The organism is Flavobacterium aeripolare (assembly GCF_013294025.1).
Taxonomy (GTDB): Bacteria; Bacteroidota; Bacteroidia; order Flavobacteriales; family Flavobacteriaceae; genus Flavobacterium.
This window is the reverse complement of record NZ_JABSNL010000008.1, coordinates 1-57,671: the sequence shown is the minus strand read 5'-3', so window position 1 is coordinate 57,671 and position 57,671 is coordinate 1. Positions and strand designations below refer to the sequence as shown.

The window sequence follows — 57,671 nt, the reverse complement described above, 5'->3', positions numbered from 1 at the left end:
AACCATGGCACATATAATTAACCAGATCGTCCCCAGCATTTTTTGCATACCACCCGAGGTAAATAAATCTGCTAATGTTTTATTTTCTGTGGGTATCACCACCTTTCCTGTAATAGCATCCATCACTCCCTTATAAGCCGATTTAAAAGTCATTGTTTCTACACCAGCAATTTGGTTTAAAATATGCGGTTGAAAAATAACGGCAAAAACAGCAGCAAGCAAGGTCCCTATAAGCAAAGCAATTAGGGGTTCAGTTTTTTTAACAATAAGACCTATTACAATTGCAGGAACTAGAAACAACCATGCCGATACCGTAAAAGAAGCAGAAATATCAGCTAGTAAATTAGCAATGTTTACATCTCCTTTTATATCCACTGAAAGGCCGAGTATTATAAACAAAATTAGCGTGATGATGTAAGTTGGTATTGTTGTTAATGTCATATAGCGAATGTGGGTGAACAAATCTGTTCCCGCCATAGCCGGAGCCAAATTAGTAGTGTCAGACATAGGGGATAGTTTGTCTCCAAAATAAGCACCAGAAATAACCGCTCCAGCAACCATTCCTAAATCAAATCCTAATGCGCCACCAACACCTATTAAAGCGATACCTACAGTGGCACTCGTTGTCCAAGAGCTTCCTGTGGCAATAGAGATTATCGAACAAATAATTAAAGTAGCGGGTAAAAATATGGACGGACTTAATATTTGGAGTCCGTAATAGATCATTGAAGGAATAATGCCGCTTATTAACCAAGTTCCAGCTAATGCGCCTACCATTAATAAGATTAAAATAGCGCCTACAGTAGCTCGTATATTTTCGGCTACTTCGTCCATCATCTTTTGATAAGTCACCTTATTAAAAAAACCAACAATTGCAGCCACCGCAGCACCTAAAATTAAAACAAATTGATTACTTCCGCTCAAGGCTTCGTCACCATATACATATACATTGTATCCTAACATTATGATCAAGGCTAGAACCGGGATTAAAGCTTCGGTAATCGATAATTCTTTGTTTTTATTTATTTTTATGTCCATGCGATATCGTTTGAGATTGCAATATAGATAAAAAAGTAGCTATAAGCCTAAAAATTAAGAGTAGTAAAAGCGCACTGTTTCTTATCGCTATTGTAACTATTCACAGTCGTTAGAGTCAGATTTTAACTGCTTACTAATTGATTTTAAGTTTGTTTATGATCGAAAAATCGAAATGCAAGAACAAAAGGTGGAAGCACCACCGTGCAATTAAAATAACATTTAAAGCTAAAAATTATAAAAAACTAACAGCTACAGGCAAGGTTCCGTATGTTAGACTGTTGTTCAATAGTTGATCTGCAGCATTTTTCTGGAACTCTTCAAAGTCTTGGTATACTTGCACAATTCCACTAGCAGCATTTAAATTAGGAATATGCTGCAAAGCGTACGGATTGCCAAATGAATATAAAATGCTTTTCTCTTCGAGTAGTATTTTAGATACTAATGCTAAAATTTCCGGATGAATATCAAAGTTGTTTGCAGGTTTTGCTTTGGGTAAAAATAATGCGATAATTATTGTTTCATATTGGCTTAAAGCCTCAAATATATTTTCTGTTTCCTGTATATTCTCATCGTTGAGACTGTAATTGGTCAGGTTTAAGTGTGATGAAAGCGTATTTGAGAAGCTGCAGTTAGCGGGTTTGTATAAGCTAATGCAGGCTAGTTTATTATTTATTGACGCTTCTTGAACAGCTTTGCTATTGTCGTTGTCCTTAATAATTGTGAGGCTGTATTTTGCTAGTTCTGTATTAAGTTGAACCGCTGCATCAAAATTTAATTTCCCAATAGCTTGGTGATTTTTAAGCAGTCCTACTTTTTCTTTGCAGGCCATCAAGCGATTAAAGCTAGCATCAATTCTTTCAGGAGTAGCGTTTTTTAAGATTGCTTCAATTCCTTCAGCTACATTTTCAGCGAAGCACAATACATCGTTTCCGGCATTAAAAGCCTCCCATTCTAGCTGTCCTTTTACGGGATATAATTTTGAGACACTGTGCATATTCAAGGCATCCGAAATGACTAGTCCTTCATATCCTAAACGCTTGCGCAAAAGACCCTCGATTACATTTTTTGATAACGTTGCCGAGGTGTTTTTTCCATCATTTAAGGCGGGTACAGCCAAATGTCCAATCATAATAGAATCGATATTGTTTTTAATTCCTTCGATAAAAGGATACAATTCGTTCTCTAGTAATTCGTCAAGGGTTTCGTTAAGTACTGGTAAATCTAAATGCGAATCAATGCTGGTATTTCCATGGCCAGGAAAATGTTTTAGGCAAGACAATACGCCTGCATCGTTCATTCCGCGTGCATATTCTAAAGCAAAATGAGCTATTTTTTCTTTGCTTTCGCCAAAAGAACGGTAGCCAATAACAGGATTATTTGGATTGTTATTGATGTCTGCTAGAGGAGCTAGGTTATAGTGAATTCCAGCAGAAAGTAAGTCGGATGCAATATGTTTCCCTACAGTATAAACCAAGGCGGCCTTATTTTCAGGCAAAGCTCCTAGGGTGATAGCATAAGGATATTGCGGCGTTTTTTCAACACGCATGGCAAGTCCCCATTCAGCATCAATGCTAATCAACAAGGGAATCGAAGCACTTTTTTGATAACGAGCAATCAGCTCTTTCAACCGAAGATAACTGGCATCGTTAATCACAATTTTCTTTTTACTTTCGTAATTAGTTGCTGCGCTAGCTCTACTGTGAAAAAACGTCAAACCACCTATATGCTGTGCTTTTATCATCTGCTCCATCTCCTGAATGTTCTCTTCAGTATCGTTGATAAAAACAGCAGGGAAAAAGAATTGTCCTATTTTTTCTTGTAAAGTCATATGTGTTTAATTGATCGGAAAGTAGGCGTTAATTGTGCTAAGATTTGTGCTTCTATTATTCTTTTAAAATCTCTTTTAAAAACCTGGGACCTAATGTGATTACGAAATTTTGACCTCAGATTTTTTTCCAAAATCCTTAGGAAATGTCAAGAAACGGGACAGAATAATTCCAGGAATAGTTGCTAGAAATACCCAAATAAAGAAATTCCCATAGCCTAAATATTCTTGTATAAATCCACTAGCCATTCCAGGTAGCATCATTCCTAAAGCCATAAATCCCGTGGCGATAGCATAGTGAGACGTTTTTGATTCTCCTTCGGCGACATGAATGAGGTACATCATGAAAGCGGCAAAACCAAAACCATAACCAAACTGTTCTAAAATAATAACTAAGGTCGTGTATACATTGAAATTATAATCGAAATTAAAAAAATACAGATCCCATTGTACGTGATAAAGCAACGAGGGGTGAAAATGTGCTAATAGTACGAACCCAATAATAGGTAAATGCATTGCTAAAATCATAGGCAACATCATTTTGGTTAAGCCGTGTCTCGAGATCGCGATACCTCCTAGAATTCCACCAATGGTTAATGAAAGTACACCAAAAGTTCCGTAAATGATCCCTACATCCTGCGTAGTAAGACCTAAGCCACCTACCGCTGTATCATCAATTAAAAAAGGAGTTAGCATTTTAAGCAGTTGCGATTCTCCCAAGCGAAAGAGTAGAATAAAAGCCAGTGCTATTGCTATTTGTTTTTTCTTAAAAAAGCTTGCGAATACCGTCCCAAAGCTGGCATTTTGTGCTTCAACAGAATTTTTCACTAAAACTTTTTCGGTTTTTGGAGTAGCAAAATAATTGTAAATAGTAATTACTACCATAGCCAGTCCCACAATAATCATGGTATAAGACCATGCCTTTTGTTTATCACCATATTCTTGTTCGAAATAACCTCCTAAAATAACAATAAAACCGTTACCAGTAAGCATGGATAGACGATAAAAAGTACTTCTAATGCCCAGGAAAAAGGATTGCTGATCTTTCTCTAAGGCGATCAAATAAAAGCCATCGCTCGCAACATCATTAGAGGCAGAAGCAAAAGCAGCTACCCAAAACACAGCCAAACTAATGACAAAAAAATGATCCATAGGTATCGTCAATCCTACGACTAGAAAGGCGATCGAAATTAGTAACTGCATAGCGAGAAACCATTTTCGCTTAGTGGCGTATAAATCTATAAACGGACTCCAGAGCGGTTTGATCACCCAGGGTAGGTAAAGTAAACTAGTATACACCCCAATATCCTCGTTATTGATCCCGAGATTTTTATACATAATCACCGATACCGATATAATAATTGCATAAGGCAATCCAGAAGCAAAATTAAGCACAGGAATCCAAAACCACGGGTTGTTGTCTCTATTTTTCATTATACAGGGATTGGTTTAATAACGGCAGTAGCACAGGATTTAAGATGGTTGGTAAGCTTTCGTTACCATAAAAATCTATAAACGAGGCGGCATAAGTTGATTGAGGTTCGCTACTAGTATTTTTAATAGCGATTGTAATGTAAAATTCTTTTTCAGTAAATGCAATTTTATCAACTATCTGGCTGGCGTCATTAGTGTCAATTCGCTCTCCTTTTTTGGCAGCATAAATCAAAACATAGCGAATTTTTGAGTGCGTAGGAAATTCGAGAACATATTTAGTAGTATCTGCTACTGCGAGTCTTTCACATACAGAAGGAACATCTAAAACGATTTTACGCGAATTAGGAACGACATACGGCAAGGCAGGATATTTATATTGGCTATCAGCTAATAGCTGCGTTACTGCTTTGTTTTTATTGATGAATACTTTTGCACTAAAAAAGGCATTTCCATTAATATTAGGGTACGATCTAGTGAGGTCAATTTGATTCGGAATTTCTTTTGGATTGAACCATCTTTTATCAGAGTCAGTGTTGATTTTATAACTACCATTCCCTATGTAAAGCGCAACGTTAGTCGTGTTTTCGGCCCACCATTTTATTAATTTCGAATAAGAAGCTGTGCGGTGTTCCATGCTCCAGTATAATTGAGGCACTAAATAATCAATCCAGCAGTTTTCCATCCACGCCATAGGATCAGCAAATAAATCATCATAATTTGTTTGTCCAGACTGCGTATCTGAGCCTCTAGGGTCTACTGATTTATTACGCCACACACCAAAAGGGCTAATACCAAATTGCACCCATGGTTTTGCATTTTTGATCGTGTGTGATACTGCTTCTACAAAGTCATTAACGTTATTTCTTCTAAAATCATCAATAGACATGCCGTCTCCATATTTTCTAAAAGAGGCGGTGTCATTAAAATTCTCCCCTGTAACTTTGTAAGGATAAAAATAGTCATCAAAATGGATGGCATCGATGTCATATTTTTCCACTACTTCATCCACCACCGCGACCAAGTGTTTTTGAACCTCTGGTAACGCAGGGTTGTAGTACCATTTTCCAGCATATTTAATCATCCATTCAGGATGTCTGTAATAATCGTGTTGTCTGCTTAATTGCGCAGTATTCAAATCCATTGTCGCACGATAGGGATTCATCCAAGCGTGAAATTCGAACCCTCTTAAATGTGTTTGAGTGATCATCCACGCAAGTAAATCAATATTACCATCGGTAGCTTCTCCTTGTTTACCCGTTAAATATTTTGACCATGGAGCGAGTTGCGTAGGGTAGAAGGCATCACCGGCTGTTCTAATTTGCACGATAACCGCATTGTAATTTAGCGCTTTGTAATTATCTAATATTTCGATGTAATCTGCCTTTTGTTTCTCTATAGGATCTGTACTTGATTTTGGCCAGTCGATATTGGCAACAGTTGCAATCCACACTGCTCTAAATTCATTCTTAGGGAAACTCTTTTTTTCTTGAGCACTTCCAGTAGAAAAGGATAGTATTAAAAACGAAATCAGGGCAAAAGCAAATTTATTCTGGGTCATTATTAGTGGTTTTTTTAATGGATCAAAAATAGTTTTTTTGACGAATTTTAAACGAGTTATTATCATTTATATTTAGATATGAAATAGAACGCAAATTCTTTGCCAAATTCATCTGTTTTTGTTTCGAACTTCAAGGTGACTATAAGAGCAGAAGATCGGAATAAAAATACTGCAAAAATTTATGATGATTTAGGCCTTGCAGAATATGAGGCTATAGAGGCATTTAAACGCTTTGCTTATTAATAAATAAATAGAAAATAGTAGGTATAACAATTTAGAACTACGGCCACGTTAAAATTATATTTATGTGGTCGTGGTTTCTTTTTTATAAGAGACTATACTTTATATTTGTAATTCAAATTCAACACGCTACCACAATGCCAACCACAGATCAATTGCTAGAATTAGCTCGCTCGCTAGACGGAGAATTATTGTTTGATGAGCTGCATAAAACGCTCTATTCTACAGATGCTTCGGCATATAAATTACGTCCTGTTGCGGCAGCATTGCCAAAGAATGAATCTGATATTATTAAAATCTTGGCTTTCGCCAAAGAAAACAAGATTTCGATTACGCCTAGGACTGCAGGAACTTCATTAGCAGGACAAACTGTAGGCACCGGAATCATTGTTGACGTGTCTAAGTTTTTTACTAAAATCGTTTCGTTTGATGCAGTAAATAAAACAGTGACCGTGCAGCCTGGCGTAATTAGAGACGAACTAAATCTTTATCTCAAACCTCATGGACTGTTCTTTGGTCCCAATACATCTACTACAAATAGATGCATGATTGGTGGAATGGTAGGAAACAATTCTTCGGGGACAACTTCTATTAGATACGGAGTAACAAGAGATAAAATTGTCGAAATCAAAGCGATTTTAAGTGACGGTTCTCAGGTCGAATTTAAGAATCTAAATTCAGCTGAATTTGTTGAGAAAACAAAAGGAGCGGCATTAGAAAACCAAATATACAAAACGCTTTACGACGAACTATCAGTTGAAGCTACACAAGTAGAAATAAAAAACCAATTTCCTAAACCTGAAATTCATAGAAGAAATACTGGGTATGCAGTGGATATCCTTTTAAAATCGGATCTTTTTGGCGGAAGCCAACCCAATATAAACGTAGGCCAATTACTGTGTGGTAGCGAAGGAACACTAGCGTTTACTACCGAGGTTACTTTGAAACTAGACGATTTACCACCTACCAATAACATTATGGTAGTTACGCATTTTACAAGTATTCAAGAGAGCTTAGAGGCAGTGATGGTGGCCATGAAACATCATTTGTACACTTGCGAAATGATTGATGATACTATTCTTGATTGTACAAAAAATAATAAAGAGCAAAGTAAAAATCGATTTTTTATTCAAGGCGAACCTAAAGCAATCATGGTTTTTGAAATGGCTTCACATGAAAGTATGGCCGATGCTGAACGCCAAGCGGATGCATTAATAGCCGATTTAGAACGCCATAACTTTGGTTATGCCTCTCCTAAATTGTACGGTGGCGATATTGACAAAGTAAACGAACTTAGAAAAGCAGGATTAGGACTTTTAGGGAGTATTGTAGGTGATAATAAAGCCGCTGATTCTATTGAAGATACTGCTGTTGAGCTAAGTGATTTACCTAATTATATTGCTGATTTTTCGGCAATGATGAAACGTCACGGTCAAGAAGCTATCTATTATGCTCATGCTGGAGCAGGGGAATTACACTTAAGACCTGTACTAAATTTAAAAACTAAGGAAGGCATTTATCAGTTTAGAAATATCGCAACTGAAGTAGCGCACTTAGTAAAAAAATATCGTGGTTCACTCAGTGGAGAGCATGGCGACGGAATGGTTCGTGGAGAATTCTTACCCTTCATGATAGGCGATAAAAACTACGAACTCCTGAAGAGGATAAAATTAGCTTTTGATCCCTATTCGGTTTTAAATATTGGTAAAATTGTAAATGCTTCAAAAATGGATGAAAATCTTCGTTTTGAACCAGGTAGGATCGAACCAGAAATTCAGACTATTCAAGATTTCTCAGATAGCTTGGGTGTACTACGTGCAGCAGAAAAATGCAATGGATCTGGTGATTGCCGCAAATTACCGTCGGCCGGAGGAGCTATGTGTCCGAGTTATCGTGCCACAAAAAACGAAAAAGATACTACAAGAGCTAGAGCAAATGCTTTAAGAGAATATTTGACTAACTCTGAAAAAGACAATAAATTCAACCATAAGGAACTCTATGAGGTATTTGATTTGTGTGTGAGTTGCAAAGCCTGCGCTAGCGAATGTCCTTCAAATGTTGATGTGGCGGCTTTAAAAGCAGAGTTTTTATATCAATATCAAGAAGCAAACGGTTATTCTTTTCGAAATAAAATCTTTGCTAATAATGCTAAAATGAATAAGCTAGGAAGCGTTTTTCCAACTGCAACTAATTTCTTTGCAAATCTCTCCTTAATCAAAAAAGGAATGGGAATCGCCGCAGAAAGATCGGTTCCTGCTTTGGCCCCTAAGACATTTAGACACTGGTTAGCTAAAAAGAGACCGGTACAAACTAGCTTTCCAAACGGAAAATTATTTTTGTTTTGTGACGAATTCACTAATTACTATGATGTTCAGGTAGGCATTGATGCTTTTGAACTATTGACAAAATTAGGATATCAAGTTGCCGTTATAGATCACGAAGAGAGTGGGAGAGCATATATTTCGAAAGGATTTTTAGAACAAGCAAAAGCGATCGCTAATAAGAATGTAGCTATTTTTAAAAATAGTATTTCAGAGGCAACCCCGCTAGTAGGGCTTGAGCCTTCAGGGATTTTGACTTTTAGAGATGAGTATATTCGCCTAGCTGATGATAAAGTAGCTGCTGAAATATTAGCTAAAAATTGCTTGACTATTGAGGAGTTTTTCAAAAAAGAGATCGCTGCAAACCACATTGTGGCTGAGCAATTCACAGATGAAAGTAGAGAAATTAAAATTCATGGACACTGCCATCAAAAGTCACAGAGTTCTGTTGAGGCTAGTTTTAGTATGCTTAACATACCTACAAACGCTAAGGTAACCATATACAATTCTGGTTGTTGCGGTATGGCGGGTTCTTTTGGTTATGAAAAAGAGCATTACAAAATAAGCATGCAAATGGGAGAGGATACCTTATTTCCTAAAATTAGAAATACAGCAGAGACCACTGCTATTGCAGCAGCGGGTACTAGTTGTCGTCACCAAATTTATGATGGTACCAAGCGAGTGGCGCAACATCCAGTTTCGATTTTGAGAAGTTACTTAAAATAAAATAGTTGGTATTTTCACTTAAATAGTATCGGTTATTTTCTAAAATGATTTCTAAGATAGTATTGGTCTTTCTTTTAGGATAAAAAATATAATTTGACTTGTTTACACGCTTGTAGATTGCATTTTGACTTGTTTCAATACTAGATAGAAATTAATTATTGAAAAACAGTAAGATTTAAAATTGTTTTATACATTTGGTTTCTTAAATAATGATGCAGTATCTCTAACAAAAAGGGCTGCTTTTTATGATATAACAATTTATACTAACAAATTCCTGATTATGGCATTTTCCAATTTGTTTCGAAAAAAAACAGTTCAAGATATTCTAAAACAAGTTGCAAAGAATGAGGCCGATGGGCATGCCGCTTTAGGAAGGCATTTGACAGCCAGGGATTTAACCGCTTTTGGTATCGCCGCAATCGTAGGTGCTGGAATTTTTAGTACCATTGGTAAAGCCAGTGCCGATGGTGGTCCTGCAGTTATTTTTCTGTTTTTATTTACTGCTTTAGCCTGTAGTTTTGCTGCTTTTGCTTATGCTGAATTTGCCTCGATGGTTCCCGTTTCTGGGAGTGCTTATACGTACTCTTATGTAGCTTTTGGGGAATTAATTGCCTGGATCATAGGTTGGGCATTAATTATGGAGTATGCCATTGGTAATATAACCGTCGCTATCTCTTGGAGCGACTACTTCACGGGACTGCTAGAGAGTGGTGGGATAAACTTGCCACAGTGGATTCAAATGGATTATTTAACAGCATCAAACGGTTTTAAAGATGCTACGGCTCTAATGCAAAGTGGAAAATCATTCGAAAATTTAAGTGAAGGCTTGAAGGCTGCTTATACAGCTTGGACTACTGCGCCTACTTTAGGTTCGTTCCATTTTGTTGCTGATTTACCAGCATTGTTTATTATCATTTTAATTACAGCCTTAGTATATCGAGGAATGAAGGAATCGCGCAATGCGAGTAATATGATGGTGGTTGTAAAACTGTGTATCATTTTACTAGTAATCGCAGTGGGAGTTTTTTACGTTGATACTGATAACTGGACCCCTTTTGCACCTAACGGTGTGAGCGGCGTTTTGAAAGGTGTATCAGCGGTGTTCTTTGCTTACATTGGTTTTGATGCTATTTCTACAACTGCCGAAGAGTGTAAAGATCCGCAGCGTGATTTACCACGAGGAATGATGTGGGCCATTATAATATGTACCGTTCTCTATGTAATTATTGCATTGGTGCTAACCGGAATGGTTAATTATAGTTTGCTAGATGTGGGAGATCCATTAGCGTTTGTTTTTGCCAAATTAGATTTAAAATGGATGTCAGGTATAATCGCTGTTAGTGCCGTGATTGCTATGGCAAGTGTGTTGCTTGTGTTCCAAATGGGGCAACCGCGTATCTGGATGAGTATGAGTCGCGATGGTTTGTTGCCAAAACGTTTTTCAAAAGTACATCCTAAATACAAAACCCCTTCTTATGCAACCATTGTCACTGGTTTTGTTGTGGCTATTCCTGCCTTGTTCTTAAACCTGACTATGGTTACAGATCTATGTAGTATAGGAACTTTATTTGCCTTTGTACTGGTGTGTGCTGGAGTTTTAGTACTTCAAAATAAGAAAGATATTCCTAGAGGGAAGTTCAAAACGCCTTATGTAAATTCAAAATATGTTGTTCCGTTTCTACTGGCTGCTGGGTTGATTTATGCTTTTCAGTTTAATTCTAAAGCTACAATGGGCTTTATAACTAATGAAACCCAAACGTTTAAAGCGCAAGATATAATTACGTCACTTAACAAAGAAGATTCTCAAAAGGTATATGCCTATTTAGAAAATATAGAACACATAGATAAGAGCGCTGCTACTGCAGATTTAGAGAGTTTATTAAGTAAATATCAAGGTGATGAGTCGCGCTACGCTACTGTAGTTGCAGGTTTACCTATTGACGATGGCTTGAAATACGAAAGCGGTTTTAGTTTATTCAAACATAAAATCCCAATGTGGATTTTTCTATTCTCATTGATAGGATTAACAATATGGTCGTTTAAAGAAAATCTATCATTGATCCCGCTTCTAGGACTAGTAAGCTGCCTTTATATGATGGCCGAACTAAGTGTTTGGAATTGGATTTATTTTACCATTTGGTTGTTAATAGGTTTGGTGATCTACTTTAGCTACAGTCGAAAAAACAGCAAACTAAATTTTACCGCAGCCTCGTAAATAAAACTAAAATACACAACCGCCTTGATGATCTCAAGGCGGTTTTTTTATAGAATTTTACATAGTAAAAGCTAAGGGAAGTTGTTCATAATTGATTTCATATATAATTTAATGGCAAAAACAGTAAAATCCGTATATTGGTTTAAATTTTTGAACCATTCACTAGTATTAAAGTACAATTACAATGTCAGTATATAAAAAATTAGCCAAATTTGGGGAGCAATTTATAGGGAAAAGCAAACTCTTCAAGCATGGGTTTAATTATTCTCCCATGTACCGCAGGAGCACCGCTAGAATTGTATCGATATCTGAGGATTTATTGCAGGTAAAAATTAAATTACCCATTAGCTACAAGAATAAAAATTATGTCAACTCTATCTTTGGTGGGAGCATGTTTGCCGCAGTTGATCCCATTCCCATGATTCAATTGATGCATCTTCTGGGTGACGACTTTGTTGTATGGGATAAATCGGCTGAAATTTTTTTCAAGAAACCTGCTAGAGAAAATCTGTACGCTGATTTTATTTTTACCACCACCGAAGTTGATGCAATAGTAAATAGATTAAAGACTGAGAGCGAAATCGAAGTTACTAAACGCACTCAGCTTACTAACCACGAGCGCACTGTAATATACTGTGAAGTGCACAAAACAATTTACATTGCTGGAAAAGCTTTCTTTAAAGAGAAGAAAAAGCTGCGAAATCGCGATTAAAATAAAAATCCGCTCAAAATTACTCTCAAGCGGATTTAACTACAGTAAACAACTAAAAAAATTATAGAATAGCGAGTTCTTGCATGCAAGCTCTCATCATTTGGTATGTTCGTTCAATATCATTGTCTAAACCTATCGAGAAACGGATTAATCCATCTGTTAATCCCATTTCGACTTGCTCTTCCATTGGGATTTCGCTTGAAGTAGAAGTACCAGGAGCACTAAATAAAGTTTTATAAAATCCTAGGCTCACTGCTAAGTATCCTAAGTTTTTAGATTGCATTAACTCCATTAAGGCATTTGCTTTTGCTAACGATCCTACGTCTAATGTCATCATCCCTCCAAAACCATATTCTGGATTTATCATCGATGCATATATCTTATGACTTGGATGACTTGCTAAACCTGGATATACAGTTTTTAATCCGTCTTTTTCAAAACGTTCCGCTAGGTAAGACGCATTGTGACTGTGTTGTTTGACTCTCAAATGCAGGGTACGCATGTTTTTCATCACACTCGCTGAGCGCATACTATCCATTGTAGGTCCTAGTAACATACTTGCGCCACTATTTACATCTTTTAAACTATTGATAAAATCATGTGATGCACAGGTAACACCGCCTACAGTGTCACTACTTCCGTTGATGTATTTTGTCAGGGAATGAATCACGATATCTGCACCTAACTTAGTTGGTGTCACTGATAATGGTGAGAACGTATTATCGACCACTAATGTCAAATTATGCTTTTTAGCAATTTTAGACAATTCTGCTATATCAGCTACTTCTAGTAGTGGGTTACTTACCGTTTCGCAGTATAAAACCTTAGTGCTTGGCGTGATAGCCGCTTCAACTACATCTAGTTTTGTAATGTCTACAAAGGCAGTCTTGATTCCCATTCTTGGAGCAAAATTCTTTAAGAATGCGTAGGTACCGCCATAGATTGTTCTGCTTGATACAATATGATCGCCAGTACCACACAATTGTAATAAGGTAGGTGTGATTGCTCCCATTCCTGATGCCGAAACATTAGCTGTTTCTGTCCCTTCCATTGCTGCTAGCGCTTTATCTAAATATAAATTACTAGGCGAGGAGTGACGCGAATACAGGTAACAGCCTTCCATATTTCCTTCAAAGGTGTCAAACATGGTCTTTGCCGATAAGAAGGTGTAGGTTGATGAGTCGGATATTGATGGGTTTACACCACCAAATTCACCAAAATACTGTAAATCCTGAATGTTGTCTGCGGGATTGAAATTTTTCATAGTTATATTTTTATATTGTTTTTTGAAGCTATTTTCAGCTCCCGAAAGCTTTCGGGAGGCTATATTCCTAATTTATAAAAACTAAAGCCAAAAAAAGCTTTGTTTTATTAAATCGCGAGATACCGTTGCTATCTGGGCTAGGCGATTTGATTACTCAAGTAAGCCAAATCAAATTAAGAGTATTTTAGATTAATAATCAATCATAGTGTTTATATATAGATTTATAAACTATAATTAGGTATTTTTACAATCAATTTTTCTATTTACGGTGTTTAAAACCAACTGTGGTAGATTATATTTCAAAATCAAAATTTAGGTAAACTATGCTGTTAGACCCCATCGATAAAAAACTACTCTTACTATTACAAACTGATAGTAAGCGAACCAATAAAGAGTTGTCCTTAAAACTCAATCTTTCGGTAACTGCTGTTTATGAACGCATCAAGAAGCTAGAACGCGAAGGCATTATTGAAAAGTACGTTGTGGTTCTTAATAAAGCTAAAGTAGAGAAGGGGTTTGTGGTATTTTGTCACTTAAAACTAATTCAGCATTCACATGAGTTTCTTACCCATTTTGAAAGCGAGGTTGTCAAGCTACATGAAATCCTAGAGTGCCATCACGTGAGTGGTGATTATGACTATATTTTGAAAATTGTTGTTAAGGATATGGAGGCTTACCGAGAATTTTTAGTAAATAAATTAACCACTTTACAACACATAGGAAGCACACAGAGTACGTTTATGATTAGTGAAGTAAAGAATTCGACGGTTGTGACAATTTAAATTCAAACTTCCCAATTACGGCAATGTTAAAATAAATATTTCGGTATTATAGTAAAACAGAATAAAAAAGCTTGCACTTTAAAGTTTTAACAAAAGTTAATTTCTTAATTTTGTAGTTCGAAATAATAAATTACATATAAAAAATATACTATGAGTTCATTTGACGTAGTCATTATTGGTTCTGGTCCTGGAGGATACGTGTCAGCTATTCGTTGCGCGCAGTTGGGATTTAAAACAGCAATTATCGAAAAATACTCCGTTCTAGGAGGTACTTGTCTTAATGTAGGTTGCATTCCTTCAAAAGCAATGCTAGCTTCTTCTCATCACTATGCCGAAATTAAGCATTTTGAAGATCACGGAATCGAACTTACTGGTGAAGTAAAAGTAAACTTGGAAAAAATGGTTGCTCGTAAACAAGCAGTTGTTGACCAAACTACAGGTGGTGTTAAATACCTAATGGACAAAAATAAAATTACTGTTTTTGAAGGAATGGGATCTTTTGTAGATGCTACTCATGTTGCGATTGCTAAAGCAGACGGGACATCAGAAACAATCGAAGCAAAAAACATCATTATTGCTACAGGTTCTAAGCCTTCTTCTTTACCTTTTATTAAAATTGATAAAGAAAGAATTATTACATCTACTGAAGCATTAAAATTACCTGAGGTACCTAAACATTTAGTTATTATTGGTGGTGGAGTTATAGGGATCGAGTTAGGGCAAGTGTATTTACGTTTGGGAGCGCAAGTTTCTGTAGTAGAGTACATGGACCGCATTATTCCAGGAATGGATAGTTCGTTATCTAAAGAATTGACAAAAGTATTAAAGAAACAAGGAATGAAATTCTACGTTTCTCATAAAGTAAAATCGGTGGAAAGATCGGGTGACGTTGTTACTGTTCAAGCCGAAAATGCAAAAGGTGAAACCATCACTCTTGAAGGAGATTATTCATTAGTATCTGTAGGGCGTCGTCCTTATACTGAAGGATTAAATGCTGACAAAGCGGGAGTTAAAATTTCTGATAGAGGTCAAGTTGAGGTTAACGATCATTTACAAACTAGTGCTTCAAATATCTATGCTATTGGTGATGTTGTTCGTGGAGCAATGTTAGCTCACAAAGCAGAGGAAGAAGGAACAATGGTTGCCGAATTATTAGCTGGTCAAAAACCACATATCGATTACAATTTGATTCCTGGTGTTGTATATACTTGGCCAGAAGTGGCTGCAGTAGGACAAACAGAAGAGCAGTTAAAAGAAGCTGGAATTGCTTACAAATCTGGAAGCTTTCCTTTTAAAGCTTTAGGTCGTGCTAGAGCAAGTGCTGACTTAGATGGTTTTGTAAAAATCCTTGCTGATGCAAAAACAGATGAGGTTCTTGGAGTTCACATGATTGGAGCTAGAACAGCAGACTTAATTGCTGAGGCGGTTGTAGCGATGGAATTCAAAGCTTCTGCTGAAGATATTTCAAGAATGTCACATGCACACCCTACTTTTGCGGAAGCAGTAAAAGAAGCGGCATTAGCAGCAACAGACAACAGACCATTACACATCTAAAATTGATGTTTTATTATATTGAGAAGGCCGTCAAATGATTTTGACGGCCTTTTTTTATTGTATTTTTAATCTTGTAATCTTCACTATTAATTTTGTAAAAGCAGCTGAGGTGTCCAGTCGTATCTTTGATGAAAATCACGATTATGAAAAAGAGATATGTTGTAGGTACGCTAGCTTTATTAGGAGCTGGTTTTATTTTAAATTCATGTGCCAGCCGCACAATTCCAGAGAAAGCGGTTGCGGTGACTAATTTCGATAAAAATAAATACCTTGGAAAATGGTACGAAATTGCTCGTTTGGATTTTAAATTCGAAAAAGGTTTAAACAATACTACCGCAGAATATGCGATGCGTGAGGACGGAAAAATTAAAGTAACTAATAAAGGATACGATTATGATAAAGACAAATGGAAGCAAAGCGAAGGGAAAGCTAAATTTGTAGGGGATGACAGTATTGCGATGTTAAAAGTGTCATTTTTTGGTCCGTTTTATGCTGGGTACAATGTGCTAGCAATCGATAAGGATTATAAGTATGCTCTTGTCTCGGGAGATAGTTTAGATTACTTATGGATTTTATCTCGAGAAAAAACTATTCCTGAAAATATTAAGAAAGACTACCTGAAACAAGCACAAGAAATAGGGTACAACACTAGCGACTTACTGTGGGTGAAACACAATAAGTAAGAGGTACCGAGAAACAAATAAAAACCGACAATCTTTTAAAAAGTACGTCGGTTTTTTTACGTTTTGTTAGTCAGCTTTGAATAGCCCTTTGTAATTTTCCCAATGCGTAAAAATTAGAAAAATGTTTCCAATAAATACAAATAGTGCTAGTGGTAAATTCTCTGGCGTTAAGAAGTAATTGATCAGTAAAATATTCAGCGTCACCGGAAAGATGACAAGATTAGCTAAGGTGGTGTATTTACCGCTAAGAAAAGAGAGACCACATAATAATTCTATGGCTTTAGCCAAAGGCATTAAGTAGGTAGAAGCAATCAAACCTAATTGAAAGGCTTTAAACTCCCCAGATGAAGCAGGCTCTGGACTTAGATGAAAAAAATAACTTATTGAGGTGTACAGGAATAAGAGTCCTAATAATGTTCGAATGACGATAGTAGCGATTTTCATAATATTTAGGTTTAAAGAGTTACTAGAGGATAATCAAGCCGTTGAACTACTATTGACAACCCTCTTTTTAACCAACTATGAAAGTGTCAATTTAATACTGCTGTAAAAGGATGAAGTGTAGCTATTTGTATGGTATTCAGTTGTTTATTATAAATTTACGAATTTTTATTTGATTTTTAGAATTATCACTTAGTAAAGGCTTTTTTTATCGTAATTTTGATTTTTAAACAATTTTAGCCCTTGAGAACATCAGTTTACAAACAAATTCACAATTTAAAACAGTTTAAAGAGCAACTTTTAATTTGGTCTCAACAATATCAAGAAGTAAGCTATTTAGATAGTAACGAGCATAAAGATTCTTATTCTAAATACGACTGTATCGTTGCAGTTGATGGTATTACAGCTATTAAAACAGATTACCATAACGCGTTTGAAGATTTAAAGCAATACCAACAAACTACTAAGGATTGGATTTTTGGTTTCTTATCTTATGATCTAAAAAATGACGTAGAAGATTTGCATTCAAATAATTACGACGGACTCGAATTTCCGGATTTGTTTTTCTTCCAACCCAAGAAAATTTTTATTTTTAAAGAGGATACACTTGAAATGCGGTATCTTAATATGTGTGATGACGAATTTGAAAGTGATTTCACTGAAATTTTGAATACCAATATCTTCAAAGAAGCAGCAACAGCTCCAGTTACTATTCAAGCTAGGATTTCGAAAAAAGACTATCTAGATAAAGTAGGCAAATTGTTGGAACACATTCATCGTGGTGATTGCTATGAAGCAAATTTTTGCATGGAATTTTATGCCGAAAACAGTACGATCAATCCATTAGAGAAATATTTCAAACTGAACGAAATTTCAAAAGCACCTTTTGCCGTGTATTTTAAAAATCAATCTCATTTTTTACTTTCGGCGTCGCCAGAACGATATTTAAAAAAAGAAGCTGAAGTCTTGGTTTCTCAACCTATAAAAGGGACTTCAAGAAGGTATGATGATGCTGTAAAAGATGAAGAATCTAAATTGGCTTTAGCAACAGATCCTAAAGAAAGAGCAGAGAACATAATGATCACAGACTTAGTGAGAAATGACCTCTCGCACACCGCTCAAAAAGGGGCTGTACAAGTAACTGAGTTGTGTGGCTTATATTCTTTCTTGCAAGTACACCAAATGATCTCTACAATCACTTCAAAAATAGATGCTCAATATAGCGCAATAGACACTTTAAAAACGACTTTCCCCATGGGAAGCATGACGGGTGCACCTAAGGTTTCTGTGATGAAAATTATTGAAGATCTTGAAGAAACTAAACGTGGCTTGTATAGTGGTGCTGTAGGATATTTTACTCCAGAAGGAGATTATGACTTTAATGTGGTGATACGAAGCATTCTTTACAATCAAAAAAAGAAGTATATTTCGTTTTCAGTAGGCAGTGCAATCACGGCGCGCTCTAATCCAGAGATGGAATATCAAGAGTGCATGCTCAAAGCAAAAGCAATGCGCGAGGTTTTAGCATAAATGTGGGCTTCTCGCGATGATATAATAGTAAAAAGTACAGAATGTTAGAAATATTAAAAAAACATATTGCATCTAATTTGTCATTTCTAGTAGGTAAAAAATTATTACTTGCTACTAGTGGTGGTCTTGACAGCATGGTGATGGCGCATCTTTTTAAAGATTTAAAATTTGATGTGGCCATAGCGCATTGTAATTTTCAATTGCGTGGTGTTGATAGTTTTAAAGATCAAAAATTTGTTCAAGATTTTGCTGACGAAAACCAAATCCCAGCGTACATTACACAGTTTGATACCCAAGCATTTGCAGCAGATTATAAATTATCAACTCAAGTTGCAGCCAGAGATTTAAGGTACAACTGGTTTTATGAACTGCTAGAGGAAGAGGGGTATGATTACATTTTGACCGCGCACCATGCTGACGATAATTTAGAAACTTTTTTGATTAATTTGAGTCGGGGAACTGGCTTAGATGGTTTAACCGGAATCCCTGAAGAAAATGGGAACATTGTTAGACCGCTACTGCATTTTTCTCGAAGCGAAATTTTAAACTACGCAGAGAGTAATGCAATCGCTTGGCGCGAAGATGCAAGTAACGCTTCTGATAAGTACCTGCGCAATAAAATTAGGCATCATCTGGTTCCATTATTGCAGGAACTAAATCCTAATTTTATGGATGCCTTTCATAAAACACAATCATACTTGCAGGAATCAGCAGGTCTAGTTGAAGATGCTTCGATTATGGTGTATCAACAAGTTGCAAAACAAGAGGAAGACACAATCACTTTTGATCTTAATCAATTGAGAAAATTACCCAACTATAAGGCTTATTTATACCAGTGGTTAAGTGAATTTGGTTTTACTGCTTGGAACGATGTGTATGATTTAGTCGATGCTGTGTCAGGAAAACAAATCTATGCGTCTAATTTTCGATTATTAAAAAATAGAGACAGCTTATTATTGAGTAAAATGCTAGATCCTAATGAGCAGCTAGAATACTATATAAGTTTAGAAGAGCAAAAGGTTAATATTCCTATAAATTTGGCGTTTAAAAAAACGACTACAACTGCTTTTGAATCGAATAAGGTTATCTTTGTAGATGCAGATAGATTGCAGTATCCGTTGGTTTTAAAACGCTGGCAAGAAGGGGATAGCTTCCAGCCATTAGGCATGAACGGAAAGTCAAAAAAGCTGAGTAAGTTTTTTAAAGATGAAAAACTATCACTGTTAGACAAAGAGCAGTGTTGGGTTTTATGGTCTGCTAATGCGATTGTATGGATTACAGGTCTGCGACAAGATGAGCGCTTTAAAATCACCGAGAATACCATTAATATATTAAAAATAGAATTGGAATAATGAAGAAAATTATCTTTTTACTACTTGCATTTTTGGCCTTTGCCAATGTCGATGCTCAAATTTTAGATCCTGCAAAATGGACCACTAAAATTGAGAGAAAATCTGAAAACACCTATTTACTTACGTTTGACGGTACCATAGATAAAGACTGGCATCTTTATTCTCAGTTTACTCCTGATGGAGGACCACTTGCGCTAGAGGTTGTTTTTAAAAATAGCAAAGGCAATTTTAGTTTAGTAGGCAAAGCAACCGAAAGTAAAACGAGAACAGCTTACAATGATATTTTTGAGGTCAACGAAACTTTTTTCGAAAGAAAGGCACAAGTTCAACAATTAGTAAAAGTCACAAATAATGCACTTAAAACGATTGAAGTAGCACTTAATTACCAAGTTTGTAAAGATGTGTGTATTAATCAGGAAAAGAAATTTACACTAAGTATACCTGCAGCAACGACTGTGAATAGTACAAAAGAAGAATCTAGCGTAGCTCCAGTACCAACAGTAGAACAACCTGCCGTTACTAGCGATAGTGCTGCTGCGGTTGTTGATTCATTGCAACCGAGCCTAGGTGGAGGAGATGTGTATAACGCAGCTGATACAACTAGTGTGCCTGAAGGGAATAATACAAATAATGCTCCTCGTAGCATGTGGTCAATATTTTTCTTAGCCTTTTTAGGTGGTTTGGCAGCTTTGATGACCCCTTGTGTTTTTCCTATGATACCTATGACGGTGAGCTTTTTTACTAAACAAAGTAAAACTAAAGCTAAAGGAATTAGTAATGCTATTATCTATGGCGTTGCAATTATTGTCATTTATGTAATGCTAGGGTTTGTAGTTACCTGGGTATTTGGTGCCGATGCTCTTAATGCCTTATCTACAAACGTGTATTTCAATTTAATTTTCTTTGTATTATTAGTTGTATTTGCTGCATCATTTTTAGGCGCATTCGAAATCATGCTTCCTAATTCATGGGCAAATAAAGTGGATAGCCAAGCGGACAGAGGTGGAATTATCGGGATTTTATTCATGGCCCTAGCGTTAGCAATCGTGTCATTTTCATGTACAGGACCTATCGTAGGAACTTTATTAGTTGAAGCTGCATCAAATGGTGGAATTGCTCCTATTGTAGGGATGTTAGGATTTTCATCAGCTCTAGCATTGCCGTTTATGTTGTTTGCAATGTTTCCAGGATGGTTGAATTCATTGCCAAAATCAGGTGGCTGGTTGAATACCGTGAAAGTTTTTCTTGGTTTCCTAGAATTAGCTTTGGCTTTTAAATTTTTATCGAATGCTGATTTAGTGTTGCAATTACATTTATTAGAGCGTGAAGTATTTATTGCTATATGGATTGCAATCTTTGGAACACTAACACTTTACTTATTTGGTAAGATCAGCTTGCCACATGATAGTCCGTTACCTTTTATATCTGTAGGTAGATTGATGACCGGACTTGTCGTATTGACTTTTACAATATATTTAATTCCGGGCTTATGGGGAGCACCATTAAAAGTAATTAGCGCGTTCCCGCCACCTATGGAGTACGGTGAAAGCCCTATGGGGCTTGGAAATTCAGGAAGCGCTACAACAACAGCAGTTTTACCAGAAGGAGCAAAAAGTGGTCCGCATGGTATCGTTGTTTTTGATGATTACGATAAGGGGTTGGCTTACGCCAAAACAGTAAATAAACCCATTATGCTAGATTTTACAGGTTTTGCGTGTGTAAATTGTAGAAAAATGGAAATCAATGTTTGGTCAGTGCCAACAATATTACAAATACTTAAAAATGATGTTGTTTTAATTTCCTTATATGTAGATGATAAGCGTGAGTTGCCTAAAAGCGAACAATTTGTATCAAAAAAGACAGGAGCAGAAATCGAAACGATAGGGGACAAGTGGACTGATTTTATGATTAGCACGTATAAAACAAATACACAACCTTTATATGTTTTAACAGACCTCGAAGGAAATAGTTTAAATACAAGCCAGCCTACAATAAGCTATGTAAATGCTAAAGAATATGAGGCTTGGCTGAAAATGGGAATTTCAAAATTTTAACAAGCAAAAAAAATCCAATCATAATCATGATTGGATTTTTTTTTGCTTGTTTAATAGTGTTTATAGATACTCACCATGCTGCGATAGGTCTAAACCTAAATGCTCTTTGTCTTCTGTAACTCTTAAAGGCGTTATTTTATTAACGATAAAGAATAGAAAGTAAGAAGCAGTAAATGCAAATACAGAAACAATTATCATTGCTGTTAGCTGAGTGAAAAACAATGTTGTTTCACCAAAGATTAAACCTTGATCAGTTACTGCGGGATTGATTTCTTTTGAAGCAAAAACTCCTGTAAGTAACATTCCTGTCATTCCACCTACACCGTGACAAGCAAATACGTCTAAGGCATCGTCGATTTTATCTCTCTTATGAAATTTACCCACCATAATATTACTCACAATACTACTAAATACACCTATAAATAAGGCATTAGGAACACTTACAAAACCAGCTGCGGGAGTAATGGCAACAAGACCTACAACGGCACCTATACATGCTCCCATTGCTGAGACTTTGTGACCTAAAATTTTATCAAAAAATACCCAAGCCATTCCTGCTCCAGCTGCGGCTACTGTTGTTGTGGCAAATGCTTGTACTGCTAATCCATTTGCAGCAAGTGCAGATCCAGCATTAAAACCAAACCATCCAAACCACAATAAACCGGTACCTAACAATACGTATGTTATACGAGCAGGATTTGGTTTTTGTCCTTTTCGTTTCCCTAAGAAGATGGCTCCAGCGAGTGCTGCCCATCCCGCGCTCATGTGTACTACAGTTCCTCCAGCAAAATCTAGTACTCCCATTTTAAAGAAGATACCGTCTTCATGCCAAGTCATGTGACATAGCGGCGTATAAATAAATAGAATAAACAAGACCATAAATAACATATATGCCCAGAAGCGAATGCGCTCTGCAAAGGCACCTGTAATCAGTGCAGGAGTAATTATTGCAAACTTTGCCTGAAATAGGGCATAAAGCATAAATGGGATTGTTCCCCATGCAGTCGTTGATTTAACGCCGCTGAACATGAAATATGCAGTAGGATCACCTATTATTCCTCCAAGAGAGGGTCCGAAGGATAAACTAAATCCAACAACAATCCATAAAACGGTGACGATAATCATTGCCATATAACTTTGCAACATTGTGCTAATCACGTTTTTCTTACCTACCATTCCTCCATAGAAAAATCCTAATCCAGGTGTCATAATAAATACTAATGCTGTGGCAACAATCATCCATGCAGTATCTCCTGTGTCAAAATTACTAGGTTCAATAGCGCTAGGTGTGGCAGTTGTCATGAAATTGGTGCAAACAGTTAGCACCAAGAGAGTTATAAGAATAACACTTAAAATAATTTTTCTCATGGTTTTGTTACTTTTTTTTAACAAAAATATAAAATGTTTTAACGTGCCTTTAATAAATAGGTGTTGTTCTATGAATTATTACATATTTACTAAAATGACCCCATGTATTTTGAGGGTAGTTTTGTTTTATAGTGCGTAAAAATGATAATTATATTAATTTTGAAAAAATGGTATTCTAAAAAATGTGCTTTATTCGAAGTTTTAAGTAAAAAAAATAGAGACATTGCCGTAAGCACATGTCTCTATCTTCTAATTTAGTTAACCGTTTAGTAAAAGGGTAGACTATTTTTGGTTGTACTTTTCTTTGTAAATTTCATTCAATCTTGATTGATGATTTTCTAAAGTAATCTTTCTTCCCTGTATAAATGCTGAGCTTAATTTATTGGTGCGCATGTCTAAGGCATCACCTTCAGATATAAATAGCGTGGCATCTTTACCAGTTTCTAGTGTACCGCAAAAGGAATCAATTCCTAAAATTTTTGCCGTATTTGAAGTTATCAACTGCAGTGCTTTTTCTTTATCTAAACCGTATGCTGCACAAGTTCCTGCTAGAAAAGGCAAGTTACGAGTGTTCATACGCTCCATATCTCCACTATTTTCTAAACCTACAACAATGCCTTTATCAGTTAGCATCTTGGCCATTTTATAGGGTAAGTTAACATCTTGATCGTCAAATTCTGGCATGTCATGAACACGTCTTAGTAATACACCAATAGCTGTTGCTTTAAGCAAGTCAGCACATTTGTAAGCCTCAAATCCACCTACAATAACTATTTTTTTAATACCAATCTCTTGCGCTAGTTTTACTGCATCAATAATTTGTAATTCGTGATCAGCGTGTATAAATAAAGTCTGTGTCCCATTGAAAAGTCCTTTAGTAGATTCAAAAACTACGTTGCGTTCTTTTGTAACCTCCCCTTGAGAAGCTTTAGTACTAATTAAAAAAGATTTTATCGTAGCCTTTTCTTCCGCATAATTCTTGTTCAATGATGCTCCTGCAGGTTCTGCCCACCAGCCCCCATTTTTATATATGGAAGGGAAATTCAAATGAATTCCGTCATTTTCTTTTATGACACCATCTTGATAGTTCCATGAGTCAAGTTGTACCACTGATGAGGTTCCAGAAATCGTTCCTCCACGAGGGGTGATCTGAGCCATTAATATTCCGTTAGGTCGCACTGTTTCAATCACTTTTGATTCTGCATTATAAGCAATTAAACTCCTCACATTGGGATTCATGTCTCCTACTTCGCTTTCATCATCAGATGATTTAACTGCGTCAATTTCGACTAAACCTAGCGTTGAGTTGGCTGCAATAAATCCAGGATAAACGTGCTTTCCTGTAGCGTCAATTGTTTGATCATAAGCGCCTGCTGCTAATCGTAATGTAGAGGCATCGGCAACCAAGGTTAATTTCCCATCTTTAAAACCAATGGCGCTGTTCGGAATTACTTGTCCGGTTCCTAAATGCGCTGTGGCATTAAGGATTAAAATAGATTCTGTTTGCTTTTTTCCCGGTGCATGCTGAGCAAAGATCGAGGCGCTAAAAAGCAAGTATAGTATATAGCTGTATTTCTTCATAGTAGTGTGCTTTGTGTTTTTATGAATGTTTTTCACTGTGATCCTTTTTTATTATTGTTCTAATGTGTCACAGTGGTACTCCGCTTTTTGCTTTTTCTTAGGCTCTTGCGTTTTCATTCCTTTATTTTTCTCTTCTAGCATTTGTGAAATAATCAAGTTTCTATCTTTCAATACTGCTGCGCGTTTTACTTCGTCTTTTGCCATATCATAATAAACAACTCCTTCAATTACTGTTTTCTCTGCTTTAGCATAAATAGAAAGTGGATTATCACTCCACATCACAATATCAGCATCTTTACCTACTTTAATACTACCTACTTTATTATCAATGTGCAATAACTTTGCTGGATTTAGGGTTACAAATTTCCAGGCATCTTCTTCACTTAGGTTACCGTATTTTACGGCTTTTGCTGCTTCTTGATTTAGCCTTCTTGACATTTCGGCATCATCTGAATTGTAAGCAACGACCAGTCCTGCATTGTGCATTATTGGACCATTGTAAGGGATTGCATCATTTACCTCAAATTTATAGGCCCACCAGTCAGCAAATGTTGAAGCTCCCACACCGTGTTCCTTCATCTTGTCTGCTACTTTGTATCCTTCTAAGATGTGTGTAAAAGTGTTGACATTAAAATTAAATTGATCAGCAACATTCATCAGCATTAAAATCTCTGACTGTATGTAAGAGTGACAGCTTATAAAACGTTCTTTATTAATTATTTCTGCCAGTGTTTGCAATTCTAAATCTACTCTAGGCGCTTTTCCTTTTTTCTTATTCGAATTATATGCTTTCCAAGAGGCATCATATTCCTTAGCGCGCTGGAAGTAATCTATAAATACTTGCTCAACTCCCATTCTAGATTGTGGAAAACGTGTTGGATTATTTAATCCCCAGTTTGCTTGTTTTACATTTTCACCTAATGCAAATTTGATGAATTTAGGTTGGTCTTGGTACAACATTTCATCCGGAGCAGCACCCCATTTCCATTTAACAATAGCAGAACGTCCTCCAATAGGATTTGCAGAACCATGTAATAATTGTGATGTAGTTACACCTCCTGCGAGTTCTCTATAAATATTAACATCATCAGAGTTTACCACATCTTCAATAGTCACTTCGGCAGTCGAATTATGTCCGCTTTCATTCACCCCGTTTGAAATTGCAATGTGGGAATGCTCATCGATAATACCACTAGTAATGTGTTTTCCTCTAGCGTCAATAACCACTGCACCACTTTCTGATAGTCCATTTCCTATTGCAGCAATTTTTCCGTTTTTAACTAGGACGTCTGTTTCTTTTAAAATTCCCTCTTTTTCATTTGTCCATACCGTAGCGTTTTTAAATAGCAATACTTCTTGCTTTAATCTCTGGTTGTCACCAAAGGCAAGATTAGGATAGGTAACTGGAAGGACGACTATATTCTTGTCGCTATCTGCTGAATCTTTTTTCTTTTCGAAATCTGCTGTTTTAGTTGCCGTCCAGTTGTACTCTTTTCCGTCAAATGCAATTGCTTTTCCTGAGATAGCGCTGTTTCCATCTAAATAAGCGGTTAATCTATTAAAATCTAATGCTGTGCTATCTTTACCTTTTATAATAAGTGATAACCAATTGTTATTTACAGTAAGTTTGCTACTTACTTTTGTAGAATCTAATAATGCCAAGGTAGAACTTGGTCCGTTTTGCTCTCCTTTTACACTCCAATTGTAACTGGTATTATTAAGGTTCAATGTGTATTCACCTCTAATATCTTTTACTGTGCGATCTGAGATGACATATTTTGATCCTTGAACCCAGTTCTCATAAACGATAGTTTTTTTGTCAAAGATTTCACCTGAGGTGATTAGAAAGTTGGCTAGATTTCCCACCTTCAAAGATCCTATTTCATTACTTTTACCTAGTAACGCTGCTGGTACTGTAGTTAAGGAAGCAAGCGCTTTTGTCTTATCAAATCCGTACTGAATAGCTTTTAATAGGTTAGGTCTAAAATCCTCTAATTTTTTAAGTTGATCAGTTGTTAAAGCAAATGTAACCCCATTTTCTGATAGTACTTTTAAGTTGGTTGCTGCTTGATTCCAAGCCAATAAGTCGGCAAAATCTAATTGACTTGCCTGATAAGGATTGGATACATCAAATGCCTCAGGAAAGTTTATGGGTATAATGAAACTCGCATTTGTTTTTTTTATTTCTGCAATTCTTTCGTATTCGTTTCCAGCTCCTTTTAAAACATATTTCAAACCAAATTCATTCGCGATTTTTGCCGCTCTTAAACTATTAAGTTTGTCGTTTGCATCAAAAATTTGAACTAGTTTTTCATTACTAATTAAAGCTTCTAACGAAACGTCTTTTGTAGTAGAGTTTCCTTTTTTATACCAGTCCATATCGTAATACATCTGGCGTAACAAGGCCATAGATCCCATTAACGAACTAGGATATGCTTGATTTGAAGTTATGCTACGTGCAAAACTAAAGTGGCTACTCAGCTTGTTTTCCAGTAAACGGTTTGTTTGATCTTCGTTATTCAAAGCGACTAGGGTACCTGTACCTTGTGCAATTCCATCATTCATATGCGATAGCACTACGCCAAAACCTGCTTTTAATAATTCAATAGCTTTGTCGTTGTTGTAACTAAAATTAGCGTAGGCATCCGTTTCTGGTTTTACGTGCTCATTCCAGTAGTGACCTTCTTTTCTAGTGTCGTAAGAAGGGTCAGTGCTACGTTGCGCTCGTTTTGGACTTTCGATCCCAAAACTACTGAACATATCAATAAAACTAGGGTAGATATATTGTCCCTTTAAGTCTACTATAACTACGTTTTTAGGAATAGCAACACTGTTTCCTACGGCGACTACTTTTCCGTTTTGAATCAGTAAGGTTCCATTTTCTACAATTTGAGTAGGGGATACCACAATCTTTGCATTTGTGAAAGCAGTATAATTGGTGTTGTGGTGTTGGATACTTTCATTATTGGGAAAGTATTCCTGTGCATCAATTTTTGGTACAAAAATTAATAGCAATAGGAGCGTAAAGCGTTTTTTCATGTGGTTTTAGTTAATTTTAACTAAAAGTAGCAAATCAATATAAAATACAGATGAAAATTCAAATAATTAACAGTTGTAGATTGTAATTTTAAACATCGAATAAAAAAAAGCGCATAAAAAAAGGAAATGATTGTGGGTCATTTCCTTATTTGCCAAGTGTGTAATTAACCGATAGTTTTTTCGATATAATCAGAATTTAGGAGGTAAAGAGCTCCCATATATTTTATTTTAAAGGAGATCAAATCCCCTATTTTATAGCCTTTTTTCGAATTTGAAATATCAATAACTAACATATCTGAGCTTGCATCTATAATCGTTATATCAGGATCTTCAGCTTCAATATATTGTGGTTGCATGTCTAGTAAACCAATATCTAATATCGCTCTCAATGAGGTTTCGCCTAGATCGTCGCTAGCGCTAGGGACGTAACTTGTTCCTACCCCGCTTTCACCCAGTTCTCCTATAGGTGCATCTGGTTTTTCGGTGATTTCGATAATTTCAGAGTAGAGTTTAAAAACATCATTGTGCATGCCTTCAATTGTTTCTCCAGTAAATAAATCTTTACCAAAAAATAAGGCTTCTCCTATTCGAAAATGATTCACAGCCATAGGACGTGCATTTTTTAACATCAAAGGTATCGCCACAGAGGTTCCACCAGATACCCAAGGAATGGTGATGTTAAATTTAGCTTCAATCAATTGCTTGTACAAACTCAACTGAATTAACTTATCTTGTGTAGGCATGATGCCGCTTAAGCAATTAAGGTTAGTACCAATACCTCTAATTTCGATATTAGGCATTTTTAAAATACTGCCGTAAAAAGCAATTAGTTCTTCACCCATAACACCTTCACGAAGATCACCCATTTCAATCATAATAATGATTTTATGAACTTTATCTTGTCTTTGAGCTTCTTCAGAGAGCAGTTGTATGGTGTATATTTCGGTATTAAAACTCACATCAGCATAGCGCACAATATTTTCAATACTTCGTTTTGCAGGTGGTTTAATGTAAACCGTTTGAATTGTAGGGTCTAATGCTTTTATTTTTCTAAGGTTACTCACCCTAGAATCATGGATTTCTCTTACTCCCAAGGCGATGATTTCCTTTAAGTAAATTTTGTTTCCACAAAGCAATTTTGAAACAACACCCCATTGAATATTTCTAGATTTGAAGATCGTATCTAGAAACTGGTAGTTGTCTTTTAATTTTTCTCTATATAATTTTATAAATGCCATTATTTTAAAATTTTTCTCGGAATTGTTTTCGCTATACGCGTCAACAATTCATAATTCAGTTGATTACTAAAATCACTAAAGGAGGCCACAGAAACGGTTACATCATCCTGCGAACCTATTAATACCACTTCGTCGTCTTTTTTTACAGCTGTTACATCTGTAACATCTACTGTCATCATGTTCATATTTACTGAGCCCACGACAATGCAGCGTTGCCCGTTGATCAATACACGACCTTGATTGCTCAAAGAACGACTATACCCATGAGAATATCCTATGGGAATCACCGCTATTTTCATATTTCGTTCTGCTAGAAAACTAGTTCCATAGCCTATAAAGTCACCAATGTTCACTTTCTTGACACTCATGACATTGCTTTTCCAGCTGATCACGCGCTTTAAAGGATCGATTTTATTTTTTACAGTACTAAGATGATTTACAAAAACTTCAGGGCTTGACCATAAACCATATTGCATAATTCCTATTCGCACCAAATCCATCCTTGTCTCAGGAAACATTATTGACGCCGCTGAACAAGCTGAATGCTTAATTTCAGGACGCAAGTCGTTATCACAAAGATATTGATAAATTTCTTCAAATTTTTTGATTTGTTTTTCTACTCTGTAATAATTAGCAATGCTTTCAGCTCCTGCATAGTGCGTACACAAGCCTTTTAAGTAGAGATGTTCCTTTTCTTTCTTGAATGTTGTTATGACTGCCGCTAACTCCTTCTTTTCAAATCCGGTTCTATTCATTCCCGTTTCGGCTTCGATGTGGATTTTGGCACTTATTTTTAACTTCTTGGCGGTTTTCACTGCTTGACTCAAGCGTAATTTATCAAAAACAAAAAACTCAACGTGATTTGCAATCACCCATTCCATATCAATATCTTGAACCAGCCCCATCACCATAATAGTAGCTTTATCAGCTAGTGCTTCCTTGATAAGTTTAGCTTCTTCTACATCAAATACTGAGAAGTGATTGACACCACAATCAAAGGCCATGGTTACAAATTCCTTAATCCCGTGGCCGTAAGCATTTCCTTTTACAACCGAGGAGAATTGCACTTTCTTGCCAAAGATTTTTCTCAAGAAATCTATATTGTTTTTGTAAGCGGCTTGATTGAGTGTTATACTTGAATTAGTGTGCATTTAATATTTGTTTGCTAATTGAATGGAAAATAGTTACTCCAGTAGAAATGATTTCATCTGGAAAATCATAGTCGGGATTGTGTAGGGCAGGAGTGTTCACTCCAGAACCCAAACCAAACATTGCTCCTGGAAATTGTTGTGTGAATAATCCAAAATCTTCTCCCCAGCTAAACGGACTCTCTTTTTCCTGAATTGTAAATTGATTTGAAGCTGCCGCTTGCCTAATATAGTTTGCTGCTTCGTGATTGTTTTCGTTTGCTTGAAAACTTTCTGTCCATGAAATCGTTATTTCTAATTGATGTTCTAGGGCAATTGTAGTGGCAGTATGTTTTAATTGAGCTTCTAATTTTTTCATTTGTGCGTTGCTATTGCTTCTCACCGTGAAATGAATTTGCCCTTCTCCCGCAGAAACTCCATAGGCTTTTGAGCCTATATTGGTGTAAATGGGTGTAATAAGACCATAATTTGAACTTGTTACATCAGTATGGATACTCTCATTGAATGCAGTAATTATGGCGGCCACCGCTAGGGTAGGGTTAATACCCATATGAGGTTCTCCAGCATGCGCTGTCTTTCCTTTAAGTTTGATAATCATGCTATTTACGGCACAACTAAAAGTGTCGTTTTTAATTACCACATCGTGCAAAGTGTAGCCAGGTAAATTGTGCAGCGCAAATGCATAGTCAGGTTGTAATGTGAATTTTGAGTCATTAAAGACTTTGGCAGCGCCACTACCATCTTCCTCTGCTGGTTGAAATAGCAAGGCTACAGATCCAGTCTCTGGTCTTTTTTCATGCAGTTGCATTGCTAACCCACAAAGAATTGCCATGTGACCATCGTGTCCACACTTATGTGATACAGCTTCGTTTTTTGACCTGTATTTAAAGTTGTTAATCTCAGCAATAGGCAATGCGTCAAGTTCGCATCTAAATAGGATTTGCTTGCCATCTTTCTCTCCATTGTAGATGGCTATGATTCCATGCCCACCTAAATTTGAAATAAGGGCATCAGGAGGATAATTCGATAAAAATAAAGCGATCTTTTTTGCTGTCGCTTCTTCTTGTCCAGAAACTTCTGGATATTGATGTAAATCTTGACGCAATGTTGTTAATAGGTCACTATGAGATCCAACTAAATTCATTTCTGGTATTATTTTACTAGACGCATTTCTAGGTATTTATTAGTGAAACCTAATTTTTCATACAAGCCCTTAGCCGGATTATTAGGTTCAACATGTAAAGCGATATTTCCTTCGGCAGTGTCTATTGCTTTTTGCATCAATTTTTTACCATATCCTTTTCCTCGCTGTGAATTATCTACAGCAATATACACTAGAATATTCTCTGGAATAAAATCTTTCATTCCAGTATTGTTTAAAATTACGACACCTACAATTTTTTCTTCGTCTGAGCATACGATAATATTTCCTCCTTTTTCAGGGTTCATTACATAATCGATACACTTTAAAATATCAGCAACTTTATCGCCATATTCCTCTAAATGTGTGAATAAAAATTCAGCAATCAATTGGTTTGTATACTGTTGATCAGCTCCAGTTTGAGCGTTAATTATTTTGAATTCCATTTTGTTTTCCGTTTTTGTTATAATGATAGTATGATATAATAATAAACAGCAATAGCGATACCGAAATACCGTAAGCATTTGCGTCTAAATGTTCTGGTAAATTTATTCCTAAAGGTAATTTATTTTTACTAATAATTAGATAGATTGTTGTACTTCCTCCTAGTAACATACTCCAGAAAGCTGCGGTAGGATGGCTTTTTTTCCAAAACAAAGCGCCTATCACGGGAACAAATAATCCAGAAACCATAAAAGCGTAGGAATAGAGCATCAGTTCAAGTACATTTTGCATTTGCGACGCTAGAAGTATTGCAAAGAAGCCCACGAGTAGCGTTACTATTTGAGATAGCTGTAACTCCTTTTTATGCGTAAGTTCTTTTTTCGAAAACTTAGCTATAATGTCTGTTACAATATTTCCAGAAGCAGCCATTAAGCAACTATCTGCTGTAGATAATATGGCAGAAAAATAAGAAGACAACATCAATCCCATTAATCCTACCGGAAGTATTGTAGCCAGTAATACGGGTAATCCCATCTCGCTATCCATCTCTGCAGCATTTGTTATTCCTGCAAACATTCCTTTTACAGCTGCCACTTTTGCCAGCATTCCTAGAATTACTCCCATAAATGCCATGATAGGCCATTCAAATACACCAGCGATTAACCATGCTTTTTTTGCCTCTTTTTCGCCCTTGCTCGCATAAATTCGCTGATAAAGCGTCATCCCCACAAACCAAATTGGAATTATGGTAATGGACCAGTTTACAATTTGATGCCACGATACATTTGTCAGTGAGAGATACTCTGGCGGTAAAGTTGCTTTGATTGCATCGTATCCACCCACAGCATTGTATGCAATAGGAATACCTATAAAAACCAAACCACCTATCAATATTAACCACTGTATCGTGTCAGTGTAGATAACCGCTTTTAGACCGCCAATGGCTGTATATACTACAGCAATCACACCCATGACGATTAAAGCAGTTTGAAGATCAAGACCTTCTATGGTTGCAGAGGCTAATTTGGCTCCAGCCAAAACCTGTGAACTAGTAAAACCCACATATCCAATTGCCGAAATTATTCCTGCCAGTAGTGCTACTCGAGGCGTGTAAAAATGATTGAAAATTTGCGGGAATGTAAAAAATTTATGTTTGTGTCCAAGATGACTAATTTTTGGAATTAAGAAAACTGCTGAAAGCCATGCTCCTAATAACCCTGTGAACAACATCCACGAACCCGATATTCCCATCGTAAAACCAAGTCCTCCAAGTCCAATTGAAAATCCACCACCTACATCTGTGGCTACCACTGATAGACCAATGTGCCAGCTACTCATATTACGGCCGCTTACATAAAAGTCTTCGGCAGTTTTATTTTTATTAAAAAAATAAACTCCCACACCCAGCATGGCAAGCATGTAAATAACAAAGATTAAATAATCTATCCAGTGCATTTCGTGTTAATTTAGTATGAGTTAAAAGCCCTAATAGGAATTTTTCCAAAGGCAGCATAGGGCGTTCAATTATATTTTTGTTGCCTATCTATAGTACTGTTAGAAAGCAGAAAAATGCTTGTTTACCAAATTATCATATTGGAATAAAAACAGTCGATTTTGAAGCAAAAAAGGCTTAAATCTCGGCAAATATAAGAATTTATATCTAAAAACCTTGTAAAAGCTGTCTTGGCGCTTCTTTCAGTCACATTCAAGCAGTCGTAGTATTGTTTATTTATAGAAAGTTTTTTCTTATCTTTTATTTAAATATTTTGATTTTAAGGAAGGGTTAAATCTACATTTTTGATTGCTAAATGCAGCAGTAGTAAAAGATGTTCAATTTATCATTTTAATTGTAAGTAAATTACCTATTCTGCTGATTTCTAGTTCCTCAAAAACAGCATAGGCTCTCGCTATCGTAGTGATGTTGTCGCTGCAGTTTCATTTCATAATCCAGAAAACATAGTGTTGAAATCGTAGTGCAACAATTTGAAAACTCCTTTGTTATTTTGGGTTTATAAAGGCGTAAATAATTATTTTAAAAAGCTTAACTAATTGTTTTTTAATATATTGTTTGTTATTTATTAAGGAATTCCCTAAAATTATTTCTATTTTTAAGAAAAAAAATATGCTAGTTAAGACTTTTGGAAGTGCAGTTTTTGGGGTAGAGGCAACGACAATTACGGTTGAAGTAAATATTGATAACGGAATAGGCTATCACTTAGTAGGTCTTCCAGATAATGCTATTAAGGAGAGTAGTTATCGTATTGCAGCTGCCTTAAAAAACAATGGATATAAACTTCCAGGAAAGAAAATAACGATCAATATGGCGCCCGCTGATTTACGTAAAGAAGGCTCGGCTTATGACTTGACATTGACGATTGGTATTCTTGTTGCTTCTGAGCAAATAAAATCAGTTATCTATCAGGATTACATTATTATGGGGGAATTGTCATTAGATGGTAGTTTGCAGCCCATTCGTGGTGCGCTACCTATAGCGATAAAAGCAAAGGAAGAGGGATTCAAAGGTTTTTTTCTACCTATACAAAATGTGAAAGAAGCAGCTATAGTGTCTGGACTTGATGTTTATGGAGTCGAAACGATTCAAGAGGTTATTGATTTCCTAGAGGGTAGAGGAACATTAGAACCTACAATTATTAATACACGAAAAGAATTTTACAAAGATCTCGATTTCCCTGAGTTTGATTTTTCAGATGTAAAAGGGCAGGAGTCTATAAAACGTTGTATGGAGATTGCTGCTGCTGGTGGACACAATATTATATTGATAGGTCCGCCTGGAGCTGGTAAAACGATGCTAGCCAAAAGACTTCCCAGCATATTGCCTCCTATGACGTTACGAGAAGCACTAGAAACAACTAAAATTCATAGCGTGGCGGGAAAATTGAAGGAAGTAGGATTAATGAACCAACGTCCTTTTAGGAGTCCGCATCACACCATTTCAAATGTGGCTCTTGTGGGAGGAGGAAGTTATCCGCAACCAGGAGAAATTTCGATGGCACACAACGGCGTTTTATTTCTTGATGAATTACCAGAATTTAAAAGAGATGTTCTTGAAGTAATGCGTCAGCCGCTGGAAGATCGCGAGGTGACAATTTCAAGAGCTAAATTTACGGTGACTTATCCGTCTTCCTTTATGCTTGTTGCGAGTATGAATCCCAGTCCGAGTGGGTTTTTTAATGATCCAGACGCACCACAAACCTCGTCTCCACATGAAATGCAACGTTATTTAAGCAAAGTTTCTGGTCCATTATTAGATCGAATAGACATTCATATCGAAGTGACGCCTGTTCCCTTTGACAAACTCTCTGATGATCGAAAGGCCGAAAGCAGCGTAAGTATAAGAAAGCGTGTCACTGAAGCGAGAGCATTTCAAACACTACGATTTGAAAATTTTGAGAACATTCATTACAATGCTCAGATGAATACGAAGCAAATTAGGGAATTTTGTGCTTTAGACGATACTTCAAAGGCTTTATTAAAAACCGCGATGGAACGTCTCAATTTGTCAGCTAGAGCATATGATCGAATTTTGAAAGTTGCCCGTACCATTGCTGATCTTGAGGGAGCACCCATAGTGGTTTCCTCTCATATTGCCGAAGCTATTCAATATAGAAGCTTGGATAGAGACGGCTGGTTAGGATAAAAAAAAGCTTGAGAAAAATCTCAAGCTTGCATTTAAATTATCTTATTTCGGCAAAGGTATCTCCTTGTTTTATATCTCCAGATTTGTACCCTTTCAGGAACCAATATTTTCTTTGTGCAGAAGTTCCATGCGTGAAAGACTCAGGAACGATATGTCCTTGCATTTTACTTTGTATAGCGTCATCTCCTACAGCATGTGCGGCACTTAGCGCTTGATCTATATCTCCCTCTTCAAGAAAATTAGTCATTTTTTGATTGTAATGCGTCCATAGACCTGCATAAAAATCAGCTTGTAACTCTAAAGCTACAGACAGTTTATTAGCTTCTGCCTTTGATTTACCTTGCTGCATTTGGCGCATTTTAGCAGAAGTTCCTAGTAACGTTTGAACATGGTGTCCTATTTCATGTGCGAGTACATAAGCAGTAGCAAAATCTCCTCCTTCGGCACCAAAACGACTTTTAAGTTCTGTAAAAAAACTTAAATCCATATAAACTTGTTGGTCTGCAGGGCAGTAAAATGGTCCTGAAGCTGCAGTTGCACTTCCACATTCAGTATTGACAGCATCAGTAAATAAAACTACGGTAGGCTCTTTATAAGTCATTCCGTTTTCTTGAAATATTTTTATCCAAACATCTTCATTATTTGATATAAGTGCATCAATTTTTTGTCCTTCTTCTATTTCCTTTGCAGTTAAATCTCGTTGTTCAGTAGGAGCACTTTGTCCTTGATTCATTTGCTCTAAGATAGGTGTAATCATTTGACCATTCTCACCGCCAAAAGCATTTAATAGCAGGATTACAATTCCTATTATTCCTCCCCCTACTACTGTTTTTCCGCCTGATGACATTCCTCTTCGATCATCTAGATTACCACTCTTGCGCGTTCCTCTCCATTTCATATGATTGAGTTTTATTGTTTTAAAATTTATAAAAAAACGAATTTATATTATTTTTTACTTAATCAATGCCTTTATCACAAAATAATTAATCTGCAGGAACCCATTTTACAATAGTTTCTTCGACAATTTTTTTCAATATAGGCTTAGATACAAAGTCATTCATACCGGCAGCCTTGCACTGCTGTTTAATCTCTAACTCTGCGCTAGCTGTAATTGCTATGATTGGTACACTCTTTCCGTTTGCTAATTTTCTAATTTGTTTAGTAGCTTGAAATCCGTTTAGAACAGGCATTTGTATGTCCATAAATATAATATCTGGTAGCAAACTTTCAAACTGAGAAACTGCATCTAGTCCATTAGACAACTCGTGAATAATAGCATCAGGTAAGATATTTTTAATAATCGTTTTAAGTAAAAGCATGTTGATTTTATTGTCTTCAACCAACATAACATTAAGATTTTTCAAGTATTCTTTATCTTCAAATAATACATCAACTGGCGAGGGTACATCTATCTTTTTATTCTTATTAGCAATAGTTTTTTCAGTTGAGGTTTTTAAATTTAGATCGAAAGAAAAAGTACTTCCCACACCTAAGGTGCTTTCTAGTTCCAACTTGCTATCCATTAATCCTAACAACTTATTAGATATGGTAAGTCCTAAACCGGTACCACCAAATTTTTTAGTTGTCGAACTATCTTCTTGAGAAAAAGCTTTAAAAATTTTATTCTTGTTTTCTTTCAATATCCCAATACCGGAATCAATTACAGCAAAACGTATAATATTATGTTGGTTACTGATTTTTTCAATTAACGTAACTTTCAACTCTATAGACCCTTTACTTGTAAATTTGACTGCATTAGCTAGTAGGTTAATAAGGATTTGTTTCAATCGAATACTATCTAAATAGAAAAATCTATTAATTTCTGGAGCTAAGGTCAATTTTAAGGAAATATTTTTTTGGCTTGACTCATAAAAAATAAGGTCCATGATTTGGTCCAATAATTCTTTAAGATTGTGTTTTTCAATAAGTAACTCTAGTTTTCCTGCTTCAATTTTTGAAAAATCCAGTATATCATTTACAATACCTAATAATGAGTGTGCAGACTGGTTTACAGTTATCATGTGTTTTTGCTGCGTTTTATTAAGCTGCGTTTTCATTAGTAAATCTGTGAATCCTATTATACCGTTCAATGGCGTGCGTATTTCGTGACTCATATTAGCAAGGAATTCTGATTTAGCTTTATTAGCAGCTTCAGCTAGTTCTTTAGCTTTTACGGCAGATTCACTTTGCTTTCTTTCGGTAATATCCAGCATAATCCCTTCTATATAGGTGATTTTTCCATTTTTCATAACGGCATCACCAAATTCCTCTACCCATACAATCTCGCCTGTTTTTTTTATTATTCGATACGTAAAATGAAAAGGTTCTGAATTTTTTAATTGTTCTGCAGATTCTTTGATAACAAACTCTAAGTCATCTGGATGTATTATATCTATGTAATTCAAGCGCTTGTCTAAAAAATCAGATTTGTTATAGGCTGTCAATTTTTCTATCTCATCATTGAGGTATATTTTTGTGAAATTATCATCATTTTGAGATAGATAGATAGTTCCAGGAATATTATTAGCCAGTAATCTAAATTTCTCTTCGCTTTCATAGATTGCAGTTTCACTGGCAATACGATTGATACTTGTTGCAATATTACGTGCCAAAGTTTGTAATATATTGACCTCGTCTTCAGACCAAATGCGCTCATGATCTGTATCATCAAAACCAAGGAAACCGTGGAATTCATTTTTAATAAAAATAGGAAAAAGGATTAGTGAGATTACCTCAACATCTTTAAGCTTTGTACGTAAACTTTCATTCTCAATATTAGAGACACGTTCGTCATATATTTTGTTATCTAGTATAGGAATAAGTAACTCCTCTAGATACTCATAGGGTAAATTTTGTAGCGCAGGATTATTATCGCTAAGCTGATCCTCATTACTGAACCACCGGTACTTTTGACTTACTGTTTTAAAAGTTGCATTATTTTCATAGTAATAGCAGCGGTGTGACTTGGTTGCTTTCCCCATAATAATAAGCACGTCTGCAAATATAGAATCGATATCCTTACTATTTAGGAACTTCTCTGTACACAAGGTCATCGCTGCAAGAAGCTCACTTTTATAGTTTAGTTTAATTTCTGCCTTTGAGCGACTTTGAGATTCAAAGGCTATCGTTAAAATGTCAGAAATCGATCGTGCAAAATTAATGTCCTCAGCGTCCCAATATTTAATTTTAGAGGTCACTTCAAAACAAAGCACACCTTGTAGCTTACCTTCTATTATAATAGGTGTGTCTAGTAACGAGCAAATATTTTGCGACGGAAAGTAGCTGAGTTGTAGTTCGTCAAGTGTATCACTTTTAGACACATCTGAAACTACGATTTGGGACCGCGTAGCAAGAGCTGCAAAATATTTAGGATAATCAATTTTTAAGAGTTTGTCTCTAGTTCTAAATTTTTTTGTCCCAGCGTCGAAAAAGTGCTCACAATTAATTTCTTCTGGCGAATAGGTCCAATAGCTTGCTCGGGAAGCACCAGTGATTTTTGTAACAGTCGATAGTATTTTAGCTATGGTTTCACTTGTAGATTCATTTTTTAAATGACTTAGCGCTGTAAAACTATTTAGAGCTTCATTGTACATTTGGTTTTTCTCAGCACGCTGTACATTTTCTATTTGACTGTTTCGTAACAATGTAATGTCACGAGAAATACCGTAGTACCCATTGATGCGGTTTGTTTTATCCCTATTGATTGCTATTTTTTGTGACAGCCAAATCTCTTCTCCACTTTTTTTGGTTATTGGAAATTCAATTACCTTAAAATTGGTCAAATCAGTAGTTGCTTTTGAGTAGAAATCAAGTACATTTTGCAGGTAATCGGGTCTGATCAATTCTTTAAAATTAGAATTTGATAATTCTGCTATGGAATAGCCGGTAATGTTCTCAGAGTTTTGATTCAAGAAAATATAGTTCCCTTTGAAATCTAATTCAAAAATAATGTCGTTTGCAGATTCAACTAGATTCTGATAGGATTTTTCAGTATTGATTTGGTTTGTAACGTCTTGCCCAATACCAATGACTAAATCATCTGAGTATTTCTTGTCGTTCCATTGAATGTACTTGTACGTACCGTCTTTACATTTTAATTTTCGAGTAAAAACTCTTGCTTTAATATCCTCTTCATGGAACTCTTCACCAATAAATTCTGGATCTTCGGTTAATTTCCAAAAGCCCAAACCCATTACTTCAAGACTTGTATAGCCCAAGATAGCGGTGATAGTATCACTACAAAATTTAATTTCCCCTTTTTTATTGGCAGCGATTATTAATGAATTTCCGTTGTTTACAATCTCGTTAGCAAACTTAAATTTATCTTGAATATTTAATTGGCTTATATGACGTATGTAGTTCATCACAAAAATTAATATCGAATAATTGAACAGGATAACAATTTTTGCAACAGATAATAGTTCAAAGAAGAAGCCAACAATCAGAAATAGAAGAACAAAAACATTCAGCCCCCAATAAACTTTAATAGGTTTAATGACAGCATAAGAGAATAAAAACAGAACGCAAAAGGCAATTAATGGAATGATGTCATTAACTAGAGTAACTAAATTTACACACACTAAGAAAAAATACGCAAGGTAAAGACTGCTGAAAATTTGGCGAATATTATTAAAAATAACAGTAGATTTCTTGCTGATAGAATAAAGCAGTAGTAAAAAAAGACCTATTATTAAATTGATTAGCAGCAAGCCTTTAGGACGAACAGCAAACAATTCATAATTGATTTCGATTACAGGTGTTAATATTCCGAAGAATAAAATATACGTTTGGTATTCCTTATTTTTATAATATTCATTAGCAGAAACATCTGCAAATGGGATAACGAGCTTTTTTTTAATTTTGTAGAAGTGAAAGAAAAATAAAAATATTAAAAAAAGAGACATTGGGATTATGATCCAAATGATATTTTGATCAATGATACTGTCATTGATTAATTTTTGATAAAAGCTAGTATATTTTGTTATCATCCTTAAGACATAGTTACTCGTGCTTACTATAAATAAAAAAGAGAGAGATAATAGTTTTATTGTTTTAAATTATTACTTATCAATCGTTTACAAGTTAGTAAATATTAACAATAAAACTGCAATTAGACATTAATTTCTAATTGCAGTTTTAAGGTATTTAGTAATAAATAGCAGTAATCGATTGCTTATTCTTTTTCGAAAATTGTTTCATATAAAGAGTAAGATATCGAATACATAATTGGATATGTAAAAAACACACCAATTATACAGCCCACAAGACCTACTATTGAGCCTATAAATCCAACGATTAATAATGCGAAGATTACAAGGGGGTTTTTTAAAACCACAGTAATACTTGTCTTAATAGCTTCAAAGGCACTGAATTCTTGAAAAACGATTAAGGGTATCGTAAGCATTGTAAAAAGGGCCAACGCAATTTTAAAAATGGTACCCACAAAGCTTGCACCGGCTGCTACAGCTGCCGTAGATACTGCTAAATCTAAAAGGGTGAGTACAAGAGTTGCTAAAACAATTTCTTTAATATAAGGCCATTTGTAAAAGCTAAACATTTGTGCTGTTTTAAACTCTTCGTCTCGAGATGCATATTGCGCCATTTTTAAAAAAGCCGCTAAGAAGGGAGCAATTAAGACTGCTAAGATTACAGAGGCAATTTGCAAATATCTAAAATAGATGTTGTTTGGATCTTGAAATACGGCAAAATCATTTTCCTTCATGCTATTTAATTCTTCGATTCCAATTCCTTTAACCATTCCAAACCCGGCAATTATTAAAAGTAGAAACGTAAAAAGTAATAATACTGAGCCTGCAAATACGGCTATTTTTTTATAATTTTCTAAAGCACTATTAAAAACTTCTCCAAAGTCTAGAGTATAGCCTTCTCGTTTTATTTTTTCAATTCTTTGCGCAATTTTGTTCATCAATGTAAGGTTTAATTGTTTTTTTAAGTTGGTTAGTCTTTTATTAGATAGCTGAATTACAAAAATGTTACAGCCATTTTAAAAGTTTTCTAATTGTTTTTAATTTATCACTGTATGGAGCATAGCGCATAGACAGATCCAGCCAATTTGCTTTTTTAACGATTCCCTTACTATGAGAGAAAACATCAAAGCTCAGGCTACCATGGTAAGCACCAATACCACTGTGACCTACACCGCCAAAAGGCAATCTTTTATTAGAGAAATGCACTACCGTATCGTTGATACAACCACCACCAAAAGAGTAATTAGTAATCATTTTAGTGGCAAAAGTTTTGTTCTCTGTAAATACATACATCGACAACGGCTTTTCATAACGGGAGATAATAGTATGTAAATCGGCATCACTTGCGTAGGTTAAAATAGGTAGTAATGGTCCAAAGATTTCATCTTTCATAACCAAACTGTCTAAATTGCTTTCAGCGATTAATGTAGGGGCGATGTAGCAATCTGATTGGTCAGTTTGCCCACCAAAAATGACTTTATCTGCTTCAATCAGTTCGGTTAATCTGCTCCAGTTTTTTAGGTTTATTATACGAGAGTAATCAGGAGAGCTCTTTGGCGTTAAGCCGTAAGCCAGCGTAATCTCTTCCTTTAAATGTTTGATAAATTGTTCCTTCATATCTTTTTGAACTAAGATATAATCAGGTGCAATACAGGTTTGCCCCGCATTTATAAATTTACCCCAAACGATTCTTTTAGCAGATAATTTTAAGTTTGCTGTCTCATCTACAATACAAGGATTTTTACCTCCAAGTTCTAAGGTTACAGGTGTTAAATGCACTGCCGCTGCTGCTGCAACTATTTTACCTACGGGAACACTACCAGTAAAAAAGATATAGTCCCAGCGCTGTTCTAATAAATCTTTAGATACTTCGACTCCTCCTTGAACTACCGCTACATGTTCTGGTCTAAAAGTTAATGCGATGATCTTGGCTAAAACTTCAGAAGTCTTAGGAGTGAGCTCTGAAGGTTTTAGAACTACTTGATTTCCTGCTGCAATAGCTGAAATTAGCGGACACATAGCCAACTGATACGGGTAATTCCATGGCGCGATGATTAATACTTTTCCGTATGGTTCTTTGTAGATAAAATCCCTAGATGGAAAATTAAGTATCGAAGGTAAAACAGCCTTAGGTTTAGACCATTTTTTTATGTTTTTAATCGTGTCTTTCAACTCTGAGACTACGTAGCTTGTTTCTGTAAGAACCGCTTCAAATGCCGGCTTTTTAAAATCTTGGTATAAGGCATCAATAATCTCATTTTCATGCGACAGCACGTTGTTGAGTAACTTGATAAGCATTTCTTTTCGGTAAGCTATATTTGTTTTAAAATCCATGGTGTCATTTTTTGTGGTAGCGTGGCTACCAGATTATTTCACAGCATTCCAGATCACTTCATTAGGAACTGGAGCTATAATGCGCAATTCTATTTTACTAACGGGATGCGTAAAAACTAATTGTCTTGCATGCAAATGAATTCCTCCATCTGAGTTGCTACGATCAAAGCCATATTTTAAATCTCCTTTTATAGGAGACCCAATTGCTGCTAGTTGCGCGCGTATTTGATGGTGGCGGCCGGTATGTAAATTTATTTCTAAAGCAAAGTAATTGTTCAATTCTTTGAATATAGTATAATCTAAGCTCGCTTGTTTACTATCAGGAACTTCCTTTATGTGCGCTTTTGAACTATTGTTCTTTTCGTTTCTCTTGAGGAAATGTACTAAAGTGTCTGTAGTCTTTGGTGGTTTATTTTTTACTACCGCCCAATACGTTTTTTTAGTTTCTCTGTTCTTAAACAACTCGTTCATTCGCGTAAGCGCCTTTGTTGTTTTGGCAAAAGCCACAATACCTGAGGTAGGCCTGTCTAAACGGTGGATTACACCAAGGAAGACCTCGCCCGGCTTGTTGTATTTTACCTTAATGTACTCTTTTACAACATCAGATAGCGGTTTATCTCCTGTCTTATCGCCTTGTACAATGTCTCCTACACGTTTATTGATTACAATTATGTGGTTATCCTCGTGCAAAACGTCAAGATTGTCTTTTGTCGAAATTATTTTCAAAACAGTAAATTTAGATTAGATCAAATAAAAATTCCCTTAAACAATCCCTTTGTACAATAAACTGCACTAGATCATTTAAGGGAATGTAAGGGTAGTATTAATATTGTTCTTTCTCGTTAGGGAAGTCACTTGATTTCACATCGGCAACATATTGACCAATTGCTTTAGTCATGCCTTCATATAAATCCATATAGCGACGCAAGAAACGTGGACTAAACTCGTTGTTCATTCCTAACATATCATGAATAACAAGAACTTGACCATCTACACCACCACCAGCACCAATTCCTATAACAGGAATAGCGATACTCTTAGCTACTTTTTCAGCAAGGTGAGCAGGTATTTTTTCGAGAACTAAGGCAAAACAACCCAAGCGCTCTAGTAGTTTAGCGTCTTCAATTAATTTGTCAGCTTCTTCATCTTCTTTAGCACGTACGGTATAGGTACCAAATTTATAGATTGACTGTGGCGTCAAACCCAAGTGTCCCATAACGGGAATCCCGGCGTTCAATATTTTTTTAATCGATTCTTTAATTTCTTTTCCGCCTTCTAATTTTACGGCGTGACCACCACTTTCTTTCATAATACGAATAGCAGATCGCAAAGCTTCTTTAGGGTCAGACTGGTAGCTACCAAAGGGTAAATCGACAACAACCAGTGCTCTCTCAATAGCTCGTACTACTGATGAGGCGTGATAAATCATTTGATCTAATGTAATAGGTAGCGTAGTCTCATGACCAGCCATAACATTAGACGCAGAGTCCCCTACAAGGATAACATCAATTCCAGCAGTATCAACAATTTTTGCCATTGTAAAATCGTAAGCTGTAAGCATGGAGATTTTTTCTCCGTTTGCTTTCATTTCGATCAGTGACTTTGTTGTAATTCTTTTATAATCTTTTTTTGCTACAGACATAGTTGTATTTTTTGGAAACGTAAAAGTACTAAAACAAATGCTTACCAAACCTAAAAAAAGACCCTACTTTATTCATTACAGCTTAATAATACTATTTAGTTTGGCGTATTTTTCTTTTTCGAAAGTGCATCCTGAATTAAGGATACCGCTTCTTCAATTGAAGTTTTGTTTGTATTAATAGCAAAACTGCCATTGCCGTAAGGAGCATACATTTTTTCATTTGTTACACAAAATAGGCCTGCGGTAGTTGAAAGGGAAGCGCTTGCAAGGTGCATCATACCACTATCTGCTCCTACAAATAACGCTGTATTAGCTATAAAGGCTGCAATTTCTCTAATGTCCTTACTGTAAAAAGAAGGTGCTTCAAAGTTGATTTGAGAAACATTTTCTACAGGTAAAACCTCTAGGATATTGTAATCGGGAAAACGAACTTTTAACTGATCGTAAAAGGGTTGCCACCAAACATTTTTATAGCATTTGTCGCCTGTTGCAAAAGTGAAGATGCAAATCGTTTTTTTATCATTTTTGACAATATCTTGCAAACTGTTTTTGGCAGCAGCTAATTCTGCATGTGATAATTTAATATCTAATGGAGGGATAGGGTTGTTGTTTTCTGGAAATCCTAAGAGGTGTAAGTAATGTCTAAAATTATATACTGGGTACTTTGCAATGTGATCGTAATCATCATATTTAGTAGCTAGATTGTCAACATCATCTCCAAAGAATTTAAAATCAGCGGTAGCAAATTGTGCAGACAAACGGCCTGATGAAGAGTTTTTTACTACATTGATAACAATATCATATTTGTAGGCTTTGATAGCCATCCAGCCTTTTACATATTTTATTAATTCTTTAAATGGTTTTCTAGGCAATCTAATGATTTTGTAGACATTCTCATAGCCTTGAAAAATGCTAGGTGCTGCATTACCATTTACAAATAGGTCAATTTTACAATCTGGAAAAGTAGCAATAACTTCTTGCAATAGGGGAGTCATCAATAATTGATTCCCTAATCTTGGGTTGGGTCTACATATAAGGATGCGAGTGACTTTGATTTTTGTAATATCGCCACCTTTAGAAAAATGAGCAGAACCTATATTCTTAGTAATGCTTTGCATTAGCTTCCTTCGTACACTGTTTACTTTACTTTTTATGCTCATGTTTTAAAATTTATTTTTAATAACTGAAGCACAAAGTGTGTTTTGAAAAAGTGCTCCTAATAATAACTGTCAGCGATTTGATAAAATCGATAGTTATCTTATCGCCAAAGAAACAATTAAAAAATTAGATTGTTATTGTAAGATTACCGTCTTAAGATATATTTTAATCAACTATTAAGAAATTTAATGATTTCTTAATATTGATAACTGTAAAAAGTAGGTGAAATCTCAATATTTATAATGTCTTTGAAGTTTAATGCTAGCTGCCATAAGACGAGTTCTATGAAATATTGTTTGTAATAGTCTTCTTTTGTTGGTTTTTCACTAATTCTACTATGAAAAGAACATTGATACTGGTACTTTTGATAAAAAAGTACGGTTTTTGTAATCTATTAACATAATATTATACTTTTGGGAAACAATTTATGAAACCACTTAAGTATAATTTATGAAGCAAATTAACCACCTTTATTACGCTTTACTATTGTTGCTATTGCCTTTTTGCATGACTGCACAATCAGTTAAAGGAACTGTTCTCGATGAGAATGGGCAACCTATGGCATACTCTAACGTTGTAAATAAAGCAACAGCTACAGGAGTAACAGCAGACGCAAATGGAAAATTCGAAATTAAAGTAAAAGGATTTCCAGTAACGCTAATTGCAAAGTATGTAGGCTATCAAAGTAAAACAATCGAAGTAGCAAGTGAAAGTGAAAATGTTTCCTTTCAGCTTGATCCTAACAATAGTTTAGATGAAGTTGTAGTAACAGGAAACAGAGCAAAAACGCGCACCGTGTTGAGTTCTGCTGTGCCTATCGACAAGTTGTATGCCGAAGATTTAAAATCAAGCGGGCAAGTTACATTTGATAAAATGTTAGCTTATAAAATTCCTTCTTTCAATTCAAGTACTCAAGCCGTTTCTGACGCTACAGCACATTTTGATCCAGCAGATTTACGTGGATTAGGACCTAGCCGTACGTTAGTATTAGTAAACGGAAAAAGAAAAAATCAAAGCGCACTTGTTTACATCAATGATACTCCTGGAAAAGGAGAAGTAGGAACCGATATGAAAAGTATTCCATTTTCTGCTATTGAAAGAGTTGAGGTGTTGCGTGATGGAGCATCTTCACAATACGGTTCAGATGCTATCGCGGGTGTAGTCAATATCATTCTTAAAAAGCAAACTAATTTTACTGAAGTTAGTTTGACGTCAGGAGTAACTTCTCAAGGTGATGGATTCAATTTTGGTGCTGATTTAAATTCAGGATTTAAAATTGCTGAGAAAGGTTTTGTAAATTTCAACCTTTCTTACTTAGATCAAAACAAAACGAATAGAGCTGGAAAACCAGGAAGAGATGGTTTATTTGGAGTTGAAGCAAACGATCCAATGTGGGGAGATTATCTAAAAAACAATCCAGATCTTGGAATGAACATTGGTCAGCCAGATACTAAAATGGGAGCATTAGTAGTTAATGCAGAGTATCCTCTTTCTGATAATACAACCGTATATGCGTTTGGAGATATCAATATTAGAAAAGGAACAAGTTTTGCATTAAACAGAACACCTTATTGGGTACCAGATCCTTTTAATTTATTACATGATGCAGGATCTACTTATACTGGTTTTCAACCTACATTTAACACAGACGTGTTTGATAATTTAGGATCTGTAGGACTGAGAACGTCAATCTTAGGATTTAACTCAGATTTTAGTGTAACTGCAGGTTCTAATAAAGTGGATTATACTGTGGGAAGTACTTTAAATCCTAGTCTTGGAGCAAACAGCCCTACTGAGTTTAACGTGGGTGGATACACTTTTAGTCAATTAGTAGGAAATGCTGATTTCTCTAGAAGTTTTGATAAGGTTACTTTTGGCTTTGGTACTGAGATCAGAAAAGAGAAATTTGAAGCAAGAGAAGGTCAAGTAGAGTCTTACGTTGATGGAGGGGCACAATCTTTTCCAGGATTACAGCCTGCAAATGCACTAAAAAAAGATCGTAATAACGTAGGTGTTTACACGACTTTAGATTATGATGTTACTGATGCCTTCTTAATTGGTGGATCATTACGTTATGAAAATTATTCTGATTTTGGGGATAACTTCTCATGGAAAGTAAATTCTAGATACAAATTAACTAATGATGTTACGGTAAGGGCTTCGTTTAGTACAGGATTTAGAGCTCCAGCTTTACACCAGATTTACTTGAGTAATATTCAAACGCTAGTTTCTGGTGGAAAAATCTCAAATCAAGGTACTTTCAACAATGTGGACCCAGTAGTGAGTGGTTTAGGTGTTCCAAAATTACATGCTGAAAAATCTCAAAATATTTCAACTGGTATTACTTTTAGATCTGGTGCTAATTTTACTGCATCTCTTGATTTCTACCATATTAAGGTTAATGATCGTGTCTTGTTCTCAGGTGAAGTAGGTTTTGATGGTGACGATACAACTACTAATCCAGTAGAAGCGGTTTTATTTGCAAATGATATTACTAGTATGAAATTCTTTATCAATGCTATCAACACAACTACAAAAGGAGTTGATATTGTATTGAACTACAAAAACTTAAAAATAGGAGACGGTAAACTTGGTTTAAGCTTAGCATCAAATATTGCTGATACTAAAATTAATGGTAAAATCGATACGCCTGCAATCTTAAAAGAAAATGGATACGATATCTTTGATCGTAAGGAGCAATCTAGAATTTTAAGTTCGAGACCTAATACAAAAGTATTGTTTGGAGCTAATTATGATTTCAAGAAAGCTACATTCATCTTAAACAATACTTATTTTGGTGAAGTGACTTGGCAGCATGCTACAGATCCAGGAAAAGATCAAACATTCTCAGGAAAGATTCTTACTGATTTTGGTGTGGCTTACAAAATTACAAACACGATATCAGCAAATGTAATGGTAAACAACTTATTCAATGTTTATCCAGATGTAATCGATACTAAAGGGGATGTAGTAACTGATTTAGGAGGTCGTTTTAAATATCCATGGGAAGTAAACCAGTTTGGATTTAACGGAACTACTTTTACAGCAGGATTGAATTTCAAATTCTAAACTGCTATTTAAGCATAAAAAAAACGGGAACTTTCCCGTTTTTTTTATGCCTTTATATTTCGATAATGGTTGTTTACACTGGTAACTTTTCGATAATGATAGCTTCTCCATCAGCAGCAAAGTACGTACAAGTCATTCCTATTATGTCTATGCGCCATTTTGCAATTCCGCATTGTGCAGCTTGCTCGCAAAATGTAATGTAATCGCTTTGTCCACCTTGATGCATCACTAAGTACTCAATAAAGCGCTCTTTGTTTACGGTTTTTGCTACCGGAAAATCAGTGTGTTTTCTATCTGTACTAGCATCTTCATTATTAGCGCCAAAATAGACCACACGACTATCAGCAGTATAGGTGTCGTAACCTTCAATTCCCATGTCTATTAATTCTTGAATGTAAGCAGGGAAATCAGCACCCGTTTTTACTTTATCATACGCTACTTTAATCAGTTCTAGTGTAAACATAAATGTTGTTTTTGTTGTTAAGGAAAAACGTAAATCAGACTAAACTATGTAGTTGAGATTTGCCACTAAAATACTATTTATTTTTTATTAAGCAATTTTACTACGAATTCATTTTTATAAGAGGCTGCATAATGCGATTACTTCTAAATTCAGGATGGATTCACATACATGCTTTCCTTACAATTGCTAGTAATCTTCGCATGAATGATTATTTATGCAACAAAGGCACAACACATTATCCCATAAAAAAAGAGCACTTTGCAGTACTCTTTTTAAATTATTTACATGATGATTAATTAACGTCTATGATCATGTTTGTCGTATTTTTTATCATACTTTTTATCATATTTCTTGTCATATTTCTTAGCGTAGTAACGATCTTGTTTATTATCATTTCGATCATTATATACTACCGTTCTATTTGTAGTACGGTTGATCACAACTTTATCACTGGCACCTCTATATCCAACTTTATATTTTGTTCTATCATTATTAAAGTTTCTATAAGGAGTGCTTCCATGGTAATCGTTCAAAACCACTTTGTATCCTGTGTTTGCATTGTAATTTCTATATTGGTATGGTAAGGCTCTAGATCGAACCCAGCTTCCTCGATTTAAGTAGATGTATTGCTCATTACGTACATCATAGTATGATTGAATGTCAGGGATGTAGTAGTAGCTAGCGGCTACACGAGCGGTATTATGATATACTGGTGCAGTACCAATATTCAAATTAACCGATATTTGTGCAGTAGCTGCAGTAGTAGTTCCAAGTAAAATTATTCCAGCGGCGATAAGTTTTAGAGTTTTCATATTTTCTATATTTTAAATTGTCGTATTCTGTTTTTTTATTTAATGCGTATATACATTTGATGTATTTCCAACAACTGTGCCACTGCTGTATGTTAACGTTTAATTAGCATAGGGTAAATGAAATTTTTATTCTATATTTTGTTTTAAATAATTGTTAATCAATTAGTTTTTTAATGGTTTTTTATGAATAGTAAAATGGAATAAAATTGATTTTCGAATAAAAATCATAGTACAAGCCTTCGTTATAGCCAAATATTCGCTCAAAAAAAATTTAAATTCAGCTCCTTTTTATTTGATTTTGATATTCCAATTTTGGAGCTCATAAATCATTTCGAACTATTATTTCGAAAATATTCAAAATTTTGCTTTTTCGAAAACAGAAAAAAATCAACCCAAATAATAATTCGAACTGGTGACCGTTTCACAACGATAGTAATTCTTGAAACCCTCTTCAATATTTTCTTAGTTCTTGCTGCTATAGTAACTAGTGCTTCATAAACTCTTCTAATGGTACTTTACGATCTTAAATTGTCATGTAAATCTTGCTTGCTATGTATCCATTTACCCAGTATTCATGGGTACTGAGTAACAAGTGAGTAATTATTATACAAACTTTAAAAAGGCACTATTTGCTAAACGCTTGATAAATAAGGGATAGTACTTTTGGAACGCCGCTTGCTTAGTATCTAATCGAAAATAGATACACATCAAACTAAGTATAGCAATATGAAAACACAAACAATAACACCTACAAACGCTTTTTTTGTCGATGCCGATGAGACTAGTACTCCAAAAGAAACCATTTCGAAAAGCGCAATTTCAAACAGAATTGTTTTAGCAGCAACTATGTTACTTTTAATTAGTGGCGCCGCACTAGTTTATTTTTTGCAACCCGATTTTTATAATTTTAATCAAAGCAGAATCAACTCGCCTTTAGGTTTGGCTTTTCTTGGATTGACATTATCATTATTATTGTTCAAGATTTCGTTTCTACTTTACAATGTCTATTTATATTTTCAATATAAACCTATTGAGTCTGTAAGTGACGAATTATTGCCTACCTGTACGATAATTGTTCCTGCCTACAATGAGGGTAAATTAGTCTACCAAACATTACACAGTATAGCAAACAGTGATTTTCCAGCTCATAAATTACAAATTCTTGCAATTGACGATGGTAGTAAAGATGATACTTGGTACTGGATGAATAAAGCAAAAGAGGAATTAGGAGATCGTGTAGTAACGTTCAAGCAGCCAGAAAACAAAGGAAAGAGACACGCATTATACCGTGGATTCAATTTAGGAACAGGAGAAATCTTTGTAACTATTGATAGTGACTCAATTATTAAAACAGATACTTTAAGAAACTTAGTAAGTCCGTTTATAGTAGATCAAAACTGTGGTGCCGTAGCAGGTAATGTACGTGTACTAAATAACAAAACAGCAATTTTACCTAAAATGCTAAATGTAAGTTTTGTAATGAGTTTTGAATTTGTACGCTCTGCCGAAAGCCAATTAGGGAGTGTATTATGTACACCTGGAGCATTAGCAGCGTACAAAGCATCAGCAGTATTCAAAATCTTACCAGAATGGATTGATCAAAAATTTATGGGAGCAGCTTCAGATATTGGAGAAGATAGAGCCATGACTAACATGATCTTGAAACAAGGTAAAAAAGTATTGTTTCAACGTAATGCAATCGTTTTAACTGACGTTCCTGAGCAGTACAAAGGACTATACAAAATGTTTATTAGATGGGGGAGAAGTAATGTACGTGAGAATTTAATGATGGCAAAATTTGTCTTTACCAACTTTAGAAAAGAGTCAAAAGTAGGAGCGAGGTTGTTGTTCACAAATCAGTTTTTAACAATACTTATGACCTACCCATTTTTCTTATTCATGTTGTATTTCATAGTAATGCATCCTTTATTATTCATCAGTTCAACACTATTAGGAATCTTAATTGTATCTAGTTTTCCAGTATTGTTTTACGCTAAAAAATACAGCGCTTCAGAATCATTATGGGCATATGCATATAGCGTTTTATACACCTTCGGATTATTCTGGATCGCACCTTACGCCATTGCAACAGCAGGCCGTAGCGGATGGTTAACAAGAGAAATTGCAGTAAAATAAAAGCCGCTAAACCAAAAATAGTTTAATTAAAACCACTTCTCGGAGTGGTTTTTTTATGGCCTATAATTTTTAGATAAAGAAAATTAAATTTTGGGCGTGCCAGCAATGAAGCAAGGGGATTATCGTAGTTTGCAGCTATTTATCCCCTTGCTTCATTGCTGTCGGGCTATACGCGCTACTTCGGTAGCTAGCTGCTATCCCTCACGCATACTCGAGATGACTATTGATACAGTACATTATACTATTTAATCGATTTCGATTTTTTCAACCACAGCTGTTCCCGTCGTAAAATCGCTCCCGTAAAGTAGAACAAAATCTGCTTTAGGGCGCAAACCTAGAAAGCCAGTTGTAAGTTGCACAAACATCTTGCCTAAAAGCATTTTTCTATTATTGACGGTGATATATACTCTAGAACCATGTTTTGGAGTTTGCTTTAAGTAAAAAGAAATCTTATCAGAGGCTGCGAGACGCAGTTTATATTTGTCTGGATGAGAATCCAAAACAATGATTCCGTATGCCATTCTCCTTTGTAGTACTGACAAAGGTCTTTTTTGGCCTTTATCAGTGTAAACAATTTCATATTCATTAACTGGCTCGCTAGCGTTTAATACGCCATTACTGATGTTGGCGTCATACACATAGGTATTGTGGTTTTTACTGTGCTGGATGTAGAACAAGCGGTTAGTGGTTTTTTCAGGTTCAGGATAACCTTCCTGAGCAAAACAACTTACCGAGTATATCATGAAACAAAAGCCAGTTAAAAGTGTTTTTGAGAGTATATTTGAAAGTGTATTTGAAGGTGTTGGTATTTTAAAATAGCTCATGATTACAAATTATTTTTAAGTCTCTAAAGTCAAAGTGAATAAAGAGGATTAATTTAAACAAAAGCTGTCAATAGCGATATAAGCTATCACTACTTTGACGTTTTCTGAATTTATTAAAGGTAATCAATCCTAATTTTAAAATGAAATTATCGAAACATTATCCAGTAAGCGAGTCGAATTAGCCCGCAAATTGAAAAAATTGCGCTGCGCTATGAATAGTAAAAAGGAATTGAATTTTTAAAAGAAAAAGAGCTGTAAAATAATTTCTTACGGTTTTTAATTTAACAATTTCGATTGATAAGGTTGTTGAGTTTCTCAGCATCTGCTCTTTCAAAATCACTTAAATCAAACTCGTATCGCAAAGCATCGCCATTAAAGATTTTTAAATTTTTTTGCTCTAATGTTGCATGACTTAATTCGTCAAATTTTATATTTTCTCCCCAGAAAGACTTGATGCGTATCATTGCGCCTTTTTTATTCCATTGCACATAGTTTCTAAACCAGAACATTCGCGAAAAGAATAAAGCTTGCGATAAAAATCCTATAAATCTAAGCCACTTATTGATTTTAGGGTTGGCAAATTCAATTATTTCAAAAGTGCCAAAGATTAAACATATGATACTTACTACCATAAGGCTAATTAAGATCCAGTTATTTGCTAAATTGTCGAATTTAATTCTTTTCATGTTTTCTAAATCTAATTATTATTTTGACTATAAAAAACAATGCCACAGCTAAGAATACTCCAGCAGCTACAAAGTCTTTTTGATTGTAATACGCAATTCCAGAGAAGATTCCGATAATGATCCATAGAATATCAGTGATTATTTGTACTTTTTTTGCTTTCATATTAATTTATTTAATGCTTTCTCCATCTTTGTAGACGATGCTCTCCAGCAATTTTCCATCCTTATCATATAGAAGCATAGTGCCAGTTCCGTTGACGAGTGTGCCTTTATTTAAAACATTTCCCTTACCGTCATAACAACTCATTATATCAATCAGTTTACCATTATTCCATCTTCTTTCGGTTTGTAGTTGACCATTTTCAAAGTACCATTTCCATACTCCAATTCTTTTACCTTCGTCTAAGGTCCCAATTCCTTGTTGCACACCATTAGGATATATAAAATGCCATTCGCCGTCTTGTTTTCCGTTTTTAAATGCACCGTATTGATGTACTTGTCCATTTTCATGATAATATTTCCATTGTCCATTTTTTAATCCGTTCGAAATTTTTCCTTTGGATTCTAATGTGCCGTTTTCAGTATAGTTTTTCTCTACAGTGCAACAACTTAAAAGTAATACAAAAACAAGAAGTAGAATAATTTTATTCATAAAATGTTTATATTTATTAGAACTATGTCCTCTTTATCTAGTTTTTAGCTTATTTGATATTGCAAAACGAGTTCTTTTTTAATTATCTAGCGTTATTGCTTATAATTTTCTTCATGTACTAAAGACTTAAAATTGCAGCTTTCAACGTGTTGAAATACCTATTGCTTTTTTTCTTATGCAGTAATGATAAAATATTTCGATTGTTACGTTAGGTTATTGAATTTTCATTAATCTTTAAGATTCTTAAAGTAACCTTGTCTAGCTTTCCATCATAGTATTTTTTAAGAGTATCTTCGAAGCAAATCAAGTCGCTATTATTCTCAAATTGTTTATTTGATTGTACTACGGAATAAAAAAGTGTCATTGAAGAATGAAATTTGAGGTAGTCTGGAAACCCAAATATTTCCTCCGCTGTTTTTCCATCAATATCATAAGCTAAAATCTTTGTTAATTCAATTAATCTTTTTGATAGTAATTCGTCCTTCAAATAGTTTTCGGCTTCTTCAATGTTCACAATCTCATATTTTTTTGCAATACTAGATTTGCCTAAACCTGAAATTTGTGGAAAAACAAACCACATCCAATGGTTCACTTTTTTACCATTTTTCATTTCTGCTAATACTTGAGTGAAGCAAGTATCTTGAGCTGTCTTAAATCTGATTAAATCACCTTTCATCTATGTTGGTTTGTTTTTAAAATATTTTGCAAGATTTTGTCGCTTTGAGATGGTTGGAAGATCATAATTGCTTCATTTTTAACTTAAAATAAACTTGACGCGAAACGGAAATTCCACTAAATTTTAGCTAGCTCAAAACAGCTGTTAATGGCTGGCTTTATTTTTCTTTTGTTCTTGAATTAAGAACTATTTTGTCACCTTCATAAGTCTTCCTGATAATAAAATCAGTGCTTATGTTTTTTAATATTTCTACATATTTTTCAAATGAAATAAATAAAAGATCTTTGTTTTTTGATTTGTCGGAAGAAAAGTAGAATCCCTCAAAACCTTCATTAGTCCAGTTTTCGATGTCGTCATCAGGTAGTAAAACATCTATTTTCTGCCAATTATATTTAGGCATAAAATGAAAACTATGAATAATTTTATCGACTAAATCTTTAATTGAAATATTAACTTTTACTGGAGTATCTAAATGGTAGATTTTTTCAATTTCAAATGAATTCCAATAAGTTATTTTTTCATTTGGATTCTTCTGATATGAAATAATTGAAAAATTTTCTCCTAAAAGTTCAAACGATATTTTATGAGCTTCTATAAGTTTTCGTATTATTATAGATGTGTAAATTGTGAATTTTTGTAATTTGATAAATGCTTTTTCATCTAGTAAATGTGAAATTTCAGAATCATCGTTAAAATCTGCATTGTCAAAGAAAAAAACAATCTCATTAATTTCCTTTTTTAATTCATATTTCCAAATGTAGCTATCAATTATCATTTTATTTAAGTTCTAACAATTAATTCCACTAATATAAGTTCGGGATTTGTTGTGAAATAGTAGTTTTGCAATTTTCCATTAAACTTGAAGAATCAAATTCTATTTCATATATAGTTCCATCTTTTGTTGATGTTTTTAAAATTCTTGTTCCATATTTTCTAATTACGGATTCAAAAACTTCTAAATATTTTTCGCTTTTTTCTGGAATAATAAAAGTGTGTACATTCATTTTATATAGCATTAATGATTGATTTTTATCCGATTTTATGGCTAAGCTTGCCACAAACTACACAATACCATCACAAAGTGTAACTTTTTTTGTTAACTGCTATGTAATAGAATATAGCTGTTTCTCAAACAAATATAAGATTTAAAACCAAATTTTAAAGTCTTGTATTGAATTTTATTAGTAAATTTTCCTACAGCAGTCGTTGTGATACGAAAACGTGTCCACATGAGGGATGGCAGTGTAAATTCTCCCGCTTTTTTGCGGGAGATTGCAGCGTACAGCCCGACGCTACTGTAACGTAGTGGAAGTAGGGGCACACCCAAATGAAGTACAAAAAAAACGACTAAAGTGATTTCACTTTAGTCGTTTTTGAAATTGCATTTGTTTATCCTAAGAATGCTTTAAATTCTTCGTAGGTTTTTATTCGTGTTTAGTAGTCAAATTCAATTGTTTAAATGCGTTTAAAACTGCTTGATGCATAATTGTCGCATGGTCTTCTTGCGGTAAATAGTCAAATAACACTTTCACAGATTTGCTTTTTGTCGCTTTTATTTTGTCTGCTAATAAATTGGCATCCACTTCCATTACTCTTGGTAGTTCTGTCGGTGTTAATCCTTCTTTTCCAACGCCAATATAAATTTCAGTTTTTTGCTTAAAAGTTTCGTTTAATATTTCAGCATTCTGATTTAATAATGAGCCGTTGTCCCACCACAAGCTCGGACTAATTATAATATATTTTGTAAAAAGTGTTGGCTTTTTCAGCAGAATTTCTGTTTCTAAAAGTCCGCCAAATGATTGTCCAATTATAGTTTTAGATTGAGCTGTTTTGTATTTCGTTTCAATGAAAGGCTGTAATTCAGTTTCTAAAAATGAAATAAATTTATCGGACTGTCCTGACGTAGGAAATGTTTTTTTATCGGCTTCAATAGTTGTCGGAAATGTAAAATCTCTTCGTCTGTCAACCGTTGCAATTCCAACCACAATAGATTTCGGCACTAGGTTTATCCATTCAAAACTGTTGTATTGAACAAGTCCAACAATATGTATAAAATCTTCGTCTGCAGAACCGTCAAGCAAATAAATAACTGGATATTTTATACTGTCTTTTGAATTGTAGCCTTCTGGCAGATAAATATTTAAAGTTCGTTTTTCGTTTAAAACTTCTGATTGAAGTTCAATAATTTCTCCAAGTTCAAATGGTTTAGATATTTCTTTTTTTTTCGTTGCAACATTTTGTCCAATTACAAAAGTTGAATAAAATGTAAAAAGTAAAACTGTTATAAATTTGTTCATATTTTTCTGTTTTCTGAGGAAACATAGCCACCAACGTATCGCGGCTTGCAAAAGTATGAAACTGCATAACCGATTACTTTCGGCTAAGATAAATTTCTTGCGAATGATAAATGTGAATTTACAACATACTTCACCATTTATGCAAACCGCACTTAAGCGATGTTTTTTATACAATCGAATTTGTTTTCAGTTGTAAAGCTTTAAAAGTTTCTATGAAAAACATTTCAATTCGATTTGTCAAATCATCTACGAAATTGTCTTCAATTTGTAGCACCTAATAACTTTTTTCGTCAAAATTGAAAAGTTCGATGTTTTTTAGTCCATTAATTTTATTGAATTGTTCTTTCCTAGCCACTGAATCTTGATGAACAAGAACATTTCTCAAAACATATGTATTCTTAATGTAAGTATAAGGGCTTTCAACTTTCCCAAGATATGTGCCTAAAAACATTTTTAAAAATTTCCAATGTTTGTGTATGACTGAGTTGCTTTCTATTTTAGCCCCTTATAAGTTCAGAGTGATATTCTAAATTTCAAATAGTACATTTGAGATATGAAATACAAGAAATGGAGTTTAGAAGAGAAGTT

43 protein-coding genes (1 of these 43 running past the window's edge) are annotated in these 57,671 nt (G+C 35.0%); 12 read left to right on the top strand and 31 right to left on the bottom strand.

Features of this window, described 5'->3' with window-relative positions:
• From nhaC to HNQ00_RS10225, 4 genes are all read right to left on the bottom strand, one after another.
• Window positions 1–1,038, bottom strand: the 5' portion of a protein-coding gene (gene nhaC / locus HNQ00_RS10240; protein WP_173838356.1) for a Na+/H+ antiporter NhaC. 420 nt of this gene lie to the left of the window's left edge; 1,038 of the gene's 1,458 nt are visible here — the first part of the coding sequence; the start codon lies at window positions 1,036–1,038; the stop codon falls past the left edge of the window.
• A gap of 232 nt (window positions 1,039–1,270) precedes the next feature.
• Window positions 1,271–2,866 (bottom strand): glycoside hydrolase family 3 protein, encoded by a 1,596-nt coding sequence (locus tag HNQ00_RS10235; protein WP_173838354.1) that lies wholly within the window; start codon window positions 2,864–2,866, stop codon window positions 1,271–1,273.
• Window positions 2,867–2,965: 99 nt separating this feature from the next.
• A complete protein-coding gene (locus tag HNQ00_RS10230) occupies window positions 2,966–4,297 on the bottom strand; it encodes an MFS transporter (RefSeq protein WP_173838352.1) in 1,332 nt (443 codons plus the stop codon).
• Window positions 4,287–5,855, bottom strand: coding sequence for a glycoside hydrolase family 10-like protein (locus tag HNQ00_RS10225; RefSeq protein WP_173838350.1), 1,569 nt, complete (start codon window positions 5,853–5,855; stop codon window positions 4,287–4,289). The genes HNQ00_RS10230 and HNQ00_RS10225 overlap by 11 nt, the downstream gene beginning before the upstream one ends.
• Window positions 5,856–6,232: 377 nt before the next feature.
• Here HNQ00_RS10225 and HNQ00_RS10220 point away from each other — a divergent pair, with 377 nt between their 5' ends.
• From HNQ00_RS10220 to HNQ00_RS10210, 3 genes are all read left to right on the top strand, one after another.
• Window positions 6,233–9,142 carry an FAD-binding and (Fe-S)-binding domain-containing protein gene (locus tag HNQ00_RS10220; RefSeq protein ID WP_173838348.1) on the top strand — a complete coding sequence of 970 codons (2,910 nt, stop codon included), beginning with the start codon at window positions 6,233–6,235 and terminating at the stop codon, window positions 9,140–9,142.
• Window positions 9,143–9,422: 280 nt separating this feature from the next.
• Window positions 9,423–11,357, top strand: a complete 1,935-nt coding sequence (locus tag HNQ00_RS10215; RefSeq protein ID WP_173838346.1) for an amino acid permease — start codon at window positions 9,423–9,425, stop codon at window positions 11,355–11,357.
• A gap of 184 nt (window positions 11,358–11,541) precedes the next feature.
• The gene (locus HNQ00_RS10210) at window positions 11,542–12,069 is read left to right on the top strand and encodes a PaaI family thioesterase (RefSeq protein ID WP_173838344.1); all 528 of its coding nucleotides are present in this window, start codon (window positions 11,542–11,544) and stop codon (window positions 12,067–12,069) included.
• Window positions 12,070–12,130: 61 nt separating this feature from the next.
• Here HNQ00_RS10210 and HNQ00_RS10205 read toward each other — a convergent pair whose 3' ends face one another.
• Complete coding sequence (locus tag HNQ00_RS10205; RefSeq protein WP_173838342.1) at window positions 12,131–13,333, bottom strand: aminotransferase class I/II-fold pyridoxal phosphate-dependent enzyme; 1,203 nt, start codon at window positions 13,331–13,333, stop codon at window positions 12,131–12,133.
• A 323-nt stretch (window positions 13,334–13,656) separates the two neighbouring features.
• Between HNQ00_RS10205 and HNQ00_RS10200 the strand changes: the two genes are divergently transcribed.
• The 3 genes from HNQ00_RS10200 (at window position 13,657) to HNQ00_RS10190 (ending at window position 16,352) form a co-directional block, all read left to right on the top strand.
• Entirely contained in the window at window positions 13,657–14,115 is a 459-nt protein-coding gene (locus tag HNQ00_RS10200) for an Lrp/AsnC family transcriptional regulator (RefSeq protein ID WP_173838340.1), read from the top strand.
• Window positions 14,116–14,265: 150 nt separating this feature from the next.
• A complete protein-coding gene (gene lpdA / locus HNQ00_RS10195; RefSeq protein ID WP_173838338.1) occupies window positions 14,266–15,669 on the top strand; it encodes a dihydrolipoyl dehydrogenase in 1,404 nt (467 codons plus the stop codon).
• Between the two features lie 143 nt (window positions 15,670–15,812).
• Entirely contained in the window at window positions 15,813–16,352 is a 540-nt protein-coding gene (locus HNQ00_RS10190) for a lipocalin family protein (RefSeq protein WP_173838336.1), read from the top strand.
• 66 nt (window positions 16,353–16,418) lie between these two features.
• On the opposite strand, the gene HNQ00_RS10185 is transcribed toward HNQ00_RS10190, so the two are convergent.
• Complete coding sequence (locus HNQ00_RS10185) at window positions 16,419–16,796, bottom strand: DoxX family membrane protein (RefSeq protein WP_173838334.1); 378 nt, start codon at window positions 16,794–16,796, stop codon at window positions 16,419–16,421.
• A gap of 240 nt (window positions 16,797–17,036) precedes the next feature.
• Between HNQ00_RS10185 and HNQ00_RS10180 the strand changes: the two genes are divergently transcribed.
• The 3 genes from HNQ00_RS10180 to HNQ00_RS10170 are packed head-to-tail and all read left to right on the top strand — an operon-like array spanning window position 17,037 to window position 21,729.
• Window positions 17,037–18,323, top strand: coding sequence for an anthranilate synthase component I family protein (locus HNQ00_RS10180; RefSeq protein ID WP_173838332.1), 1,287 nt, complete (start codon window positions 17,037–17,039; stop codon window positions 18,321–18,323).
• A gap of 41 nt (window positions 18,324–18,364) precedes the next feature.
• Window positions 18,365–19,675, top strand: coding sequence for a tRNA lysidine(34) synthetase TilS (tilS, locus tag HNQ00_RS10175; protein ID WP_173838330.1), 1,311 nt, complete (start codon window positions 18,365–18,367; stop codon window positions 19,673–19,675).
• A complete protein-coding gene (locus tag HNQ00_RS10170) occupies window positions 19,675–21,729 on the top strand; it encodes a protein-disulfide reductase DsbD family protein (protein ID WP_173838328.1) in 2,055 nt (684 codons plus the stop codon). Before tilS ends, HNQ00_RS10170 begins: the two co-directional genes overlap by 1 nt.
• Before the next feature lie 60 nt (window positions 21,730–21,789).
• Here the strand turns inward: HNQ00_RS10170 and HNQ00_RS10165 are convergent, their stop codons facing one another.
• The 8 genes from HNQ00_RS10165 to HNQ00_RS10130 form a co-directional block, all read right to left on the bottom strand.
• Entirely contained in the window at window positions 21,790–23,097 is a 1,308-nt protein-coding gene (locus HNQ00_RS10165; RefSeq protein ID WP_173838326.1) for an ammonium transporter, read from the bottom strand.
• Between the two features lie 282 nt (window positions 23,098–23,379).
• Window positions 23,380–24,678 carry an amidohydrolase family protein gene (locus tag HNQ00_RS10160; protein ID WP_173838551.1) on the bottom strand — a complete coding sequence of 433 codons (1,299 nt, stop codon included), beginning with the start codon at window positions 24,676–24,678 and terminating at the stop codon, window positions 23,380–23,382.
• 51 nt (window positions 24,679–24,729) lie between these two features.
• A complete protein-coding gene (locus HNQ00_RS10155; RefSeq protein WP_173838324.1) occupies window positions 24,730–27,717 on the bottom strand; it encodes an amidohydrolase family protein in 2,988 nt (995 codons plus the stop codon).
• Between the two features lie 164 nt (window positions 27,718–27,881).
• Window positions 27,882–28,955 (bottom strand): alanine/ornithine racemase family PLP-dependent enzyme, encoded by a 1,074-nt coding sequence (locus HNQ00_RS10150; RefSeq protein WP_173838316.1) that lies wholly within the window; start codon window positions 28,953–28,955, stop codon window positions 27,882–27,884.
• A complete protein-coding gene (gene alr, locus HNQ00_RS10145) occupies window positions 28,955–30,106 on the bottom strand; it encodes an alanine racemase (protein WP_173838314.1) in 1,152 nt (383 codons plus the stop codon). The genes HNQ00_RS10150 and alr overlap by 1 nt, the downstream gene beginning before the upstream one ends.
• Window positions 30,096–31,247, bottom strand: a complete 1,152-nt coding sequence (locus HNQ00_RS10140) for an amidohydrolase (RefSeq protein WP_173838312.1) — start codon at window positions 31,245–31,247, stop codon at window positions 30,096–30,098. Before HNQ00_RS10140 ends, alr begins: the two co-directional genes overlap by 11 nt.
• An 8-nt stretch (window positions 31,248–31,255) precedes the next feature.
• Window positions 31,256–31,690, bottom strand: coding sequence for a GNAT family N-acetyltransferase (locus HNQ00_RS10135; protein WP_173838310.1), 435 nt, complete (start codon window positions 31,688–31,690; stop codon window positions 31,256–31,258).
• Entirely contained in the window at window positions 31,671–33,143 is a 1,473-nt protein-coding gene (locus HNQ00_RS10130; RefSeq protein ID WP_173838308.1) for a sodium:solute symporter family protein, read from the bottom strand. Before HNQ00_RS10130 ends, HNQ00_RS10135 begins: the two co-directional genes overlap by 20 nt.
• A gap of 667 nt (window positions 33,144–33,810) precedes the next feature.
• Between HNQ00_RS10130 and HNQ00_RS10125 the strand changes: the two genes are divergently transcribed.
• Complete coding sequence (locus HNQ00_RS10125; RefSeq protein ID WP_173838306.1) at window positions 33,811–35,346, top strand: YifB family Mg chelatase-like AAA ATPase; 1,536 nt, start codon at window positions 33,811–33,813, stop codon at window positions 35,344–35,346.
• Window positions 35,347–35,383: 37 nt separating this feature from the next.
• Here the strand turns inward: HNQ00_RS10125 and ypfJ are convergent, their stop codons facing one another.
• The 7 genes from ypfJ to HNQ00_RS10090 all read right to left on the bottom strand — a co-directional run bounded on the left by ypfJ (window position 35,384) and on the right by HNQ00_RS10090 (window position 45,470).
• A complete protein-coding gene (gene ypfJ / locus HNQ00_RS10120) occupies window positions 35,384–36,244 on the bottom strand; it encodes a KPN_02809 family neutral zinc metallopeptidase (protein ID WP_173838304.1) in 861 nt (286 codons plus the stop codon).
• A gap of 85 nt (window positions 36,245–36,329) precedes the next feature.
• The gene (locus HNQ00_RS10115; RefSeq protein ID WP_173838302.1) at window positions 36,330–40,334 is read right to left on the bottom strand and encodes a PAS domain S-box protein; all 4,005 of its coding nucleotides are present in this window, start codon (window positions 40,332–40,334) and stop codon (window positions 36,330–36,332) included.
• 185 nt (window positions 40,335–40,519) lie between these two features.
• Window positions 40,520–41,272 (bottom strand): DUF2189 domain-containing protein, encoded by a 753-nt coding sequence (locus tag HNQ00_RS10110; protein ID WP_173838300.1) that lies wholly within the window; start codon window positions 41,270–41,272, stop codon window positions 40,520–40,522.
• Between the two features lie 67 nt (window positions 41,273–41,339).
• Window positions 41,340–42,668: an aldehyde dehydrogenase gene (locus HNQ00_RS10105; protein WP_173838298.1), complete on the bottom strand. Its 1,329-nt coding sequence runs from the start codon at window positions 42,666–42,668 to the stop codon at window positions 41,340–41,342.
• Between the two features lie 33 nt (window positions 42,669–42,701).
• Window positions 42,702–43,394: an RluA family pseudouridine synthase gene (locus HNQ00_RS10100; RefSeq protein WP_173838296.1), complete on the bottom strand. Its 693-nt coding sequence runs from the start codon at window positions 43,392–43,394 to the stop codon at window positions 42,702–42,704.
• 97 nt (window positions 43,395–43,491) lie between these two features.
• On the bottom strand, window positions 43,492–44,310 hold the full coding sequence (panB, locus tag HNQ00_RS10095; RefSeq protein WP_173838294.1) for a 3-methyl-2-oxobutanoate hydroxymethyltransferase: 819 nt from the start codon (window positions 44,308–44,310) through the stop codon (window positions 43,492–43,494).
• 95 nt (window positions 44,311–44,405) lie between these two features.
• Window positions 44,406–45,470, bottom strand: coding sequence for a glycosyltransferase family 9 protein (locus HNQ00_RS10090; RefSeq protein WP_173838292.1), 1,065 nt, complete (start codon window positions 45,468–45,470; stop codon window positions 44,406–44,408).
• A 448-nt stretch (window positions 45,471–45,918) separates the two neighbouring features.
• On the opposite strand from HNQ00_RS10090, the gene HNQ00_RS10085 reads away from it, so the two are divergent.
• Window positions 45,919–48,537, top strand: a complete 2,619-nt coding sequence (locus HNQ00_RS10085) for a TonB-dependent receptor (RefSeq protein ID WP_173838290.1) — start codon at window positions 45,919–45,921, stop codon at window positions 48,535–48,537.
• A gap of 73 nt (window positions 48,538–48,610) precedes the next feature.
• Here the strand turns inward: HNQ00_RS10085 and HNQ00_RS10080 are convergent, their stop codons facing one another.
• Both HNQ00_RS10080 and HNQ00_RS10075 read right to left on the bottom strand, forming a co-directional pair.
• Window positions 48,611–49,000, bottom strand: coding sequence for a DUF1398 domain-containing protein (locus HNQ00_RS10080; protein WP_173838288.1), 390 nt, complete (start codon window positions 48,998–49,000; stop codon window positions 48,611–48,613).
• A 296-nt stretch (window positions 49,001–49,296) separates the two neighbouring features.
• Window positions 49,297–49,812: a hypothetical protein gene (locus tag HNQ00_RS10075; RefSeq protein ID WP_173838286.1), complete on the bottom strand. Its 516-nt coding sequence runs from the start codon at window positions 49,810–49,812 to the stop codon at window positions 49,297–49,299.
• Window positions 49,813–50,538: 726 nt separating this feature from the next.
• Between HNQ00_RS10075 and HNQ00_RS10070 the strand changes: the two genes are divergently transcribed.
• The gene (locus HNQ00_RS10070) at window positions 50,539–51,948 is read left to right on the top strand and encodes a glycosyltransferase family 2 protein (RefSeq protein WP_173838285.1); all 1,410 of its coding nucleotides are present in this window, start codon (window positions 50,539–50,541) and stop codon (window positions 51,946–51,948) included.
• Window positions 51,949–52,193: 245 nt separating this feature from the next.
• On the opposite strand, the gene HNQ00_RS10065 is transcribed toward HNQ00_RS10070, so the two are convergent.
• From HNQ00_RS10065 to HNQ00_RS10030, 8 genes are all read right to left on the bottom strand, one after another.
• Entirely contained in the window at window positions 52,194–52,772 is a 579-nt protein-coding gene (locus HNQ00_RS10065; RefSeq protein WP_254598487.1) for a DUF4833 domain-containing protein, read from the bottom strand.
• Window positions 52,773–53,053: 281 nt separating this feature from the next.
• Window positions 53,054–53,458 (bottom strand): hypothetical protein, encoded by a 405-nt coding sequence (locus HNQ00_RS10060; protein ID WP_173838283.1) that lies wholly within the window; start codon window positions 53,456–53,458, stop codon window positions 53,054–53,056.
• A complete protein-coding gene (locus tag HNQ00_RS10055; RefSeq protein WP_173838281.1) occupies window positions 53,445–53,621 on the bottom strand; it encodes a hypothetical protein in 177 nt (58 codons plus the stop codon). Before HNQ00_RS10055 ends, HNQ00_RS10060 begins: the two co-directional genes overlap by 14 nt.
• Before the next feature lie 6 nt (window positions 53,622–53,627).
• Window positions 53,628–54,110, bottom strand: coding sequence for a toxin-antitoxin system YwqK family antitoxin (locus tag HNQ00_RS10050; protein ID WP_173838279.1), 483 nt, complete (start codon window positions 54,108–54,110; stop codon window positions 53,628–53,630).
• 208 nt (window positions 54,111–54,318) lie between these two features.
• Window positions 54,319–54,786, bottom strand: a complete 468-nt coding sequence (locus tag HNQ00_RS10045; RefSeq protein WP_173838277.1) for a DUF1810 domain-containing protein — start codon at window positions 54,784–54,786, stop codon at window positions 54,319–54,321.
• Window positions 54,787–54,943: 157 nt separating this feature from the next.
• The gene (locus tag HNQ00_RS10040; protein WP_173838275.1) at window positions 54,944–55,561 is read right to left on the bottom strand and encodes a hypothetical protein; all 618 of its coding nucleotides are present in this window, start codon (window positions 55,559–55,561) and stop codon (window positions 54,944–54,946) included.
• Window positions 55,562–55,589: 28 nt separating this feature from the next.
• Window positions 55,590–55,790: a hypothetical protein gene (locus HNQ00_RS10035; protein ID WP_173838273.1), complete on the bottom strand. Its 201-nt coding sequence runs from the start codon at window positions 55,788–55,790 to the stop codon at window positions 55,590–55,592.
• Window positions 55,791–56,210: 420 nt separating this feature from the next.
• Window positions 56,211–57,083: an alpha/beta hydrolase gene (locus HNQ00_RS10030; protein WP_173838271.1), complete on the bottom strand. Its 873-nt coding sequence runs from the start codon at window positions 57,081–57,083 to the stop codon at window positions 56,211–56,213.
• Between the last annotated feature and the right edge of the window lie 588 nt (window positions 57,084–57,671).

Excerpts from the sequence above, each read along its gene's own strand:
- HNQ00_RS10235 (WP_173838354.1), bottom strand. The coding sequence starts at position 2,866 with ATGACTTTACAAGAAAAAATAGGACAATTCTTTTTCCCTGCTGTTTTT.
- HNQ00_RS10230 (WP_173838352.1), bottom strand. The coding sequence starts at position 4,297 with ATGAAAAATAGAGACAACAACCCGTGGTTTTGGATTCCTGTGCTTAAT.
- HNQ00_RS10225 (WP_173838350.1), bottom strand. The coding sequence starts at position 5,855 with ATGACCCAGAATAAATTTGCTTTTGCCCTGATTTCGTTTTTAATACTA.
- HNQ00_RS10220 (WP_173838348.1), top strand. The coding sequence starts at position 6,233 with ATGCCAACCACAGATCAATTGCTAGAATTAGCTCGCTCGCTAGACGGA.
- HNQ00_RS10215 (WP_173838346.1), top strand. The coding sequence starts at position 9,423 with ATGGCATTTTCCAATTTGTTTCGAAAAAAAACAGTTCAAGATATTCTA.
- HNQ00_RS10210 (WP_173838344.1), top strand. The coding sequence starts at position 11,542 with ATGTCAGTATATAAAAAATTAGCCAAATTTGGGGAGCAATTTATAGGG.
- HNQ00_RS10205 (WP_173838342.1), bottom strand. The coding sequence starts at position 13,333 with ATGAAAAATTTCAATCCCGCAGACAACATTCAGGATTTACAGTATTTT.
- HNQ00_RS10200 (WP_173838340.1), top strand. The coding sequence starts at position 13,657 with ATGCTGTTAGACCCCATCGATAAAAAACTACTCTTACTATTACAAACT.
- lpdA (WP_173838338.1), top strand. The coding sequence starts at position 14,266 with ATGAGTTCATTTGACGTAGTCATTATTGGTTCTGGTCCTGGAGGATAC.
- HNQ00_RS10190 (WP_173838336.1), top strand. The coding sequence starts at position 15,813 with ATGAAAAAGAGATATGTTGTAGGTACGCTAGCTTTATTAGGAGCTGGT.
- HNQ00_RS10185 (WP_173838334.1), bottom strand. The coding sequence starts at position 16,796 with ATGAAAATCGCTACTATCGTCATTCGAACATTATTAGGACTCTTATTC.
- tilS (WP_173838330.1), top strand. The coding sequence starts at position 18,365 with ATGTTAGAAATATTAAAAAAACATATTGCATCTAATTTGTCATTTCTA.
- HNQ00_RS10170 (WP_173838328.1), top strand. The coding sequence starts at position 19,675 with ATGAAGAAAATTATCTTTTTACTACTTGCATTTTTGGCCTTTGCCAAT.
- HNQ00_RS10165 (WP_173838326.1), bottom strand. The coding sequence starts at position 23,097 with ATGAGAAAAATTATTTTAAGTGTTATTCTTATAACTCTCTTGGTGCTA.
- HNQ00_RS10160 (WP_173838551.1), bottom strand. The coding sequence starts at position 24,678 with ATGAAGAAATACAGCTATATACTATACTTGCTTTTTAGCGCCTCGATC.
- HNQ00_RS10155 (WP_173838324.1), bottom strand. The coding sequence starts at position 27,717 with ATGAAAAAACGCTTTACGCTCCTATTGCTATTAATTTTTGTACCAAAA.
- HNQ00_RS10150 (WP_173838316.1), bottom strand. The coding sequence starts at position 28,955 with ATGGCATTTATAAAATTATATAGAGAAAAATTAAAAGACAACTACCAG.
- alr (WP_173838314.1), bottom strand. The coding sequence starts at position 30,106 with ATGCACACTAATTCAAGTATAACACTCAATCAAGCCGCTTACAAAAAC.
- HNQ00_RS10140 (WP_173838312.1), bottom strand. The coding sequence starts at position 31,247 with ATGAATTTAGTTGGATCTCATAGTGACCTATTAACAACATTGCGTCAA.
- HNQ00_RS10135 (WP_173838310.1), bottom strand. The coding sequence starts at position 31,690 with ATGGAATTCAAAATAATTAACGCTCAAACTGGAGCTGATCAACAGTAT.
- HNQ00_RS10130 (WP_173838308.1), bottom strand. The coding sequence starts at position 33,143 with ATGCACTGGATAGATTATTTAATCTTTGTTATTTACATGCTTGCCATG.
- HNQ00_RS10125 (WP_173838306.1), top strand. The coding sequence starts at position 33,811 with ATGCTAGTTAAGACTTTTGGAAGTGCAGTTTTTGGGGTAGAGGCAACG.
- ypfJ (WP_173838304.1), bottom strand. The coding sequence starts at position 36,244 with ATGAAATGGAGAGGAACGCGCAAGAGTGGTAATCTAGATGATCGAAGA.
- HNQ00_RS10115 (WP_173838302.1), bottom strand. The coding sequence starts at position 40,334 with ATGATAACAAAATATACTAGCTTTTATCAAAAATTAATCAATGACAGT.
- HNQ00_RS10110 (WP_173838300.1), bottom strand. The coding sequence starts at position 41,272 with ATGAACAAAATTGCGCAAAGAATTGAAAAAATAAAACGAGAAGGCTAT.
- HNQ00_RS10105 (WP_173838298.1), bottom strand. The coding sequence starts at position 42,668 with ATGGATTTTAAAACAAATATAGCTTACCGAAAAGAAATGCTTATCAAG.
- panB (WP_173838294.1), bottom strand. The coding sequence starts at position 44,310 with ATGTCTGTAGCAAAAAAAGATTATAAAAGAATTACAACAAAGTCACTG.
- HNQ00_RS10090 (WP_173838292.1), bottom strand. The coding sequence starts at position 45,470 with ATGAGCATAAAAAGTAAAGTAAACAGTGTACGAAGGAAGCTAATGCAA.
- HNQ00_RS10085 (WP_173838290.1), top strand. The coding sequence starts at position 45,919 with ATGAAGCAAATTAACCACCTTTATTACGCTTTACTATTGTTGCTATTG.
- HNQ00_RS10080 (WP_173838288.1), bottom strand. The coding sequence starts at position 49,000 with ATGTTTACACTAGAACTGATTAAAGTAGCGTATGATAAAGTAAAAACG.
- HNQ00_RS10075 (WP_173838286.1), bottom strand. The coding sequence starts at position 49,812 with ATGAAAACTCTAAAACTTATCGCCGCTGGAATAATTTTACTTGGAACT.
- HNQ00_RS10070 (WP_173838285.1), top strand. The coding sequence starts at position 50,539 with ATGAAAACACAAACAATAACACCTACAAACGCTTTTTTTGTCGATGCC.
- HNQ00_RS10065 (WP_254598487.1), bottom strand. The coding sequence starts at position 52,772 with ATGAGCTATTTTAAAATACCAACACCTTCAAATACACTTTCAAATATA.
- HNQ00_RS10060 (WP_173838283.1), bottom strand. The coding sequence starts at position 53,458 with ATGAAAAGAATTAAATTCGACAATTTAGCAAATAACTGGATCTTAATT.
- HNQ00_RS10055 (WP_173838281.1), bottom strand. The coding sequence starts at position 53,621 with ATGAAAGCAAAAAAAGTACAAATAATCACTGATATTCTATGGATCATT.
- HNQ00_RS10050 (WP_173838279.1), bottom strand. The coding sequence starts at position 54,110 with ATGAATAAAATTATTCTACTTCTTGTTTTTGTATTACTTTTAAGTTGT.
- HNQ00_RS10045 (WP_173838277.1), bottom strand. The coding sequence starts at position 54,786 with ATGAAAGGTGATTTAATCAGATTTAAGACAGCTCAAGATACTTGCTTC.
- HNQ00_RS10040 (WP_173838275.1), bottom strand. The coding sequence starts at position 55,561 with ATGATAATTGATAGCTACATTTGGAAATATGAATTAAAAAAGGAAATT.
- HNQ00_RS10035 (WP_173838273.1), bottom strand. The coding sequence starts at position 55,790 with ATGAATGTACACACTTTTATTATTCCAGAAAAAAGCGAAAAATATTTA.
- HNQ00_RS10030 (WP_173838271.1), bottom strand. The coding sequence starts at position 57,083 with ATGAACAAATTTATAACAGTTTTACTTTTTACATTTTATTCAACTTTT.